Below are 55,095 nucleotides of genomic sequence, written 5' to 3' on the forward strand. Positions count from 1 at the left end.
TTCGCCGCTCGTGTACCCCGAAGGGCCTTACCGCTCGACTTGCATGTGTTAAGCACGCCGCCAGCGTTCGTCCTGAGCCAGGATCAAACTCTCCATCAAAGGCCGAACAACCCCCACCCAGAAACCCGGGTAGCGGTAAACCTCGAAGAGAAACCCTGACGATCGGCCCCGAAAGGCCGGTCAATCAAAGGAACCCCGGCACCATCCATCGATGATGCCACGGGGCCAAAACAAACTTTGGCACAAAGAAAACAAACACGCGCTGTTGAGTTCTCAAGAAACAACCGCTTCACTCGTATACAAGCCACCGGAACAACCCGGAACCAGCTCTTCTATCGAGGCGGCGAATCCGCTTTGTTGTGTCTCCACTTTATCAGGTTCCCGCTCCGGCACCAACTCGGCGCTTTTCGCGATCCCCCTGAAAGAGGAGTCGGAATTTCGATTCCGGATTCTACATCCGGCCTCTCGTTCCGTTGTGTCTTCACATTATCAGGACCGTTCCGCTTCCACCAAACCGGTGTTTTCGCAACGCTCCCGAACCACGACACGGAAATAGTCGACGATCAATTCAGGGCACAACGAGTATGCCAGAACGAATCGACGTCCAAGACCGTTGGGTGGTGGGGCCGACCGCCTGTCGGCGTCCGGTGCTCCCGAGAGAAGACGGTCGCCTCGATCCGGGCGCAGAACCCGTCTCGTTTCAGGCGACTCGAAGAACTATAGCCGCGGAGCGCCCGCCCGCCAACTCGCCGGTCCGTGACGCGCGCCACTCTTCATGTCGCGCTCCCGGCCCGGCACCCGTCCCCGTTCTCCTCACTCCGCCACCACCCGCAGTGTCCGCATCGACCCATCGGCCGCGTCCGGGATGAGCATCCCCGCCGGTGGGCCGCTGGCGAGGTAGTCGAGGACTTCCGACGTGATGCGCTCACCGGGTGCCAGCACCGGGACGCCCGGCGGGTACGGGCTGACCAACTCCGCCGCTACCCGTCCCCCGGCCTTCTCCAGGGGGACGGTCTCGCTCGCCCCGAAGAAGGCGTCGCGGGGCAGCATGACCGTCTCCAGCTCCAGGGCGCCAGGCCGAGGCGGCCTCACCTCCGGCATGCGTTCCATATCGGTGGACGCCGTCACCACCCGGCGGAACGACTGGACCAGATACCCGACCGTGTCATCGTCGTCGGCGTGGGTGATCTGCACGGCGACCCTGCGGTGGTCGGCGAGTCCCACGTTGAGGTGTGCGTGTTCGTGCAGCCAGTCGGCGACCTGGTAACCGCTGACCCCGAGTTCCCGCACGTCCACCACGATCTTGAGCACGTCCTGGTCGGCGGCACATCCGGGCCGGACGATCTCACGGCCGAGGATCGACAGCCCGGGCACCGCGTCCAGCTCCTCGCGGACGCGTTCGGCGCGCCGGATCGCGGCGTCCAGGAGGGGGCGGCCCTGCTGGACCATCTGCCGGCGCCAGCCGTCGAGTGCGGCGAACATGAGCACCGACGCGCTCGTCGTGCCCAGCAGATCCTCGCACGCGCGCAGTGTGGACGGGCGGACGCGGTCGCCGCGCAAATGGAACACCGAACTCTGCTCCAGCCCGGAGCCCATCTTGTGCACGCTGGTCAGGACCACGTCGGCCCCGACACTCACCCCCCACTGCGGCAAGCCGTCGTGGAACGGAAAGTGCGCGCCCCACGCCTCATCCACGACGAGTGGAACGCCGTGCTCGTGGCAGACCTCGGACACGCCCGCGATGTCGGCGCAGGTGCCGTAGTCCGTGGGGCTGATGAGCAGCATGGCCCGTGCGTCGGGGTGCTCGGTCAGGGCCTGCCGTACGTCCTCCGGCTCCGGCGGGTGCGAGAGGTGCAGATCGCCGTCGAAGTGCGGATGCACCCAGACCGGCCACACCCCGCCGAGAACAACAGCGGCCACCACCGACTTGTGGGCGTTGCGCGAGACGAGGAGCCGGGACTCCGGCGGCGCGACCGCCAGCAGGGCGCTCTTGACGGAGAGTGAGCTGCCACAGGTGGAGAAGAACGTGTGGTCGGCGCCCACCGCCTCGGCCATCAGTTCTTGGGCCTGCTCGACCACCCGACCCCTCATGAGCCGGTCGTCAAGCGCGTTCATCGAAAGGATGTCGGAGGTGAAGACGGCGTCACCGAGGACCTCTCGGACCCGGGGGTCGATGCCCCGTCCCTGTTTGTGTCCGGGCGGGTTGAAGGAGACGTCCCCACGCCGGTGGAAGGCCGAGATCGCTTCGAGTACCGGCGCGCGCGACTGTTCCATGACTGGCCTTTCCCGACGCTGACACGGCGGTCCGGGTCCGAGGCGGGACTCCGCGACCTGTACGCGAAGCGGCTACCCACCATGCCCGGCGGGTAACGCCGCCGGGACTCCGCGCCTGGTAGCCGTGCCCCGGCGGCGTAGGCGGCGCGCGCGGTGGCACGATGGGCGCACGATGTCAGCGCCGCCCCCGCCACGATGGCTCCGCGCCGGAATGTTCGCCGGCGTGGCCGTCGGGTTGTCGGCCAGCGGCCACGCGCTGACGTCGGGGCACGCCATCGGCGCGCCGGCGCTCCTCATGGTCTTCGCCGCCGTCTTCGTGGCGGCTCGCGCCGCGGCCGGTCGTGAGCGGGGCCTCGGGATGATCCTCGGCTGGATGCTGTGGGGCCAGCTGGCGCTGCACCTGTTCTTTTCGCTGGTGGCGAGCCCGCCCGCCGGTGGCGCGGCGGATTCACCCGGCGCCGCGCCGGTGACCGGCCACCCGATGAGCGGCATGGCGCTGGACGCCGATCCCACCGGATCCGGCACCGGGATGCTCGCCGCGCACCTCGTGGCCGCCGCCGTCAGCGCGTGCTGGCTCCGGTGCGGTGAGGCCGCCGCTTTCTCGCTGGCCGGCCAGGTGGTCACGCTGCTGTTCGGGCCGCTCTGGTCGCCGTTGCGGCCGGTGCCCGTTCCGGCGGTCCGCCGACCGGCCGGGTTCCCGCGGACCGTGCCGGGCAGGCCCCGGCCCGCGGCGCTGCGGCACGTCGTCGTTCTGCGCGCTCCGCCCCGGTTCTGACCAGCCTGACGTGATGCGCCGGCCCGTCGTGGCCGCGGGCGTGTCCGACGGCTGCCGCCTGGGCGATGGGACGTCGCGAACACCGGCACGCGTGGTGCGGGCGCGCGGCGCGGATCGCCGGCGGGCGGCACCGCCGGACATGTCCCGGAGGCCACCGCGGCTCGTGTCCGTGCGCCGATGAGCGCCGGGCATCCGGATGTTCGCGGCGGTGCGAGCGCTGCCGCCGCCTGGTCCGAAACTCCGTTCCGGGGCCTGCGCCCGACCCTGCCGGGAGCCGCCCGGGACGCGCCTTCGTCGCCGTGTGCGCGGACGCCCGCGTGGTGCTCGCGCGGCACGGTAGGGAACCGAGGAATCATTCACCATGCCGTGGAACACCAGTTCTGGCGGTCACCCGTCCCCGTACCGTCGGGATCTACTCGTCACCGCCCGGTCTCTGTACCGCCGCCGGGCGCAATCCCCTGATCAACGGACGCAGGTCGCGGGCGGCCGCCTGCCAGCGGGCGCATCGCGCGCACGACTCCAGGTGGTCACGTACCTCCTCGGCCGGCCGGCCCGGGTCCTCGCCGTCGAGTTCGGCGGAGACGGCTGTCCGGCAGTCCACGCACTTCATCGCACCATCATGGCCGATCAGGGCCGCCGTCTCCCGGTGGTGACACGCCATGGATGACGCACTGATCACCGATATGGCGTTCGCGGCCCGGGACGGCGCCGAGGACGCGGCCGAACAGCTGATCCGGGCCACGCGCCGGCAGGTCGCCGGTTACATCGCCCGGATGGCCGATCCGCAGGCGGTGGAGGAGCTGACCCAGGAGACCTACATCCGGGCGCTGCGCAGCCTGCCGCGGTTCGCGGGCCGGTCGTCGGCACGGGTCTGGCTGCTGTCGATCGCCCGCCGGACCGTCGTGGACCGGTACCGCTCGCTCGCCGCCCGGCCGAAGACGACCGGGGTCGCGGACTGGGACCTGGTGCCGATGGCTCCGGCGCGCATCGGGTCGAGGTTCGACGAGGAGCTGGTGCTCAGCGACCTGCTGAACCGTCTGGCGGAGCCGCGCCGGACGGCGTTCGTGCTGACCCAGCTCGACGGGTTCTCCTACGCGGAGGTGGCGCGGATGACCGGCGTCCCGGTGGGCACGGTGCGGTCCCGGGTGGCGCGGGCCCGGGCCGATCTCATCGACGCGCTGCGGCTGGCCGACCGGGACACGGAGGGCACGGTCATCGGCTCGCCGAGCGATCACGGCCGCCGTTTCGGCGGGCAGTGCGCGGAGTGACGGCTGTCCGGAACACGTCGCCCGCGCCATCGTACGGATGGCGCGGGCCGTCACCGGCGGAGCCGTTGTGGATTACCGCGACGAGCCACCGTGCGGCTGATTACTGTGTGCTGTGCGACGGTCACGCACCGGCCGTGGCGATCGACCTCGAAGGAGTGGGCATGCGGGCGAGCATCGGCGACGTCATCCAAGTGCACAGCAAGACGGTCGGTGTTCCGACACAGCGGGGCGAGATCGTCGAAGTCCGGGGATCCGAGGGCGCACCGCCCTATCTCGTGCGCTTCAGCGACGGCCACGAGTCCCTCATGTTCCCGGGCCCGGACTGCGTGATCGAGCCACGGCACGGGGAGTGATCGCCACCGGAGAGTTGCGGCGGGCGCTCCCGATCGCAGGAGGCGCCCGTCCGGGCGGCCTACGCGGAGGGCGACCGGAGCCGGCACACCGGGCCGCCGAGCTGCTCGACCGCCCTGGCGAAAGCCGTACCCGGCTGGCCAGACGCTGGGCTTCCCCCGGTACGGGTGCCGACCAGCATGGTCGCCTCTCGCTCCTGACGCGTCCGTATCTGCAGGCGAGACCGGCCGCGGTGAACGCCAGAGCGGCGTCCGCGGCCTGACGAGTGGACGCCTCCACGAGCAGGTGACCGCCGGCCACGCGCCCCGCGTCGGTGGCGGTCCTGGCGCGTCAAGCCCGGGCCACAGCACAGATCGGCCGCCACGGTGCCCGGCCGGGTCAGGGCCAGGCTTCGCGGGCCATGAAGTCGCCGCGGGACCGCGGGACGAACACCCCGCATCACGCCCCGCGGAACTCCGTCCGGCCAAGGACGAGGCCGAGGGGCGATCCGGGGCGGCTCCGGTCGACCAGCTCGGTCGGTTCCTCAGGGGTACGCGCGGCGTCGGCGGTCACGGTCGCCTCCCGCTCGGTGAAGACGCACCCGGCGGCACGCACGCAGGCGACGAGTCGGGGCGGAGCGAGCAGCGGTGAATGTGGGGGCGTCGTGCGGTCCCGTTCTCCATCGGGAGTCCGTGTCCTCGCGGTGCGAACGCCCAGCCCTCGACAGCCGTGATCGGTGCCGGCTCCGCTGACCGGTTCGTGGCCGGCCACCCTGCCACGGGACGTTTCGGGGCTCCGGCGCCGGTCGGCCGGCAGGTCGCCGTCAGCGGGCGCCGTTCCGCGGTGCGGTCTCGGCTTCGGCGAGCTCGGCGGCGAGGCGGCGGATGGCCGAACGGATGGTGTCCCCGTAGCCGTCGTTCCGGAGCGTGTCCGCGTGTGCCTCGGCCTGGTCGAGGTGTGCCCGGGCCTTCGCGTGGTCGCCCAGCCGGTGATAGTCGTCGGCGAGGTTGACGTACAGGGACGGGTAGAAGCCGCGCAGATCCAGGGACGAGTCGTACCGCTTGACGCGGTCGTCGCTGGAGGCGTCCGCCGCGGCCAGCGCCCGAAGATCCCACACGAGCTCGTCCCGAAGGTCGTCCTGGAGGTCGGCCATGTAGTGCGCGAGAACGCACTGGTGGAAGGTGTCCCCGTCCGGAGAGATGTCCGCCCAGATCTCGGCGAACCGCTGCCGAGCCCCGGCGGCGTCCCCGTCCCGGTGCAGCGTGATGGCGTCGGCGATGCGGCGCATGGTCGGGTCCTCGTCCGTCACGTCGGTCTCCTCATGGCTGTGTGGATGACGCGCCGCAGCGTAGGCGGTGGTGGTGACAGCGGGAGACCGCCCGGAGAGGGGGCCATGCGGTTCGCCCCATTAGCCGCCGGGATGCTGCTGCGGGGGGCCGCATCCAGCCGGGTGGACGGCCTCATGGCCGTGGCGGACCGGCGTTCCTAGTGTGCACGACGGGCCGTACCGGCGGCCCAGACCCGTTGTTCTCCTACCGAGAAAGGGCCCGCCGTGGCCTTCTCCCCTCATGACGGACCGGCCGGACGACGCCGGAGGTACCTCTGGCTGCTCGTGGGCGGCGTCCTGTCCCTCTTCGCGACGCACACGAACTCCGACATCGCCCTGGCCGCGTGGCTGTACCCGGTGTTCCTCATTCACTTCGCCCGCACCGGCCGCCCGGCCGCCGCGCTGGTGTGGCTCTGGGCGATCTCCGCGTGCGGCGTCGTCTTCTGGCTGTGGCGAGCGGAGCTGTCCTCCCCGCCGCTGCTGCTGATCGCCGTGGGCCTGGGGGCCGTGCAGGCAGTGCCGTTCCTGCTGGACCGGCTGGTGGCGCCCAGGCTGGCGGCACGTTCGGTCCTGCTGTCGACGCTGGTGTTCCCGGCCGCGAAGGTCGCCACCGAGTTCGCCCAGAGCTCGCTGAGTCCGGTCGGCGGCATCTACGGCGTTCTGGGATCGACCCAGCACGAGGCGCTCCCGCTCGTTCAGGTCTCCGCGGTCACCGGCGTGTACGGCGTGAGCTTCCTCGTCGCGTGGGCCGCCACGGTCGCGGCGCACGCGCTCACCGCGGGGCGGGCCTGGCGCACCGCTCTCCGGGCCGCGGCGGCGAGCGCCGCGGTGCTGGGCTGCGTCGTCCTGGCCGGCGGCGCGCGCCTGGCGTTCGCCCCGACACCGACCGAGAGCGTGCGCGCGGCAGGTGTCACGCTGAGCGAGGCGAGCCATGACACCACCATGTCCCCGGCCTTCGCGAAGTACGACTCGCTGGAGGCGATCGTCACCGCCGATCCGGACCAGGTGCGCCGCGACTTCGCTGCCATCAACGACGAGCTGATCGACCGCACCGTCCATGAGGCGCGCGCCGGGGCCGACCTCGTCGTGTGGAACGAGTCGGCGGCGTTCACTCTGGAGACGCACCGCGACGAGTTGATCGACCGGATCCGGGAGGTCGCCCGCGAGCACGAGGTCTATGTCGAGGCCGCGATGTCGGTCTACATCGAGCAGCCGCCGTACCTGCGCAACCAGGCCGTCCTCATCGCCCCGGACGGCTCGACGGCCTGGACCTACGACAAGGCGCACCCCATCCCCGTCCTGGAGCCCTACGAAGCCGGGCCGGGCGAGACGCCGCTGCACGACGCGCCGTTCGGCCGGCTGGCGACCGCCATCTGCTACGACCTCAACTTCCCCGCGACCATGCGCCAGGCCGGTGCCGGGGGCGCCGACATCATGCTGCTGCCGGCGAACGAGTGGGCGGCCATCAAGAAGCTGCACGCCGAGAAGGCGATGTTCCGCGCGGTGGAGAACGGCTTCTCGCTCGTCCGTCCCGTCGGCAGGGGCATCTCTACGACGGTCGACCCGTACGGCCGCACGCTCGCCGCGGCGGACTACTTCACCTCGGGCGGCGGCTCGATGGTGGTCGACGTCCCGGTCGATGGCGTCGCCACCGTCTACAGCAGGGTGGGGGACCTGTTCGCGTGGACGTGCGTCGCCGCCACCGTGGCCGGCGCCGTTCTGGCCTTGCGTCCTGTCCGTAGGGTTCGCCGGTAGCGATACCGGCCGGGAGATTCGGCCGTCCGTCCCCGGCCGCGGCCGCGTGGCCGGGTTCGGGCAACGGTGCCGTCGGTACGCATGTTCGCGGAGGAAGCCGGTGTGTGGCAGGCTTCGGACGCCATGGAGAGACGTCAGGAGTTCCGCGCGAGCGCGCGGGAGTACGGAATCCCCGAACACCTCATCGACTGGGCACTGCGATTCGCCCTGCCACGGATCGAGCTGCGGCCGGAAGAGCACGGCCCCGGCCCCGTCGTCGGGCGGTACGGAGGGCTGCCGCTGCTGCCGCCGGACGTCGAATGGACCGGCTACCCGCACTATTTCGCCTCGGTCGACTGCGCGGCGCTGCCCGGCGGCCTCGATCTCCCCCTGCCGAAGGACGGACACCTGCTGTTCTTCGGCAACAAGGACGAGCCCGAATGGGGGGACGACTCCGAGGACACCGAAGGACGGGTCGTCTACGTTCCCGCCGGAATCCCCACCGCCGAACGGCAGCCGGAAGCGGAGCACGCCGGCTACGTCAGCGAGCCGTTCCCCCTTCACGGACATCCCGCCTGGAACATGCCGTCCACCGGCCACGACGTCATCGAATCCGACGAGGAATGGTCACAGAGGTGGGAGGAGTTCGGCGACATCGGCTACGACAACGCCCCGGCCGGTGAGCTCACCCTGGGCGGGCACGCCTCTCCCATCTGGGACGACCCGTGCCTGCCGCCCTACCCCGACGGCGACACCACACCCTGGCGGCTGCTCGCCCAAGCCCACATCCCCGCGATGGCGGGCAAGACCTCGCTGGGCACCATCTTCTGGCTGATGCGCCCCGAGGACATCGCCGAGAGAAGGTTCGGCAAGGCGAAGGTCCGCCTGGAGATGTACCCGCCCGAGTGACCCGCCCTTGTGCGCGGGTGGCACCGGCCGAGGGAAGGACGCCGTCCGACGGCCGGTGTCGAGGGCGTGCCCGGACGGGTGACGGACGGGTCCGGCGTTCGGCGGCGGTCCGGGCGTGCCGGGCCGGTGCCTCGATGTGCGCGGGATGACCGTGCGCCCCGCCATGCCCGTCCTGCCGGCCGGCCACATCCAATGGCGGAATCCCGTTGGAGATTGTCGATCCGGCCACTCCCGCACGCCAGCAGCGCTTCCTAGCATCGACTCCGCGAACTCTCGCTGTCGCTTTCACCAAGAGATTGCGGAATCGGACCATGGCATTTTTCGGGACCTACATCGCGCCGATCCTGATCGGCTGCACGTACGTACTCCTCAGCTCCCTCATCCCGGAGCGGCATCGGCGCGGGTTCAACGCGATCTTCGTCGCCGGAGCCGGCGCCGCCTACCTCAGCGGCGGCGGTTTCGGCGCGTGGGAGTTCGCCTTCGCGGCCGTCGCGACCTACGTCGCCTTCCGTGGCCTGAACTCGTGGAAGTTCATCGGCATCGCCTGGCTGATGCACACCGTCTGGGATGCCGCGCACCACCTGAGCGGCGATCCGATCATCCCCTTCGCGGAGCACTCGTCGCTGGGGTGTGCGATCTGCGACCCCGTCATCGCCCTCTGGTGCTTCGCCGGCGGCCCTTCGATCACCGCGATGATCCGCGACCGGTTCACCCGCCGTCGCCCCGCGGCCGGCTCCCGCCCGGCCGTCCCACCCGGAACCGCGTCCCCTGCGGCGCCTCCGGCGGCCGGCTGATCGACGCACCCGCCGCCCGGGGCCGCCGCGTGCGTCAGACCGCCGCCGTGTCCGGGAAGCGGGTGACGAAGCGGCGCTGCCAGGGCGTCTCCACGGCGCGGGGCCGGTAGTGCTTCCGGACGTAGCCGACCGCGTCATGGGCCGGCACACCGTCCAGCACGGCCAGGCAGGCGAGCGCCGTTCCGGTCCGTCCGTTACCGCCGCCGCAGGCGATCTCGACGCGTGCGGTTTCGGACCGCTGCCACGCCTCCTGCAGGGCGGCCCGGAAAGCGATGTGGTCGGATGGCAGCCAGAAGTCCCGCCAGCGGACCCATCGGACCTCCCAGGTGACCGGAGGCGGTTCGCCGCCCAGCAGGTACAGCGCGAAGTCGGGCTCCGGCCCTTCCGGGAACGGGTGGCGCAGCCCCCGGCCGCGGACGAGCCGTCCCGAGGGCAGCCGAAGTACCCCCGGCGCCGAGGGCTGCCACGTGTGGGTCATGTGCCGAGCGTAGCCGCCGCGCCTCCGGAACCCCACCGGGGCCGGTCACCGTGCCGGTTCGGCGGCCCGCACGCGAAGGGCGGCGATCCGCCGGTCGAGGGCGGCCCGCGCCGCCTCCGGCGTGTAGCGATCGAACAGGATCTGGACGTTCAGCCCGTCGGCGAGGGTGAGCAGTTCGTCGGCCTCCCGGTCAGGGTCGACGTCCGGCCGCACGTGCCCGGCGTCCTTCGCCATCCGGATGAGCAGGGCGAAGAGTTCCGCCAGGCCGGAGTACTGCTGCCGCTGGACGTCCGCGAGCCTGGGGTTGACGGCCGCCTGGGCGACGAAGGCCAGCCAGACCCGCGCCTCCGCGCGGCTCTGCTCGTCGACCGGCACGATCCCGACCAGCGTCTGTTCCAGCATCGTCAGCCCCGACTCCGGGTCCGCTGATTCCGCGATCCGCCGCCGCACACGTTCGGTGACCTGCTGGTTGGCGTGCTCCGCGACGAAGATCAGCATCTCCTCCTTGGTGGAGAAGCACCGCTGGACGGCACCCATGGAGACCCCGGCCCGCGTCGCGACGTCGCGCAGGGTCGCGGCCTCAAGCCCGCGTTCGCTGATGAGTTCGAAGACCGCCTGCGCGATCTGCCGCCGCCGGCCGTCGTGATCCACCTGTCTGGGCATGCGTCGAGTTTATGTGATGCGAGCGCATCGGAACGCTGCTACGATCCGATGCACTCGCATCGGAACCTCTGATGTCGAGGTGAAAGGACATCGTCATGACGACAAAGCGGCACAGCGACTCCGGCTGGCAGGGGGTGCGCTGGGTCCTCGGAACGGTCCTGATCATCCAGGGATTCGGATCGGCCGTAACCGAGGCGGTGTGGGACACCAGCTTCGGCGTCGCCGGCCTGCTCCGCGGCGCGGGCCTTCCCCAGTGGACGGACCTCCTGGTCGGCGCCGCAGGCGCGGCCCTGCTCGTCTGGGCCCTCGCCCACCGCGCGTCCGGGAGGACACATGCGTGAGCCATCGGCCACGGGACGCGAAACGCACACCGGTGGTGTGAGCCGCCGCGGACTGCTGCGCGCGGCCACGGTGCTCACCGGAACAGCGGGCGGAGCCGCACTCACGGTGGGCACGCCGCCTGCCCACGCGTCGCCACGACCGGACGCCGACGCGGATCGGCCGACCTTCGTGATCGTGCACGGCTCGAACGGCAACGCGCAGTCCTACGCCCAACTGGTCGCCGGCCTCGCGATGGCGGGGCACCACGCACTGGCGGTCGATCTCCCCGGACACGGATCGGCGGCGAACTTCCCGCTCAGTTACCAGGCGCCGCAGGATTTGGACGCCCTCGCCACCGAACCGTCACCGGTCCTGGCCGAAACCACCCTGGGCGACAACGTCCGCCACGTCACCCAGGTGGTGCGCCGAGCCGCCCGGCACGGGCCGGTCGTCCTGGTGGGACACAGCATGGGCGGCGCCACGATCACCGGCGTGGCCAACGAGGTGCCGGACCTGATCAGCCGGCTGGTATACCTGACGGCGTTCTGCTGCGTGCGGCTGCGCAGCGTCTTCGACTACGTCCTCACCCCCGAGGCCGGTACGCCACCCGTGATCCCGGGCGTCGGTGACCCGGAGCGCCTCGGCGTCAACCGGACCAACTGGCGCTCGGCGGACCCCGAGTTCCTCACCGCGGCGAAAGCGGCTCTCGCCGAGAACTACGACGACAACGCGTTCCGGAGCATCCTCAACACCTTCGAACCGGACGAGTCCGCTCTGGTCCCCCTCGACGACGCCCGCAGCGACACGACGACCTGGGGCCGCGTCCCGCGCAGTTACATCCGCTGCACCCTGGACCGCACGATTCCGCTCGCCCTCCAGGACCGCATGATCCGGGAGGCGGACGAGGCGACACCAGGGAACCGGTTCGACGTCCACTTACTGGAGGCCCCACACGTGGGGCCGGAGAGCCCCGAGCCTTTGGTGGAGATTCTGGGCGACCTCGGGTGAGGTCGGCGGTGGGCGATGACGGGGGATGGGGGGCGGGGGGATCCCCACGGACGTGGGGCGCACACTTCCCGACCTGCGGCGCAGTACACCCGTTACCAAAACGCAACCACTACTACCGCCCCCTCCACCACCCTTGAAACCGCGCCACCACATTACGTCACCGTCACCGATACCACCCCGCCTAACGTTCCCCCGTGCTCGGACCAGCGGACCACGCCACGTACAACAGCGCCGCCGCCGACCGTGGGGAAGACGGTCGACGGCGGCACTCGGCTCCGGTGGCGGCTCCGGAGCCGGATCACGGGTCGGGCGAGCGGCGGCTTACTCCGCCGCGGAGAACGGGGACCCCGCGGTGCCCGCCTCTCCCGTGTTGTCGGCCTCGCCGGTGGCGCTGTTGTCCAGCCACTCCTCCCAGGAGCGCTGCCAGTAGCCCCAGCCGTTGTCGACCTCCAGTTCGCGGTCGGTGCCGGTGATGATGAGCGGGTCGCCCATGTAGGAGTTCTCGTAGAACCAGCGGGCGTCCTCAGGAGCGAGGTTGGGGCAGCCGTGGCTGAGGTTGGCCTCGCCGAGCTGGTTGTTCCACGGTGCCGAGTGGGTGAACTCGCCGCTGTTGGAGAACCGGACGGCGTAGTCGACGTCCAGCTTGTAGTAGTCCGGGTGGCCTTCGGGGATCCCGACGGTGGCCGAGTCCATGACCAGCCGGTCGTACTTCTCCATGGTCAGGTGCACGCCGCTGGTGGTGGTGTAGGCCCGGGTGGTGGCCATGCCGAGGCTGGTGGGGAAGTCCTGGATCTGCTCTCCGTCGCGCTCCACGAGCATGCGCTTGGTGTCGCTGTCGATCCGGGTGATCTGTGACCGGCCGACCTCGAAGCGAAGCTGGTGGTTCTCGATCCCGTAGACGCCGTCGGCGGCCTGCACCCCGGCCAGGCGCAGGTTCACGACCACGTCCTGGTTGGGCTGCCAGTACTCCTCGGGGCGGAAGACCGCCATCTGGTCGCCGAACCAGTTCCACGCGCCGGCGACGGGCTCCTCTGAGGTGACCTCCATCGCGGCCTCCACCTGCGCCTTGTTCTGCACGGGCAGGTCGAAGTTCACGATGACCGGCATGCCGACGCCGACGGTCTCACCGCTGGTGGGGAAGTTCGACTGGAGCTCCAGACGCCGACCCGGTTCTGCGGCCAGCGTGCTGAACTCGCTCACGACCTCGGTCTCCTCGCCGTCGCCGTTCTCCGCCGTAGCGGTGACGGTGACCTCCGAGCCGGGGGCGAGGGTCCAGTCGCTGGTCCACTCGGTCTTGTCCTCGTTCAGGGTGCCGGTCATCTCGTTGGCGCCCTCGGCCTCCAGGCCGGCGATCGCGACCTGGACGTCGGTGATGGTGCCGCTCTCGGCGACGACCGAGATGGGCAGGTCCGGGCGGACCTCGGCGGCGCCGTCCTCGGGGGTGATGCTCAGCGCGGCCGGCTCGCCGCCGGACTGCTCGGAGCCGGAGGTGTCGGCGTCGCCGGAGGAGCAGCCGACGGCGGTGAGAAGCCCGAGCGCCGCCAGCCCGGCACCGATTCTTGTGGACAGCGGGGAGCGGAAGGTGTCCATCATCGTGGGGAGGTCTCCGTGTGATCGTCGAGAGTCCCTGCGTCAGGGACGGGGAGCGGCCGGCCCGGAGAAGGGGAACCGGCCAGGACGCCCGGATACCCGCGGGGAGCAGGCGCGGGTGGGCGGGAACCGGTCGTCTCACGGCGTCCGGCGGGAGGGCCGGAAGCGGATCCGAAACTTCGGGCGGACGGCTGGGACGACCGGAAGTCGCGAACGGGGTGCTAGACCCGCTGGACGCACAGCGTGCGTAGCAGCCGGGTTCCGCCGCGGGCCACGGCATGCGGCGGCGGTGGCGACAGGGTCGCGTAACGTGGCGGACCGCCCCACAGGAGGCCGACAGCGGTCAGCCCGAGCGCTGTGAGCGCGAAGATCTTCACCACGCCGCGCTTGTCGACGCTGATTCCGATCCCGGCGCCGAGCTCGCACTGGTGCCGGCGCTCGGCGGTGTCGTCGGCGGACATGCCGGGTGTGAACGCGGCGGCCGCAGAGGTGCCGGTGCCGGTCGCCGCCTCCGCGACGTCGGCGTTGCACACCGAGCTGAAAAGATGGGCGAGGAACAGCAGCGCGAGCACAAGGATCCGGACATCGGATCGCCGCTTCGCCACCGTTATCCCCGACACGTCTCGAACCTTACCGAATCCCCTACGTGCCAGGGCCTTCCGTCCCCTGATGAGGGGTTCCGGCGACGGACTCGCCGACCCGGATTCGAGCGTTCCGTGAGCGAGTGCCGGGCCGGTCCGCGCCATGCGGACCGGCCCGGACGGCGGACTCACAGCAGCGTCCGCCAGTACGGCCAGAACGCCTGCCCGATGGCCGCGATGACCACCAGCGCCCACACGGTCAGCACGACCGTGTGGTTACGGGCGAGCACGTCCAGCGGGCGACGCGCCCACCCGCCGGCCGGGAGGTGCCCGGCGCGCAGGTTGTGCAGGGTGACGTACCAGAAGATCGGCACGGTGACCGCCCAGACCACCATGCAGTAGGGGCAGAGCGCGCTGATCCGGTACAGGCTCTGGAAGATCAGCCAGTGCACGAAGCCCGCGCCGAAGACGACCCCGCCCTGCAGCCCGAGCCAGAACCAGCGGTGGAAGCGAGCTCCGGCGAGCAGCGCCGTGCCGATGGTGGTCACCACGGCGAAGCAGGCGATCCCGATCAGCGGGTTGGGCACCCCGAAGACCTCGGCCTGCGGGGAGTTCATCACCGTCCCGCAGGAGATGACCGGGTTGATGCTGCAGGTCGGCTGGTAGTCGGCGTCGCGGAGCACGTTCAGCTTCTCGACCAGGAGCGCCGCAGCCGCGACCAGCCCGACGGCCCCGCCGACGGTGAGCAGCCAGGGCAGGGCCCGGCTGATGATGGGAACGCCTGCGCCGGGGGCGGCGGGCGCGTTCTCGGGGGTCACGCGCCCAGCTCGCGGTCGATCATGTCCGAGAGCACCCGGTAGCTGGGCATGCTGTCGGTCTGCCGGCCGTTCACGTAGATCGTGGGGGTGCCCTGCACACCGAGCGCGACGCCGTCCTCGAAGTCGGCCCGCACCCGCTCCAGGGTCGCCGGGTCCTCCATGGTGGCGGTGAACTCCTCGACGTCCAGGCCGAGGTCATCGGCGAAGCCGACGAACACGTCGGTCTGCGAGTCCTGTGACTCGCCCCACTCCGCCTGGGTCTCGTACATCCGGATGTACATCTCCTCCAGGGCGCCCTGTTGGGCGGCGGCCTCCACGGCGGCCGCGGCGGGCTCGGAGTTGGTGTGGCCGGGCAGTGGGAAGTAGCGGATGACGAAGTTGATCCGGCCGTCGTACTCCTCGCGCAGCCGCTCCATGACGGGGAACTGGGCGCGGCACGCCTCGCACTCGAAGTCGAGGAACTCCACGACGGTGACGTCGGCGTCTTCGGCGGCGCCCTCGGCGCGGGACAGGTAGTGGCTGTTCTCCCGGACGAGGAGTTCCTCCGGGGCGATGGAGGGGGAAGGGGAGTCGGCGGCTTCGCTGCTGCCGGGCGGTGCCGGGGCGCGGTCGACGCTGTAGGCGAAGATGCCGAGCGCGACGACGGAGCCGATGATCAGGACGAGCGTGATGGCGAGGTTTCTGGTCATGTCACATCCAGGGCGCGTGCGGGAGCCGGCGGGCGTGGCCGCCGACTCGCGTGCATGGCGGAAAGGCGAGGGGACGCGGGCGAGCGGCGGCCCGGTCATGGACGGGCCGCGGGCAGGACCGCGTCGAAGGGGGCGCAGGGGAGCGACCGCGTCAGTCGCGGTGAGCGGTCACCGTGCGGCGGGTCTTCGGTCTAGACCCGCTGGACGCACAGGGTCACGAGCAGCCTGGTCCCGGCGAGGGAACTGACGGGGAACGGCCGAACGAACCACAGCCGGGGACGCGGGGGTGCCAGCCAGAGCGCCACGATCGCGAGAGCACCGAGAAAAAGCCCGGCGAACGCCTTGCCTCCGGCGAGCCACTGGTCGCCCATGTCGGCGCCGCCGCACGCGTGGCGTTCGGGGGACGGCTCCTCTGCGTGGGAGAGAACGGTCGTCGGGCCGGCGTCGGCCTTCCCGGCCTCGGCGACGGCGGCCGTCGCCGGTCCTGCGGCCGCGAAGGCCGATGAGGCGGCGGAGGCGTGACACACCGAACAGAGGAAGTGTGCGAGCACCAGCAGCGACAGCAGCAGGACCCGCGTCCCACCGCGTCGCGCGCGCACCGGGCCGAGCGCCGGGCCGGACGCCGCCGGGGCTGATGTCGTCACGGCATGAACCTTATCCGCGCCTTGTCGACATGACGCTTTGGCGGCGGGTCGACCGGAATGCCCGCCGACGGGAGGTCGGTGAGAGGCAGAGAGTCAGGCGTACGGAGTGTCAGGCGTGCAGAGAGTCAGGCGTGCGGGGGTTCGCCGGTGACCGTGTGGTCGGCGTGGTTCAGCGCTTCCAGCACGAGACGGCGAAGGTGTCCGTCGCGCAACCGGTAGACGGAGCGTCGGCTCTCCTTGCGGGCCTCGACCAGTCCGGCCAGGCGCAGCTTGGCAAGGTGCTGACTGACCGCGGTCCGGGAAGCGCCGCTGGCTTCGGTGAGGGTGGTGACATCGACCTCGCCGTGCGCCAGAGTCCAGAGAAGGTGCAGGCGGGTCGGATCGGAGAGGAGTTGGAACACGCTGGCGGCGACGGCGAGCTGTTCGGGGCCTGGCGGGCCTTCATGCGAAAGGCTCGCAGGTGCGGTGAGGTCGCCGGTGGTCATGTCCTCATGGTAGGCGGGGTGGGGGTGGTGATGGTGACGTAGGGTGGTGGGGCGGTTTCACGGTCAGTGGAGGGCGCGGTGGTAGTGGTTGCGTTTTGGTAACGGGCATGCTGCGCCGCAGGTCGGGAAGTGTGCGCCCCACGCAGGTGGGGGTGAGCCGGCGCGGCCGGGTGAGCGCCGGGACCGTCACCGGTCCGCCCCACGCAGGTGGGGGTGAGCCGCGTGTGGCCCTCGGGCAGGTTGCGGCGTTCCAGTCCGCCCCACGCAGGTGGGGGTGAACCGGATACGGGATGGGCGACCATCCCCCTGGACAAGTCCGCCCCACGCAGGTGGGGGTGAACCGGATACGGGATGGGCGACCATCCCCCTGGACAAGTCCGCCCCACGCAGGTGGGGGTGAACCGACGGGGACCACCTCGCAGTCGCAGTGATCGTGGTGCGCCCCACGCACGTGGGGGGTGAACCGACGCTGCCCGCACCGCAGCCGCAGGTCTACGCGTCCGCCCACGCAGGTGGTGGTGAACCGATTCACGCCTTCTCGGTTGGCGCCGCGCAGGTCGTCCGCCCCATGCACGTGGGGACGAGGAGAACCGGCCAGCCCGGCTGGCGCTCCCCGTCGTTCACGCGGACGGACGCTCACCGAACACATCGTCGTCGGCCTTTCTCTGAGGTACGAACGGCGGTGCCACCCTGCATCCTGCATCGGGTCACCAGAGATCATGCGCACAGCGTCCATGCGCTGCCTCTCATCGAGTGACCCGGTCGACAACACGATCCCGACGCCGATGGGTGCGGTTGTCCCGCACGGCGTACCCGAACCCCAGGCACCGTCGTCCTCGGCCGCCCGCCCATGCCGCGCCGGGGTCAGACCAATGAGCGCCGCCGAGTGTGGGCGACCTCGCCCAGAGCTGCCAAGGGCCGTCTGAACGTGCTTTCCAGCCCGCGACTACGGGCGATCACCGACCCGACACCACCACCGGCAGGTGCGGAATCCCTACCGCCCGGTCGTTGGCCAAGTCTTTCTGACGCCTCGCCGTTGTTCCCACGGGACCATGTGCGGCCGTTGAGACGCAGCCCCGCCCGTTCCGGTTCGCCGCTGGCCGCCTGAGCGAAGCCGAGCCGATCGCGCGCCGATCGACGCCTCCCCCCACCGTCCGCAACGCGCCCCACCGGCACCTACCGATTCCGGACGCGAGCATGACGCGCAGTATCGCGTCCCTTGCCATGTCCCCGGGAACACCACAGTTCCGTGCGCAAGGACTTTTCGCGAGGAGACGACGATGGACCCCATGCCCCAACCCGAAGGAACCGCCGTGCCACGGCGCGACCTCCTCGGTCTGTCGGCCGCCGTGGCGGCCGGTGCGGTTGCCGGTGCCCCTGGGCTGGGCAGGGCGGAGGCCGAGGCCGCGGCCTCCGGGACGGAGGTGCCGGTCACGCCGCCGGAGGATCTGATGCAGGAGCACGGCGTCCTCAAGCGCATCCTGCTGATCTACCGCGAGGTGATCCGGCGGATAGATCTCGGCGACCAGGTTCCCGCCCAGGAGTTGCACAGCTCGGCGGGGATCATCCGGCGGTTCATCGAAGAGCACCACGAGGAGCTGGAGGAGCGGTACGTCTTTCCCCGGCTGCGCGAGGCGGGACGGCTCACCCGCACGGTGGACGTCCTGATCACCCAGCATGACCGTGGCCGCGTCATCACCGGTCGGCTGCTGGACATGACCGGCGACGGCACGACTTCGTACCACCTCGATCCCGGAGTGCTGCGCACCGACATGGCGGCGTTCATCCGGATGTACGAGCCGCACGAGGCCCGCGAGGACACCGTCGTGTTCCCGGCGCTCCGCGAGGTCGTTTCCGCCAAGGAGTTCACCGACCTGGGCGACATCTTCGAGGAAGAGGAGCACCGCCGATTCGGCGCCAATGGCTTCAAGGACATGGTCGAAGAGGTCGCCGGCATCGAGAAGTCTCTCGGCATCTACGAACTCTCGCAGTTCACGCCCAAGGCTTAGCCCGTCACCGGCCGCCCGCGCGTCCGTGACCGCGACATCCGGTCGACGTCACAGCCCATGGTTCCGCGACGGTGGGCGCCGCCGCCGCGCGCAGCCGACCGCCGAGGAAGGGTGCACACCGTGAGCACGACGATCGCGGGCGTCCGGATCCCTGACAGCGTCCTGGCGCGCGAGGCGACCGAACTGGTGCGCGATGCCGCTTCGCCGCTCTTGTTCGACCACTCGCGGCGGGTGTTCCTGTTCGGGGCGCTGCGCGGCCGGGAGCGGAAGCCGGACTTCGATCCGGAGCTGCTGTACGTGGCCGCGATGTTCCATGACCTTGGGCTGACCCGGCGTTTCCGGCGTACGGACCAGCGGTTCGAGATCGACGGGGCCGACGAGGCCCGCCGCTTCCTGCACCGGCACGGCGTCACGGGCGAGCCGGCCGACCGGGTCTGGACGGCCATCGCCCTGCACACCACTCCCGAGATCCCGTTGCACATGGCGCCCGAGATCGCCTTGGTCACTCGCGGTGTGGAGCTGGACGTCCTGGGCATCGGCTACCACGAGGTCTCCGACGAGCAGCGCGCGGCCGTGGTGGCGGCGCACCCGCGACCGGACTTCAAGAACCGGATTCTCGCCGCGTTCACCGACGGCATCAAGGACCGCCCGCAGACCACCTTCGGCAACGTCAAGGCGGACGTGCTGGCCCACTTCGTCCCCGGGTTCAGGCGCGGCGACTTCGTGGAGGTCATCATGAACTCTGACTGGCCCGAGTGACGGCGGCGCGCTCCACTCGGCGTCCTCGTCGGGCCTAGCCGAGGGGTGCCGGCTCCCGACTGAGCCTGAGCACGTCGTTGACCGTCCGCGGGTCGGTACTGCCACGGAAGACGGGGACGGAGGCGGCCCGAGGGCCGATGAGCAGGCCGGTCCGCCCGTCCAGCGAGGCGTCGGTCGCGGCGACGATGGAGGGCCGGGCGGCCACGGAGGCGGGGCCGGCCGTGGAGCGTTCGAACATCCGGCGGACCAGCGGCAGAGCAGGCGCAGTGGCGGCGCGACGATCTTCGGAGAGCGCATGGTGCCATCGGTCATGTCGGTGGCGGCACCGCCGGGGTCGGCCGCGAAGACCGTGACACCGCTGCCACGCAGGCGCTCGCCAGGTGCAGGGTGTAGGCGAGGTTCGCGAGCTTGGCCCGGCCGTACCAGTGGAAGCCGTAGTAGCTGCCGGGCGGTTCGACGGCGTCGAAGAAGCGCCCGGCGGCCCGGATCGCTGCGGAGCTGACGTTGACGATCCGGCTCAGCCCTCCGGCGCGGAGCCGGTCGAGGAGGAGTTCGGTCAGCAGGTAGGGCGAGAGGTGGTTGAGAACGAAGGCCGCCTCGATCCCGTCCACGGTCTCCCGCCGGTCCGGGAACATCGCGCCCACGTTGTTGACCAGGACCTTTAGCGGCCCCTCGGCGGCCAATCGGGCGGCGAGGGCCCGGACGTCGCGCAGGGATGCGAGGTCGGCCGCCAAGAACCTCGGGGCGCCTCCGGTCGCGACCGTGGCGATCCGCTCGACCGCGCGGGCACCACGGTCGGTGTCACGGCCGACGACGGTGACGGCGAGCCCGCGCTCCGCCAGCCTCATGCGGAGATCAACGAGAAGGGCGAAGGCCCTCAAGGAGGACGTCGAGGTAGACCTCGATGCGTGCCGGGACGTTGTCGCAGGATCGCACGGCGTGCTCGATACCGCAGAGCAGGCGGCGCACATCATCGGCCTTGACGTCGCGCCGGATGTCGCCCCTTCGGCGCGCACGGTCGAGCTGGTGCGCCACGGACCGGTTGAGGTCGGCCTTCAGCTCCGACGTCTGCGGCTCGTTGTCGCTGGTGGGTTCGAGCACCGCAGCGAACCGCGTGTCCCGCAATGCGTGTACGAGGGCGAATCGCAGCGGGCGATGCAGACCAGCGGCGAGCTGTTCGCGGGCGACCTGCAACACCCGGGCACGATTACGCGCGGCGGCCGCCCGCAGCGCCGGTCGCTGCCCGCTTTTCGGTTGGCGGGGTCGATATGAAGGCTTCCGTTGGAACAGGCGATCCATGGTCGTGGAGGGCGTGAATGTCCGACGAACCGTCGACGCAGCATGTGCCAAGGTAGCTCCGCTCCCCATCCGTGCTCTTCCCGCTCGCATTGGGGCTCGCTCGAAGCATCACCTCAGCAGCATGAGGGCTCCTGTCGATTGGCCACGACTGCGATGACATAGGGTAGTGAAACGGTTCCACAGTCCTTAGCTACGGAATGAACAGCGGTTGCGTTTTGGTAACGGACGCGCTCCACCGCAGGTCGCAAAGTGTCCGCCCCACAGGCGTGGGGATGAACCGTCGACGATCAGCGTGCGCTGGCCGAGACCACCGTCCGCCCCACACGCGTGGGGATGAACCGCCCTGGGCATTTGGGCGCGCATTCGATGTCTTGTCCGCCCCACACGCGTGGGGATGCCCCTGGCCAGGCCCATCGCCGTCAGCTCCAGGTCACCAACGCATGAATCACCCGGCTCGCCGAACTTCGGGCCGAACCGGGACCCCACGCCAACACACGATGTCCACCACAGCCCGCAGGCGCCATGCCCGCCCACCGTCCACCGCCCGACCGTGGTCATCAGTCCACCGACGACGCCTCTTGTGCCAACCTCCCATGGCCGAACCACGCGGCCGGAGTCTGCGCGCGGCTCAATTCGCGGGACGGCCCTCCGGGATCAATGGCCGCCCCACCAGGTTGTCCAGGATGTGGCGGGCTTCCGTCAGTTCCTCGATCGCCGACGTGATCCGTTCCCGTTCCTTCGCCAGGCCGTCGAGGAGTTCCGGGCACCTGCCCGCCAGGACCACGTTCTCGTCGATCACGCACGGCAGAATCTCCGCGATCGCCGACGTGCCCAACCCCGCCGACAGCAGAATCTGGATTCGGCGCACGGTCGTGACCGTCTGCTCGTCATAGTCCCGGTACCCGTTCGGCAACCGGTCCGGCGTCAGCAGTCCCTGCTCCTCGTAGTACCGCAGGGCCCGCCTGCTCGTGCCCGTGCGGGCGGAGAGTTCGCTGATCTGCACGGCCCCGAGTCCAGCACGCGCTTGACATTCACGTCAACGTGAACCCTTAGCGTGCCGCCATGAACGAACCCAACGCGAAGAACGCCCAGCTCACCCCCGTCACCGTCCTCGGACTCGGCCCCATGGGGCGGGCTCTCGTCTCCGCCTTCCTCGACGCCGGTCATCCGGTGACCGTCTGGAACCGCACCCCCGGCAAGGCGGCGGACCTGGCCGAGCGAGGCGCCGGGCTCGCCGAGTCCGTCGCGGACGCCATCAGCGCCGGCCCCCTGGTCGTCGCCTGCCTGGTCGACTACGACGCGGTCCGGACCGTCCTCGAACCCGCGACGGCGGACTGGGCAGACCGGCGGCTGGTGAATCTCGGCAGCTCGGAACCGGCCGAGGCCCGGGCCATGGCCCAGTGGGCGGCCCATCGGGGGATCGAGTACCTGGACGGCGCGATCCTCACCCCGACTCCGACCATCGGCACCCCGGCAGCGGGCTTCCTGTACAGCGGCCCGCGGAGCTGCTACGACGCCGTCCGGCCGGTGCTCGCCGCTCTCGGCGGTACCGGCAGCTACCTCGGTGCGGACCACGGCCTCGCCTCCGCCTACGAAGTCGCGCTCCTCGACCTTTTCGCCACCGCGGTGCACGGCATCGTGCACGCCTTCGCCCTCGCGTCCGCCGAGGGCATCGAGCCGGAGAAGTTCGCGCCGTTCGCCACGGGGATCGGCGCGCTCCTCCCCGAGATGATCACCCGGCAGGCTCGGCAGATCCAGACCGGCGAGTTCCCTGGTGAGCGGTCGACCATCGCGTCGGCCTCGGCCGGGATCACGCACATCATCAACGCCGCGACCGGCCACGGCATCGACGTCGGGGCGCTCACCGCGGCGAAGGACGCCATCGACCGCGCCATCGCCGCGGGCCACGGCTCCGACGGCCTGGCGCGTCTGGCCACGGTGCTGCGTGACGGGGGACTACCGGCCGCCGAGTTCGTCCATCGCGACCGCCGCATCCCTCCGGATCGAGGCGTCGGGATGTCCAAGGAAGCGCTCGATGACCGGCCGAGCGGCAGGAGCGTGGGTCGATGACAGGATGAAGAGCGCGCAGCCGACAAGGACCGTCCTGAGCCCGTCGATGTGCTCCGCCAACGGCTCGACCAGGGCATACGGCAACTCGTACCGCGTGACGGCTTCGGAAATGGCGTTCAGGGCGGATTCCCGGACGGCATCATCCTGGTCGGTGACCGCCAGCCGCACCAGGCACGACGTCACGCGCTCGGCCGCCACCTGGGGAAGGCCGGCCGACCGCAGGAGGTCTCCGAGAGCGTCGATGGCGAGGTCCGGCCGGGGACCGTCGCCCACGCACGGCGGCGTCCACGCGGCGGCCGGGCATTCCGGGTCGTCCGCACACCACATCACGGTCGGACCGTATCCCGTCGGCGCCGCGGATGACCGCGCCACCGACGCGATCCCGCCGATGGACGCGGCCCCGGCAGGGTCGCCGATCGACTCCGCTGAAGTCCCGTCAACGGCGACCGCGGACCGGGGACGCCGTGCCGGAGGACCGTCCCAGGGCCGGGCCGGTGCGGACGCCGTCGGCCGTCGTGCTCTTGCACTCCTTCCGCGAACCGATATCGGGACCCCGCCGAGGAGATCGTCAACGAAGCACCGGGAAAGGCCGGCTTCCGAACGGGGTTTCACCCACCGACGGCGTGTTCCGTGAACCGCCCGCAGGAGCGGAACCCCAGCCGGCGGTAGACCGGTTCGCCGTCCTCCGACGCCTGCAGCACCGCGACGCGGTGACCCCGGTCGAGTGCCGTGAAAAGTGCGGCGAGGGTGATGGCACCGCCGTAGCCGCGGCGGCGGTACGCGGCCAGCGTGCTGATGTTGTAGATCCCGGCGACGTCCGCGTGATGGAAAACCTCCGCTGAGCAGACCGGGCGGCCCGCCACATAGCCGACGAGGTAGCTCGCCGGGCAGTCGGCTGCCAGTGCCCGCGGGGCGGCCTGGGCGAAGAAGCGGCGGACGGTGTCAGCGGGCGGAGTCCAGTTCGCGGCGAGGACGGCGGCGTAGTCGGCCAGCTGTTCCGGCGTGCCGACCCGCTGGATGTCCAGGCCGGGGACGGCCGGCCGCGGCAGGGTGTCCTCGTCCAGGACGGCCCACATGGCGGTTTCGTGCTCGGTCGCCGGCAACCCGGCGGCCGTCAGCCGGGCTGCCAGGTCCGGCGGCGTCGACGCGGGACCCACCCACCAGGAGAAGGGGCGGCCGGTGGCGGTCAGCGTGCGTACCGTCTCGGCGATGCGGGCCGGTGCGGTGCCGACGGTGAAGCGGGCTGCGGCGACGATGTTGAACGTGTCGTCGTGGAGGCCACTGTCGGCGACGAGGAGATCGTCGGTCTCGGTGACGGCCGCGCCCGTCAGGTGCCGGTGGAGGTGGCAGGCGTGTTCGGCGAGGTTCTGCTCCACTCTGGCCAGCAGATCGCGCTCATCGCGGACGGGGGTGCTCGGTGTGTTCACGACCTGCGATCACATCACGCCCGCGTGGGGAGCGTCAGGTGGTTTTCGCGTGCTGACCGGCGGCGCCGGGCGCGCTGCTTCCGGGCCGAGACCAGCGGCAACCGGGATCCCGTCAGCGGTCGCCCCTAGGATCTCCGGCCATGACCGGCCGCAGATCCATCATCGTCAGCTCGCCTCCGCGCGGCGCCATCCGCGATTTCGACCTCGTCACCCTCGATGGCCGTCGGCTTCTCGTCGGCACTCATGACGTCAGCCGCCATGCCTGCACGTGGGACCCGGCGACCGACCAGTGGACGGAGTACCCGCTGGACAACCCCTGGATCGAGGAGGGCGACGGAGACTACACGGAACTCGCCGCCCTCGGCGCCGCGGTCGTGGATGGCCGGATCGTGATCGGCGGTGGGGGCGACCACCAGGGCTTCGCCATGTGGGACCTGTGGTCCGGCAAGGTGCGATTGAGCGCGCAGGATGGCGGCGTGCACTCGGTGGTCGGGGCCGACTTCGGCGGACGCTCGGTGCTCATCGCGGGTTTCCCGGGGACGTGGTCTCTGGAGTTGTGGGACACGTCGGTGGCCGAAGACCACGAAGACGACGAACAGGACGAACAGGACGACGAGGCTCCCGGGAATGGTTCCGGCCCAGACCGGCCGTCGCCCTATGACTTGCTGGTCAGCGTCGAGGAGCTGTGCAGCCGGTCCTACGCGAGCAGCGCCGTCGCCGCCGGACTGCTGGGAGATCGGCCCGTCGTGGTGGCCAGCGGCTGGAAAGGTGGGGTATTCGTGTGGGACACCGACGAGCAGCGTCCCCTCGCGCAGTTCGCGGACCTCGGGGAAACACCGAGCGATTTCGCGCTGGTCACCGTGGAGGGTCGCGCACGGGTGGTGGCCGCGAGCGGGCGGAGCCTGCTGGTCGGAGATCCCGAAACCGGTGAGTGGGCCGAGCCGCTTTCCGTCCCCGGCGGCAACGTCTCCTGCCTGGACGCGGGCTCGATGCCGGACCGCCCGGTCGCCGTCACCGGCGCGGAGGACGGCACGGTCTGCGTCTGGGATCTCGCCCGGTGCCGGCTGCTCGGCGAGCCGTTCCGCGAATACCGCAGCGAGGTGTACGGCGTCCGCCTGACCGAGCTCGACGGCCGCCCGGTGGTCATCGGTACGGCCCACGTCGACGATGTACGCGTCTGGGAGGTCCCTTTCTAGACCACGCCGGAACTAGATAGTTTATTTAGACTGATAGAGTTCGACTATGCCGCGTCGCGCTCTCGACAACCCGATCGTCCTCGCAGTGCTGGGCCTCCTGCTGGAACAGCCCACGCACCCCTACCGGATGCACGCCGAACTCCGCAGCCGCAGCGACAGTCACGCGGCCGCGATGAACCGCGGATCGCTCTACAACGTCGTCGCCGCGTTGGCCGAGGCCGGCTGGATATCCGAACAGGGACAGCAGCGCGCGGGCAACCGGCCGGAACGGACGGTCTACGAACTCACCGAGGCAGGACGCCGCGAACTCCTGCGGCGGCTGGACTCCCAGATCCGCAATCCGGAACGGGAGTTCTCCCGGTTCCTCGGTGCGGTCAGCTACCTCGGCGCCCTGGGCCCGGACGGGGCGGAGGCAGCACTCACCGAGCGCACCGAGCGACTCCGCCAGCGCACGGCGGCCGACGAGGAGCGCCTCGCGAAGGCCCTCGACTCGGGCGTGCCCCGTCTGCACGTCATCGAGGCCGAATACGCGCTGTCGCTCGCCCGCGCTGAGATCGCGTGGATCGACGCCACCATCAACGAGATCCGCACCGGTTCGCTGTCGTGGCTCGCCGTCCCAACCGCATCCGCCGAGTCCCCAAAGCAGTAGGGCGACAGGAAGCGACCGAACCGATGACCACAGCACACGACGGCAGGCTGTTGTTCGGCGTCTACCCGGGCGGCGTCGCCGGTGACGACAGCGGTGGCCTGACCAGCGGACCCCCAGACGACCCGGCCCGCGTGTCCGCCGCGCTCGATCGCCTCCAGGGCACCCCAGGCCGTCCCTTCCTGGTGCGCGGCTACACCGGCTTCGACCACACCACCCGGCTCGGCGAGCCCCATGCGACGGCGACGCCGATCGACGCCGCTCAGTACGCCGTCCGGGGTCGTCGGCTGGACCTGGTCGCGCAGTACCAGTCCGCCGCCGGAGACGTCGACGGCTACTGCCGCTTCCTGCGTGAGCTGGTCGAACAGTACGGTGCGCTCACCCGCACCCTTCAGGTGACGGAGGAGCCGAACGTCACGTCGAATCCGAACCTGGACGGCTACCACCCAGGGGTGAACGAGGCGATCGTTCGCGGGGTGTCCGCCGCCAAGGCGCGAGCCCGCGAACTTGGACATGACCACCTGCGGGTCGGATTCAACACCACCCCGCTGTTCGGCCCGGCCGCCTCCTTCGTCGCCGACCTGACGGCGCTCGGAGGAGGCGACTTCGTCCGGGACCTGGACTACGTGGGCGTGGACTTCTTCCCCGACGTCTTCCGCCCGGTACCGGCGGCCGACCTCGCGGGCGCCGTGGCGGGACTCCTGCGCCATCACCGGGAATCGGTGCTGGCGCCCGCGGGCCTGCGGCACACGCCGCTGCACATCACCGAGCACGGCTGGCCCACCGGTCCGGACCGGTCCTGGCGCCGGCAGGCCGAGGTGGTCGACACGGTGGTCCGGGTCGTCGCCGACCACGCGCAGGAGCTCGGGCTCAGCGGGTACACGCACTTCGCGCTGCGGGACTCCGACAGTGCCGGACCGGGACCGTTCCACCGGTTCGGGCTGACCACGGACGACTATTCGCCCAAGCCCGCGTTCGGCACGCTGGTGTCGCTCATCGAGAAGTTCTCCGTGTCATGACCGTGGCCGTTCCGGCGGCGGCCGTCAGACTCCGAACGCGGCGGCGTACCGAATCGTGCCGGCCGGGGTCGGGCGGGCCGGGTCGAGCGCCAGCGCCAGCATGTTCTCGTCCGGTGCCTCGAAGGGCGGGCGGACGCCGATCCGGGAGGCCGGGGTGAAGCCGAACCTCGGGTAGTAGGAGGCGTGACCGAGGACCAGGACGAGGTTCTCGCCCGCCTCACGGGCGGCGGCGAGGGCGGCGCGGATGGCCGCCGAGCCGGCGCCCCCGTTCTGGTGGTCCGGGAGCACGGCGCACGGGGCGAGCGCGAGGGCCGGGGCGCCGTCCACATGGCATCGACTCAGCAGCGCGAAGCCGGTCGGGGTGCCGTCGGGGCTTTCGGCGATCCAGGAACCCCAGGGCAGCCAGGCGGTCGGGGCTTCGCGGAGCGCGTCAACGAGGTCGGCCTCCAAGGCGCTGGGGAACGCGGCGAGGTTGATCTCACGGATGGCGGCGCGGTCTTCGGGGGTGGTTTCGAGGCGGGTGATCCAGGTGGTCACGTGGACGTGGGCTTCCTCGTGGAGTGCAGGGATGCGCGGCGAGGCGCCTCGGGAAGCGCCGCCGATCGCGCGGGAAGGGACGCTCCTCAGCATGCCGCCCGGTCCCGACGAACAGGACCGCCGGGTCTCCGGGCGGTCGAGGGCGGGTTAAAGCTCGCCGTGCTTGGTCGCGGCGAGGAAGGCGGACCACTCGGCCGGGGGGAGGGTGAGGTGGCCGTCGTGGGGGTTCTTGGAGTCGCGAAGGGCGACGGCGGGGGAGAGGTGGGCGCACTCGACGCAGTTGTTCGCGCCGGAGCTGTGGCTCGACTTGGCCCAAACGGCGCTGGCGCACTCGACGCAGTTGGCGTTTCCAGCGCTGTAGCTCGACTTCCGCCAAGACAGGCTCGTGCGCGTCATGACAGCTCCTTGGTCACACGATCAATCAGATCCACGGACTCTGATGGGGACAACGCTACCTAGCAGAGTCGCCTCACCGTTTCCTGGTAGACAGCCACCTCACCCAGTTTCTCCAGGAAGAGATCGGAGACCTTCCCCTCAAGCAAGACGATGGCTGGGTCGTCGCCGAACTCATGGAGCACGAAGGACCCGTCCGAGCTGGGGTGGACGCCAGCGGAAAACGGAATGACCTGGATCGTGATGTTGGGGCGCGATGCCGCGTCGATGACCTGGCGCAACTGACGCCTCATCATCTCCGGATCGCGAAAGCGGCGCAGGACGGCCTCGTCCAAGATGATGTGCAGTTCCGGCGGGTTGGGGCGCGTAAGGATGGACTGCCGTGCCATTCGCGCCGCGACTTTAGCCTCCGTATCACGTGGTTTGTCGCCAAAGTTGCTGGTTCGGATGATCTCGCGCGCGTACTCTGCCGTCTGGAGCAGGCCGGGGATGAGAGTGGGTTCGAAGTTGGTAATCCTCGTGGCCTCTTCCTCCAGAGCGATTTCGGTCTGGGTGGCGTCGGTGATGTGTCCTGCATACGCCTGCCACCAGCCCAGTTCATCCGCATTCTCGGCAAGGGCGAGAAGGTCACGTTGCCGCGTCAGCGGCACGTTGTAGACGTCGAGCAGCCGTTCGGTCTCGTCCACGCTAACGCCACGCTTGCCCGTCTCGATCCGGCTGATCGTCGGGCCGGACATGCCGGCACGTTCGCCTGCCTGGTCGGTGCTCAGCCCTGCGGCATTGCGCAGGCGTTTGAGTTCACTTCGGAGTCGTCGCGCGCGAACGGTCGATCCGAGCTTCGGGGACATCCCCACACCTCCTCTGCTGGAAGATCAGCTGATCCCAGCCCATCCCTCGATGTACGTTTTGCGAAGAATATTCAGCGCTTCATCTTCCATGAAGCGCTTCCATTTGGCGAGAACCGTATCTATGGTGAGACTAACGGTTCGTTGGTCGTCACGGACCGTGAACGTCGACTTTTCCCTTTAACCACTCGTCCACATTGGGGGCAGCCATGCCTTCTGTCGTCACGATCTCGACACATCGCACCACGGTAAGTAGTGAACGTCGGCTCCACCACCTCAGCGCCCTGGTCCGTACCTTGCAGGCGCACAGCGTCCGCGCCCTGCTCTCCGTCCCCCACGAGCAAGCACCGATCCTCTACCTCTCCGCGCACGGCCACCGGATCGCCGTGGTCGCCGCGCAGTCCCCCACCGGCTGGGTCTTCCTCTGGCCCGGCGCACAAGTCCCGGCCGACGACGTCGAATCCGCCGCCCGCCAGCTCGCCGCGTTCGCCCAGCCCCGGCCCGACCGGCAGCCGCACCGGCCGCACCGCCTGTATCCACCGCACCGGCCGCACCTGAGGGCGGTGGCCGCATGACGCGCGCCCAAGCCTTCGCCATCAACACCGAACACGTCCTGCCCGGCACCACGACCGGCGTCCGCCAGGCCCGTGACCTCACCGTCCACACCCTGGCCAGGCGCTACACCGCCGACCTGGTCGATACCGCCCAGCTCTGCGTCAGCGAGGCCGTCACCAACGCCCTGCGCCACACCCACTCCGGCGACCCCGGCGGCACCGTGGTCCTGCGCCTCTACACCCTCGCCCTCGGCGCGTCCCTCTACATCGACGTCGAAGACCAAGGACCCCGCAAACCCGGCGACCACCCCCGCATCAGCGAACGAGCGGCCGACCCCTTCAGCGAACACGGCCGCGGCCTCTACCTCATCCACGAACTCACCCGCTACTGGATGTACATCCCCGGCGGTGACGGACGCGGCTGCCTCTGCCTCACCCTCGACACAGCACGAACAGCCATGACGGCAACGGTGATCACATGAGCGAACCCCCGAGACCCCGCCCCATCGATCACCACACCACCGGCCCTGTCCCACTCCCACCCCCGGGACAGGGCCGGACCCATGTCCACACCCGGAATCGCCTCTCCACACCCAAGAACCCTCCCCATCCCCCACACGTGCATACGTACGCACACATGACGTATGTTGCTGTCCATGGCAGCACTGGACTCGTCAGCCGTTGCGGGCATCCTCCGCAACCGCACCTACCGCCACCTGTTCGCCGCCCAGATCGTCGCGCTCGTGGGCACCGGGCTGGCGACCGTGGCGCTCGGGCTGCTCGCGTACGACATCGCGGGCGGATCCGCCGGGGCCGTCGTCGGCACGGCGCTGACGATCAAGATGGTCGCTTACGTGACCATCTCCCCGTTCGCGGGAGCGGTCGCCGACCGGGTGCCGCGCCGGGCCATGCTCGTGGGGCTGGACGCCGTTCGCGCCGGAGTCGCGGCCTGCCTGCCCTTCGTGGACGCCGTGTGGCAGGTCTACCTGCTGATCTTCGTGCTCCAGGCCGCCTCCGCCGCCTTCACCCCGACCTTCCAGGCGACCATCCCCGACGTCCTGCCGGACGAGCGCGACTACACCCGCGCGCTCTCGCTCTCGCGGCTCGCCTATGACCTGGAGAGCCTGTTCAGCCCGATGCTGGCCGCCGCACTGCTCACCGTCATGAGCTACCACCAGCTGTTCGCGGGCACCGCCGTGGGGTTCGCCGCCTCCGGGCTGCTCGTCGTCTCGGTCCTGCTGCCGAAATCGGCGCCGGCGGCGCGCCGGGAGAGCGTGCTGCGCCGGACCACGCTCGGGATGCGCGTCTTCGCGGCGACGCCGCGCCTGCGCGCGCTGCTGGCGATGAACCTGGTGGTGGCGGCGGCGACGTCGATGGTGCTGGTGAACACCGTGGTGATCGTCCGCGAGCAGCTCGGCAGGTCCGCGGCCGATGTCGGGGTCGCGCTCGGCTGCTACGGCGCGGGGTCGATGGCGGTCGCGCTGCTGCTGCCGCGGGTCCTCGATCGGCTGGGGGACCGCCGGGTGATGCTTTCGGCCGGGTTCCTGCTCGCGGGGGTGATGGGCGCGTCGGCGATCGGACTGGCGGCGGTGCCCGCATCCGCTGGCTGGTGGGTGCTGCTCACGGTGTGGACGCTGCTGGGGGCGGGCACGTCACTGGTGCTGACGCCATCATCCCGGTTGCTGCGCCGGTCGGCGGGCGGGGCGGACCGGCCGGCGGTGTTCGCCGCGCAGTTCTCGCTCTCGCACGCGTGCTTCCTGGCGGGGTACCCGATCGCGGGCTGGCTGGGGGTGGCGGCGGGCATTCCGGTGACGCTGGCGGTCCTGGGCGCGGTGGCCCTGGCGGCGGGGGCGGCGGCCGTGGTCCTGTGGCCGAGCGGCGATCCGGTCCGGGTGACGCATGTGCACCGCAATCTCGCGCCCGGTCATCCACACCTTGTGGATACGCGTTCCGGCGCGGACGGTGGGCGGGCGCACACGCACGACTACGTCATCGATGAGGCGCATCCGCACTGGCCGCGCCGCGCGGACGTCCTGGTGGCCCGGTCGGAGTCGTGACCTGCGACGACCGTGCCGGTCCTCCGCCGCGCGGAGGGCGTGGGCCGACCGCGTCGCGGCCGGGTGGAAACTCCGGCGCCGGCGTCACGTCCGGACCGGGCTGAGTTCCGCGGGCACGGGCATGCGATTCGCGTGCCCCGCTCCGGGGGCTGAGTGCGACGGCGGACGTGACCGGGTACTCGCGTCGCCCAAGAACGTCTACCGGGCTAGGGCCTGCCTTGACGGCGAATCCGGCAGATCGACCACGACGTGATGCGCGCCCTGGCACTCCGGCACCGGTTTTCAGCTGCACCTTTCCCGAGCCAAGCCGGGCACATGGCGGCCCGGAGTCCGTTGTGGCCCATGCGGTCCAGAACTTGTATCGTGCGGGTATGCCTCGGCCTCGTGAGTTCGATGAAAATCGGGTGCTTCTCGCTATCCGCGACGAATTCTGGGACAAGGGCTACGCGGCGACATCGATGGACGACCTGCTGCGCGTGAGCGGGCTGGGCAAAGGCAGCCTCTACGGGGCGTTCGGGGATAAGCGCAGCCTGTTCCTGCGGGTGCTGCGCGACTACGACGACGCGAACCTGCTGGCGCTGCGCGAGCGGCTGGATTCCGCGCCACGGGGGATCGACGTGGTGCGCGAGTTCGTACTCGGCCTGACCGGCGATCCGACCGGGGCGGTCGCGCGTCGGGGTTGCCTGCTGGCCAACAGCAACGCCGAGCTTGCCGCCAGCACTCCGGACGTCGCGGCTGAGGCTCGCCGCAGCTACGACGCGATCGCCACCGTCCTCACCGCGGCGCTGGAGCGCGCCCAGAGCGAAGGCGACCTCGACCCCGACATCGACCCTTCTGAGACCGCCCGCGCGGCCCTCGTCGCGCAACTCGGCCTCATCACTCTCGGGCGCACCGGCATGGACGTCGGAGCGCTCACCGCGATAGCCCAGTCCGCCCTGGCGCGGTTGCTGCCCGCTCCAGCGCAGTAGCGGCAACGCACCGGCCGGCCTGTACCGCCACGGCCCGCGAGCGACTCCGAACCTTGGGGCGCGACCTGAAGCCGTGCGCTGCGCTCCTGCGGAGGGCCGCGCTGCGCAGGCCGGGCTCCTGCGCGCTGTCAGCCGTCAGGCGACCCGAATCGCGACCCGGCAGGCCGATACCGCTACAGCGGTATCGGCCTGGCGGTGGTGTGGCCCCGTAGTCGTCCGACCAGAGGTCGCGGGTGCCGGAGAACCGCCCGTAGCCTGCGCGGCCCGTCCACGGGTCGCGCCGGGACGCTCCGACGCGGAAGCAATCTTGACCGTGCGGTCCATATCTGGGAAAGTTATGGACGCGACAGTCCATAACTTGAAGGAGGGCGGCATGGCCGTCTTGGAAGACAAGGTCGCCGTGGTCACCGGGGCCAGCAGCGGCATCGGGTTCGCGACCGCGCGCGCATTCCGCGACGAGGGCGCCACGGTGTTCATCACCGGTCGCCGCAAAGACGCGCTCGACGCCGCGGTCGCCGAGCTCGGGCCTGGCGTGACCGGTGTCGTCTGCGATGCCTCGGTCCCCTCAGAGCTCGATGCGTTCTACAGCACCGTGCGCGAACAGGCCGGACGCATCGACGTGCTGGTCGCCAACGCCGGCATCGGCATCGCGGCGCCGTTCGGCGAGGTGACGGAAGATCTGATCGACTCGGTGTTCGCCACGAACGTCAAGGGAACGATCTTCACTCTCCAGCAGGCGCTGCCACTGCTCAGCGCGAACGCTTCAGTGATCCTGACGGGTTCGACCGCCGCGACACGGCCCAACCTGGGACTTGAGGTCTACGCGGCGTCGAAGGCCGCGGTCCGCACGCTCGCCCGCGGGTGGGCTCTCAGCGCGCGCACGCACGGGTTCCGGGTCAACGTCGTATCCCCGGGCGGTACGCGCACCCCCGGTCTGCTGGAGCTGGTCACACCCGAGATGCTCAAGCAGGACGAAGGCGCTGTTCCCCTCGGCCGGCTCGCCGAGCCCGAGGAGATCGCCGCCGTGACGACGTTCCTCGCCTCGGACGCGTCGAGCTACGTCAACGGTGCCGAGTTCTTCGCCGACGGTGGATTCGCGCAGGCATGAGCGCTCTGGTGACCGCCGGTTCAGGTGTGTCTCACGCACGGCCCGGGGCTGCGGCGGTGGCTTGGAGGAGGCGCGTCTCGATGACCTGACGGCGCGCGGACACCGACGTGCATGGCGATGGCGCGCATCGTGCCCAACGCGCGGTGGGCCGGAAGCTGAAGGCGGGGCGGGGTATCGCTACTCGGTACGACGAGACACACGCGAGCTGCCGCTCCGGCCTCGACCTTCGTGCTTCGATGATCCGGATCAAGGCCTCGCCCGGGCCATTTGTTGAGCGCAACCGAATACGCGCCCTGGATCGGTCCGGCCTCTCGCGAGCGCTCCATCACGGCGGAGACGTCGGCAAGGCCATGGATCTCGAATGGAACAGGCGGACGCGCTCCGTTCACGTCCGGTCGCGGCCGGCCGGGCGAGGCAGTGCCCCCGCGAGGACCGTGGTCACCGCCTTGTGGACGGCGTCCGCCTCGGGCGGGCCGGTCTCCCGGTCGGCGAACAGCAGGTGCGCGGCGCCGAGGAGGGTGCGGGCGAGCGTGTCGGTGTCGGCGTCCGGCACAAGGCGGCCGAGGTCGCGTTCGGCGGCGAGGTAGCCGGAGATTCCGGCCGCGGCTTCCGCGAGGATCGGGACGCCGCCGGCCGTTCCGGCCTGGCGCAGCCGGGCGCGCAGCTCGTCCCGGAAGGTGACGAGGGCGACGATGGCCACCGTGACCGGATCGAACAGGTCGGCCAGTACGCCGGTGAGATTTCCGGCGGCGGTACCGGTCCCGGCGGCGTCGCGCAGGGCGGCGGTCCGGTGGCCGATCCGGCTGATCCGTTCCAGCACGAGTTCGGCGAGAAAGGCGTCGAAGTCGCCGAAGTGCCGGTGCAGGACGCCCTTGGCGCAGCCCGCTTCCGTGGTGACCGCCCGGCTGGTCAGCGCGTCCGGTCCGGCGCGGAGCAGGACGCGCTCGGCGGCGCCGAACAGCTGCTCCCGGACATCGCGGATGGCCACCCCTGTCGGCACCGCGCACCTCTTCCCTCGTTCCTCGATCGCCCACCCTTGACTCAGTGGGCAAGCGCCCATTTATAGTGGGCGAATGCCCACTCTACCCCCCGAGCGCCCGAACCCGCCCGGCCCCTGGCCGTACCAGCAGCGCCGGACGGCCGAGTCGTTCGGCGTGGACCCCGAACGCTACGACCGCACCCGCCCTCGCTACCCCGACGCCCTGGTGCGGCGGATCGTCACGGCGAGCCCGGGGCCGGACGTCCTGGACGTCGGGTGCGGCACCGGCATCGCCGCCCGGCAGTTCCACGCGGCCGGCTGCACGGTGCTCGGGGTCGAACCCGATTCGCGCATGGCCGAGTTCGCCCGGCGCAGCGGAGTCGAAGTGGAGGAGGGCCGGTTCGAGGACTGGGACCCCGCCGGCCGGAGCTTCGACACGGTCATCGCCGGACAGTCCTGGCACTGGGTGGACCCGGCCGAGGGACCGGCGAAAGCGGCACGGGTGCTGCGGCCCGGTGGCCGGCTGGCCGCCATCTGGCACACCACCCGGCCGCCGATCGAGGTGGTCGTGGCGTTCTCCGCCGCCGTCCAGCGGCTGGTGCCCCACGCCTCCCCGCTGAACCTCCAGGAGGCGGCGCGCCGCGCACCGGAGGGGTACCGGCAGATGTTCGCCAGCGCCACGAAGAAGATCCGTGCCGTCGGCGGATTCAGCGATCCCGAGCAGTGGCGGTTCGAGTGGGAGCAGTCCTACACGCGCGACGAGTGGCTGGAAACCCTGCCCACCTCCGGCCTGCTCACCCGGGTGCCGCCGGACGAGCGGGCGGAGGTACTGGAGAGCGTCGGAGCGGCCATCGACGCGCTCGGGGGCGGCTTCACCGCGCAGCGCGCCGTGGTGGCCGTCACCGCGGTGCGGACCGGCGATGTCTGACCCGGCGGCGCCCGCCCTCCTCGGGCACGCGGCCCGCCCGCCCCGGCGCTACCGCGCGGCGCCGTCCCCGGGCGGCGCCGGAACGGCTTCGATCAGCGAGAACTCGTGCGGCGGCCACAGCGGCGTGACGCTCGCCAGGGTGAAGCCCGCCCGCTCGCAGAGGGCGGCGAACTCGGCCCGGGTGCGCTCCCGGCCGCCCAGGTTCACCAGCATGTTCAGGTCGTTGAGGTACAGGATCGCCGGGACCGACGCGTCGACGGTGGCCGGCAGCACGGGTTCGATGATCAGCAGCCGGCCGTGGCCGGGGATCACCCGGCGGCAGTTGCCGAGGATGGTGACCGCGCGTTCGTCGTCCCAGTCGTGCAGGACGCTCTTGAGCAGGTAGAGATCCCCTCCGCCGGGGACGGCGGCGAAGAAGTCGCCGCTGGCCAGGGAGCAGCGCTCGCCGACGCCCGCACGCCGTAGTGTCTCCTCCGTCTGGGCGAGCCCCTCGTGGGTGTCGAAGACGATCCCGCGGAGCGCCGGATGGGCGCTCAGGACCTGGGCGAGCAGGGTGCCGTCGCCGCCGCCCACGTCCACGACCGTCCGGAACCGGCCGAAGTCGCAGTACTCCGGGAGCGCGGCGGCGGTGGCGCGCGTGGTGTCGCTCATCGCCGTGTTGAAGCGCGCGGACAGTTCGGCGTCCTCGCCGAGGTAGCTGAAGAAGTCCGTGCCGAACACCCCGTCGAAGGCGGTGCGGCCGGTGCGGATGCTGACTTCGAGATGCTCCCAGGCCCGCGTCAGGGCGGGGTCGGTGAGCATCAGCACGAACGCGTGCACGGAGCCGGGGAGGTCGGTCCGTAGCAGGGAGCCGGCCACGGTCGGCGAGAAGCGGCCCGGGGCGTTCTCGGCCAGCAGCCCCAGCGCGGCCATCGCGCGCAGCAGCCGGAGCATGGCCTGCGCGTCCGTACCGCACTCCGCGGCCAGCGCCTCGGCGGTCCGCTCGCCGTCGCCGATCCGGTCCATCACCCTCAGCCGCGCGGCGGACCCGGCGACCTGTGCGGCCATGAACCCGCTCGCCATGCGGAACACGTCGCCGCGTGCCCGCAGTGCCACGGGGGCCGGTTCCTGGCTCCACTCCATGAGGCGTCCTCAGAGATGCGGGCCGACCGGCGGTGGAGTGCCTGAGGTCGGCCGACGGCCGGTCGATCCGACCCTACGTCGATCACGCGCCGCCGACGGTGACCGACGCGTCCGCCCGTCGTGTCGTGGAGGTGCCGAGCACCGGAGCGGCGCCCGGGAAAGCGGAACGCCGCCCGTGTCCCGTCTGTGGAACGCGGGCGGCGCAGGGTGCCGTGGGCCTGGTGTCAGGCCGCGGACTGCGAGGAGCCGGGCGCGACCGCGTCGTCGGTTCGGTCGGCCTCACCCGTCTCGCTGTTGGCCAGCCAGTCCTCCCACGAGCGCTGCCAGTAGCCCCACCCGTTGTCGACCTCCAGCTCCCGCGTGGTGCCGGTGACGATGTAGGGGTCGCCGATCAGCGTGTTCTCGTAGAACCAGCGCGAGTCTTCCAGGCTCATGTTGGTGCAGCCGTGGCTCACGTTGTCGATGCCGAGCGAGGTGTTGCCCTCGGAGGTGTGCGCGAACTCGCCGCTGTTGGAGAAGCGGACGGCATAGGGCACGGTCAGCTTGTACGCCTCGGGCGAGTCCTCCGGGATGCCGATGGTGGCGGAGTCCATGACGTAGTCGCGGTGCCGCTCCATCGTCAGGTGGATGCCGCTGGTGGTGCGGTACTCCGGCCGGCTGCCGTCGCCGTTGCTGATCGGGAAGTCCTGGATCTGCTCGCCGTCGCGCTCCACCAGCATGCGGTGGGTGTTGTTGTCCACCCGGCTGATCTGCGAGCGGCCGACGTCGAACCGGAGCTGGTAGTTCTTCACGCCGTACACGCCCTCGGCGGCCTGCACGCCCGCGAAACGCATGTCGACGACCACCTGCTGGTTCGGCTCCCAGTACTCCTCAGTGCGGAAGACGACCCGCTGGTCGCCGAACCAGTTCCACGCGCCCTGCGCCGGCTGCTCCGAGCGGACCGTCATGGCGGCCTCGACCTGCGCCTTGTTCTGCACCGGCATGTCGAAGTCGATGATGATCGGCATGCCCACGCCGACCTCGTTGCCGCTGGCGGGGAAGTTGGACTGCAGCTCCAGGCGGCGGCCCTCGACGGCCTCAAGGGTGGAGAAGGAGCTGATGACCTCGCTCGCCTCTCCCTCGGGGTTCTCGACGCTGGCGGTCACGGTGAAGTCGCTGCCCGGAGGGAGCGTCCAGTCGCTCGTCCACTCGGTCTTGGCGTCGTTGAGCGTACCGGTGATGGCGTGCACGCTCTCGGGGTCGGTGTTGCCGGCCTCGTCGGCCTCGGCGTCGGCGGAGGCGCGCTGCACCGTCACGTCGGTGATGGTGCCGCCGTCGGCCGCGACGACGATCGGCAGGTCCGGGCGGACTTCGTCGGTTCCGTCGGCGGGCGTGATGGTCACGTCGACGTCGTTGGCGGCCGACTCCTCACTGGAGGTCTGGGCGTCGGTGCCGGTCGAGCAGCCGGCGCTCAGCAGTAGGGCCGCGCCCGCCAGCACACTTCCCAGCCGGAGCAGGTTCGGGGATCGGGGGGTGTCCGGCAAGAGCGACCTCCAGGGTCCGGCTGGCCCGCACCCAGCGCAGACGTGGGGGGCCGAGCGGCGAAGGGGAAGGGAAGGGGTATCGGCCGAATGGGCGAATAGCGCGACCGACGCCAATGGCAACGCATTCTAGCGGTCTGCGCCGGTTGCCACTGAGGGATTCCGCGGCCGTTCGTGGTCATGAGTCCCGGGTTGTACCCCGGCCCTGCTGGGGGAAACACCGGGCGTCCCGGACGGGCGGGCCGTGACGTTGGGAGTCGTTCGGGGACGTGCGGAACGGCGGGTCAGGCCGGAGGCGACGGCAGGTCCACGGCGATCGTGGTCGGGCCGCCGGTCGGGCTGTGCACCCGGAACCGGCCGTCCAGGGCGGCGACCCGGCGGGCGAGGCCGGACAGCCCGCTGCCGCGCGGATCCGCGCCGCCGACGCCGTCGTCCGTGACGCGGACGCTGATCGCGCCGGTGCCGTGGGCGTGCCCGACGTCGACGGTGATCGAGGCGGCGGCGGAGTGCTTGGCCGCGTTCGTGACCGCCTCGCGGACCACGAAGTAGACGGCCGTCTCGACCTGCCGGGCCGGCCGCTGGGCGAGCCGGTAGTCGATGCGGACAGGGATGCCGGAGCGTTCGGCGACGCCGTGGAGGGCGCTCCGCAGGCCGAGTTCGTCCAGGGTCGCGGGGTAGACGCGCCAGGCCACCTCCCGCAGCTCGGTGAGCGCCCGCTGTGCCTCGTCGTGCGCCTGGTTCAGCAGGTCACCGCTGCGGCGCGGGTCGGTGCCACGGCGGGCCCGGCCGAGGAGCATGGCCAGGGCGACGAGGCGCTGCTGCACGCCGTCGTGCAGGTCACGCTCGATGCGGCGGCGCTCGTCGTCGACGGCCGCCACCACGCCGGCGCGGCTCTCGGTCAGCTCGGCGACCCGCTGTTCCAGGAGGTCCTGCGGGCTGGGGCCGAGCAGCCACCGGGCGAGCGCGCGTTCCATGCCGACCAGCCCCACCGTGCCCTGGACGCTGAGGTACATGAAGACCACGCCGACGACGATGATCGCCGGGTCGTTGCCGTCGAGGACGTTCAGCGGCGAGATGGCGAGGTAGAGGCCGCCGGGGAAGACCGCGAGGACGAACCCGCCGAAGATCCCGACCGGCCAGCGGGCGGTGAGGTAGGCCAGGGAGCGGGCGGTCCCTGGACGGCCGGCGATCTGCCGGCCGAAGAAGACGGCCAGCCGGGCGCGCTCCACGGCGGTCATCGTTGCGATGGCGCCCGCCGCGGGCCGGGCGAGGGCGCGGCGGGCCGGTGGCCAGGCCGCCAGCGGCGCCAGCGTCAGCGCCACGGCGGCCAGGAGCAGGAGGAGCCCGATCTCTGCGACCGCCGTGACGGTGCCCAGCCCCGCCCCGGCCGCGGCCAGGCCCCACTCCCGCGCCAGGGCACCGGGGCGGGTGGCCGTGGGGCCGGGCTCCGGTACGGCCGCCGCCGTCCTCGTCGTCTCTTCCTCGTCGCGCACACGTCGGACAATATTCGGCGGCCTCGGCGCCGTGTACTGCGGTTTCCCGCACGAATCCCCTGCGGGCGCCGGGCAGGCGACCGGGCCGTCCGCCGGATGGGATCGGGCCGCCGCCGTCCGTACCGTTTCGAAACGTGCCGACGGGCAGCGGACGCAGCAGCCCCTGCCCGGTCGACAACTCTCTGGGGCGGCCTGTCGACCTGTCGATTCGCCGACGGACCGATTCGCGGACGGACCGATTCGCCGACCCGCCCACGCTCGCGGCCCGATGCCGGCGAGCGCCCACATCGCATCCCATGGAGTCGCCACGTGTCCGTGCTCACGCCCCTGACCGCCGCCGCACCGGAAGAGGGAGGGCTCGTCTCCTGGGTCGTCTCGCTGATGGAGACCCTCGGCGGCCCCGGAGCGGCGATCGCCATCGCCCTGGAGAACATCTTCCCGCCGATCCCCAGCGAGGTGATCCTGCCGCTCGCCGGGTTCACCGCCAGCCAGGGGAACATGGACCTCGCGGGAGCCATCGCGTGGACGACCACCGGGTCGGTAGTCGGCGCGCTGGTGCTGTACGGCCTCGGGGCGCTGCTGGGCCGCGACCGGATGCGCGCCATCGCCACGTGGATGCCGCTGGTGAAGGTGTCCGACGTCGACCGGTCGGAGGCGTGGTTCCGGCGGCACGGGGTGAAGGCGGTGTTCTTCGGGCGGATGGTGCCGATCTTCCGCAGCTTCATCTCCATCCCGGCGGGCATCGAGCGGATGCGGCTGAGCACGTTCCTGCTGTTCACCACTCTGGGCAGCCTGATCTGGAACACGGTGTTCGTGCTGGCCGGATACCTGCTGGGCGAGAGCTGGTGGCTGGTCGAGGAGTACGTCGGGGTCTTCTCCAAGGGGGTCGCGGCCGTCATCGTCCTGGCGGTGGCCGTGTTCGTCGCGGTACGAGTGCGGGCCCTGTGGCGCACGCGCCGGGAACGCCGGGGCGGGCACCGGGCGTCCTGAGAGGGGCGCGCCGGCGCCGGGGACCGTCGTCGGCCGCGCCTAGCATGACCGCATGCCACTCGCCCTGTTCGCCGGAATCTACGTCCGCGACTACGAGGCCGCCCGAGCCTGGTACGCGCGTCTGCTGGGCGCGGAACCCACCTTCCTCGCCTCCGACACGGAGGCGGTGTGGGAGCTCGACGAGCGCCGGTACCTGTACATCCAGCAGAACGCCGAGCACGCCGGCCACGCGGTCCAGACCGTCTTCGTCGACGACCTCGATGGCGTCGTCGCCCGGATCTCCGAGAGCGGAATCGACCCCGTCGCCCGGGAGACCTACCCGAACGGCGTGCGCAAGGTGTGCTACCGCGATGCCGACGGCAACGAGATCGGGTTCGGAGGTCCCTCGTTCTAGGGATCCGTACTGGGCCCCCTTCCCGGCGCGGACGGCACCCGCACGGCGGCCCGGCCGACGGTCGGCGGCGCCGGATCACCATGGGCATCCGGCGGAATCCCCTCAGAGCACCACCGCGCGCGGTTCCGACGGCCCCAGGCGCAGCCGCTCACGGCAGGAGGCGATCCGGCTCCGCGCCCACGCCCTGACGGCGTCGCCGTCGGATACCACACCGGCCAGGTCCCGCGCGGCCCGCTGGGCCTCCTCCATCCAGGGCGCGACGGCCTCCTCGGCAAGGACGTCGGCGAACCGCTCCCGGGCCAGTGCGGCGTCCCCGACCAGCGCCGCGGCGACCCCGGCGTTCCATGGCTCCCAGAACCGGCCGCGCCCGGCCGGCTGAGCGGTCAGGTGGCCCGCCACGGCCGCGAGGTCGGGGAACCGGCGGCGCAGTCGCTCCACCCGCGTGCGCGCCCGGCCGGCAAGGTCGTCCGCCACCCGCGCGAACTGTTCGTCGCCGCGGTAATCCTCGGTCACGCTCAGCCGCTCCCCGATGTTGAACGCGATGTGGCCGAGGTCCTGCCACAGCCACATCGCCCCCACCCGCAATCCGCTGCCCTGGCTCCACCCGGGCGACGGGAACTCCACGAGCCCCAGCCACCAGCCATGGTCGTCCACCCACAGGCGAGACCGGCCACGCTGCCGCAAGCCGAGCGGACGGAGGTGCGTCCTGGCGGCCGCGGCCACCAGCCGCGACGCCGGAGATGTCGGTGCCATGGGGGCATTCTCGGCCACGGTTCCTAGGGTGGGGGGCATGACTCCGCAGGCCCCGACCGCCATCCGCTACGACTTTCCGTCCGGCGGTCTCGACCCGTTCGACGTGGCCGAGTCCCGGACGCAGTGGGTGATCGAGGCCCGCGGCTGGGCACGGGCCTGGGTGCCGGACGACCCCGCTGCCGCCGCCGACCCCTATGTGCTGCGGGTCGCCGGGGAGTCGCCGTTCGACGGGATCCCCATGGGCTACCGCTACCTGGCGGTGCTGGAGAAGCTCGCGGTCGTGGTCGCGGGCGAACCGGTACGGGAATGGCCGGAGGCCGCACCGGACACGCGGGCGCGTGACGTCTCCGTCGCTTTCGACCGCGGCGCCCGGCCGGGGGAGCCGCTGGACGACGCGGCGATCCGCCGCTATCTGGGCAACGACCGCCCCTGGCCATGGTGGGCGCTCCCGTACCGGGTGCTGCCGCAGACCTCGCGCGAACCGTGGCCGGACGGCACGGTCGCGCCCGGCCACCATGGATACCCGCAGGCCCTGTCCACTGCCCGCGCCGTCGGCTCCGCCGAGCCCGTGATGGTCGCCCGGGTTCTCGCCCACGCGAGCTGGCACTGACGGCGCCGCACCGGAGACACGCCCTACCGCCGCGCGTACCCCCGCGTCGACGGCCTCGTCCCAGTCCAGGTAACCGTCGTGCTGGACGAAGATCTCCAGGATGTTGCCGTCGTCGAACCACGCCCGACGCTCGGCCCGGAAGTCGGCACGCCCCAGCAGCCACTCCATCGGCACCCCCGGAAAGTGCGCGTACAGCCGTCCGCCGCACGCCGAGTACGATGCGCCGCTCGACCGGGCGGTTCCGCAAGGCGCCACCGGGCGCAGCCGGTGGCCGGGGCGACCGGACGAGCGGACGCTCGATCGCGTGCGAGACCCTGCCGGGGCACGGCCGTACCCCGGCGTGGAGGGTCAGGTACCCGGCGACGCGTGTCCGGATGCTGGAACTCACTCACAGCGAGCCTTCATCCGTATTGGTCGTACCGGCGAACGAGGAGGAACGTGGGCGCCGGCTGACCTGGCCATCGGCGAACGTCGCATCTGTCGATCGGCAGATGCCCACGCCTGTCGAACGGTGGCACGCTGGGGCAGCACCGGCACAACGACTGGAGGTCCGATGGAGAACGGCACTGCCACCGCGCGGCGCTCCCGCCGGACGCTCATGCTCGACGTCCTGCTGTGGGCGGCGCTCACGGCGCTGCCCGTCGTCCTGGCCGCGTCCGCCGTCGCCAGCGGGCGGGGGTACGGGGCGTGGGCGGAGGCGGCGGTCGCGGCGGTGGTGCTCGGCGGCGCGGTCGCGCTGGCCCGTGCCCGGCCGGTGGCGGCGGTGTGCGTCGTCGTCGCGACGGCGCTGGTGCAGCTCGCCCTGCAGGGACCGCTGGAGACGGGCTTCCCGTTCGGCTGGCCGCTGGTCGCCACGGCGGTCTTCGGATACCTCACCGGCCGCCGGGTGGCCGATGCACGGCCGGTGCTGCTCGCCGGAGTGGGGTACGCCGGCGTCGCCGTGCTGGGCGCGGTCGGACAGCAGGCCGGCCTACGCGGCGCGTTCGGGGTACTGGCCGGGCTCCACGATGGGCTGCTGCTCGCCCTCGTGCTGCTGGTCGCGATCGGGGTACCTTGGCTGGCGGGCCGGTACCGGCGGCAGCGTATCGAGCTCGCCGCGGCCGGGTGGCAGCGCGCCGCACTGCTGGAGCGGCAGCAGCGGACCGCCGCCGAGCAGGCGCGGCTGCGGGAGCGGGCCCGTATCGCCCAAGACATGCACGACTCGCTCGGCCACGAGCTGAGCCTCGTCGCATTGCGGGCCGCCGCTCTGCAGGTCGACCCCGGCCTTGACGAACGGCACCGGGCGGCGGTCCGCGAATTGCGGACCGGGATCGCCGACGCCACCGAACGGCTCCGGGACATCATCGGCGTGCTCCGGCCGGACGGCGACCCGTCGACGGCGCTGACCGCGCCGGGGGACCTCGACGCACTGGTCGACCGCGCGCGGTCGTCGGGCCTGGCCGTCGAACTGCGCCGCACGGGCGCGGCCGACGCACTGCCGCCGACGGTACTGCGCGCCGTCCACCGCGTCGTCCAGGAGGGAATGACCAACGCCGCGAAACACGCCCCCGGTGCGTCCGTCCAGGTCGTCGTGGCGCACACGGCCGCGGAGACCACGGTGACCGTGGCCAACGGACCATCGGGCGGTCCCGCGGCGGAGCCCGGCGGCGGGCGGCAGGGACTGGCCGGCCTGCACGAGCGCGTCCACCTCGCGGGCGGAACGCTACGGGCCGGGCCACGTGACGGCGGGTTCGAACTGACCGCGGTGCTGCCGCACGGCGGCTCAGAAGGGGCGGCGGCGGAATCGAGGGAGCCGGACGCCGTGTTCTGGGACGCTCCCGCGCTCGTGGGGCCCCCGCCCGGCCGGGAGGAGTCGCGGCGGCGGATGAACCGCGGCCTCCGCGCGGGCGCCATCGGCCTGGTACTGGCCACCGCCGCGGCCGGCGGGGCGGTGTTCGGCGTCGCCGGACTGACCGGGGCGGGCGGGCGGCTGGACGCCGACGACTACGATCGGCTCCGGGTGGGACAGCAGCGCGCCACGGTGGAACGGCGGCTCCCACCGCTGGAGGTCGTGGACGTGTACCCGGTCGCCGAGCCGGCGGCACCGTTCGGCGCCACCTGCCGCTACTACTGGCCGCGCCACCCCGACGGCGTCACCCTGTACTACCGGCTCTGCTTCGACGCGGACCTGCTGGTCGCCAAGGACGCGGTGCCGCATGCCGTCCTGTCGCACCCGCCGGCCGCGGTACGGCCCGCCGGGAACCGCCCTGCCGACCCCGCCCACGAGGACGACGCCCGGTGATCCGGGTACTTCTGGCCGACGACGAACCGCTGATTCGCGCCGGGGTCCGCGCCATCCTCCAGGCCGACCCGGAGGTCGACGTGGTGGCGGAGGCCGCCGACGGCCGGACGGCGGTCGAGTCGGCGCGGTCGCACCGGCCGGACGTCGCGCTGCTCGACATCGTCATGCCCGGCCTGGACGGCCTGGCGGCCGCCGCCGAGATCCGCCGGCTGCTCCCCGGAACCGCCGTCATCATGCTGACCACCTTCTCCGAAGACGAGTACATCGCCCGCGCCCTGAGCGGCGGCGCGAGCGGCTTCCTCCTCAAGACCGGCGATCCGCAGGAGCTCCTAGCCGGCCTGCGCGCGGTGACGGAAGGCGCGGCGTACCTGTCGCCGCGGATCGCCAAGCGGGTGATCACCGAGTTCTCCGGCGGCACCGGCGACCGCATGTCGGCCCACGCCCGCGCTCGGGACCGGGTCGCCGCGCTCACCGCCCGGGAACGTGAGGTGCTGGCGCTCGTCGGACGGGGGATGTCCAACGCCGAGATCGGGCGGCGGCTGCACGTGGTGGAGGGGACGGTGAAGGTGTTCGTGAGCACCATCCTGCGGCGGCTGGAGGTCCGCAACCGGGTGCAGGCCGCGATCATCGCCTACCAGGCCGGACTGGTCGAAGAGTTCTGACGCACCAGGGCGGCCATGCCGTTCGGCATAGCCGGTCCGACGCTTTCGGCGGATGTCCGGCTCCCGCGTCCCCGCGAAGACTGGGGCCATGTCAGCTCGAATTCCGCACTCCCGCCGCCGGGCCGCCGTCGCCGCGTCGGCCGCCGCCCTCGTGACCGCCGCCGCGGCGCTGCTGGCGCCGCCCGCCACCGCCCGCGCCGACGACGCACTGCGCACCGTCACACCGACCCTGCCCGAACCCTCCGGCCCCCACCGGTTGGGCACCTTCGAGATGCACCTGGTCGACGCGGACCGCACCGACCCGTGGGCGCCGGACGGCGGCCCCCGCGAGGTGATGGTGAACATCTGGTACCCGGCCGCCCCGCACGCCCGCGGCCCGCGGACGCCGTACATGTCGCACGACCTGGCGTCCTACCACGAACAATCGGTGGAAAGCCTCGGCGCCCCCGCCGACAGCGTCGACTTCACCGGTATCCGCACCCACGCCCGCACCGGCGTCCCCGCGGCGCCCGGAGCCACCGACCTGCCCGTGCTGGTGTACTCGCCGGGCGGCGGTCTGTCGCGGACGATGGGCACCACCCTGGTGGAGGACCTGGCCAGCCGCGGCCACATTGTCGTGACGGTGGACCACACCTACCAGGCCCCCGTGGAACTGCCGGACGGGATGGAATTCCCCGCATCCGGAGTGGACATGTCCCAGGCCCTCCGCGAGCGGGTGCGTGACATCACCTTCGTGCTCGACGAACTCGCGGACCTCCGCTCGGGCGCGAACCCCGACACCCTCGACCGCCCGATCCCGGACGGTGTCGCCGCCGCCCTCGATCTCACCCGCGTCGGCATGTTCGGCCACTCGATGGGCGGGTTCGCCAGCGCCGAGACGATGCTCACCGACCCGCGCATCGACGCGGGCGTCAACATGGACGGCAGCATGCCGCCCCGCTACGGCCAGGCCGCCGAGACCGGCGTCGACCGCCCCTTCCTCCTCATGGGCGCCGGCACCAGCGGCGACGACGGCCGCCCGCACCACCACCTGGACACCCCGGAGTGGCGAACCTTCTGGGACCGCTCCACCGGCTGGCGGCGCGACGTGTACATGGCGGACGGCGAACACATGAGCTTCACCGACCACCAGGTCCTGCTCCCACAGCTCGCCGACGCCCTAGAGCTGGAAGAGGAAGAGCGGCTGCTGACCGAGGCGATCGGCACAGTGCCTCATGAGCAGAGCCTCGCGGCGCAGCGCGCCTACCTGTCGGCGTTCTTCGACCTGCACCTGCGCGGAGGTTCCGGATCGCTGTTCGAGGAGCCATCTCCGGAGCATCCGGCGGTGGAGCTCATCGAGTAGCCGGCGAACGAATCAGGCCGCACGGCGCCGTGACCGGGGCGGCGGGCGCCCGGGCTGTCACCCCGTACTGGTACACACAGGGACGTCCCACCCCTTCTCTGTGCAAGGTGGTTCGTGATGTCACGCCCTGCTCTGCCCGCCGTCCCGCGATCCGATACGGGGGAGGAGATCCCGGGCTTTCTCCTGGTGCGGACCGGCTTCGGTGATGAGGACGCCTGGCAGGCCACCTTCGCGCGGCTGGCCGGCCTGCCCGGGGTGCGCCGGTGTCCGGTGGGGCCGCGGGTGGGGCATGAGGCCGTGGCGCCTGTACTCGCGCACGCTCCGAAACAGCTGGTCGTGGTGGACGACCTCGCATGGCGGGGCGCCACCACCGCCGAGGTGTGTCGGGCGGTGCAGCACGCCGGGTCCTGGCGGCCCGAACTGGTGCTGCTCGCCGATGACCGCACCATGGCCGATCCTGTGCACCGTCCCCTGCTGGCCTTCACCTTCGCGCCGGGGATCTTCGACGGCCAGGGCGGGGCTCCCTTCGTCGCCCATGAGCGTGTCCTGCGGATCGGCGCCCGCCAGACGGCCATGCTGTACCTGGTGTTTCAGGCCGAGGTCACGGACATGAGCGAGTACAAGACCTCCCTGCCCGCCGAACCCGACGACATCTTCGGCGCGGATCTGGACTTGCCGGCCGACCCGCCGCGCTATCGGCACGCGGCGACGCGCATGCGTCCTCTGCCGCACACCGAATCCGCGCTGATCGTGCGCACCGACCACTCCGACGACGAGGTCTGGGCCCAGGTCGTCCAGGCGGTCAAGGCCCCTTCGGAGCGGGACGGCTTCCTGGCGCACGTCGACCTTCTCGACGATCCCGCCTATGCCGGGGCGACGATGGAACAGGTCATGGCCCTGGTCCCCTCGGGCTACCAGCGCGGTTTCCTCATGATCGCGGACGAACAGACCATCCAGGACACACGGCGGCCCCTCCTCCTCGTGGACCTGTACTCGGACCCCGGCCTGACCTTCCGGGCCACACCGGGCGCGATCCAGTCGATCGAGATCAACCTGTCCATCGGGAACATGGACTTCCGGGACTTCCACGTTCCGGAGGGCGAGATCTTCGCCGGTTTCTGATCCACAACGGGCGGCGAGCAGCAAAAAGGCCACTTCCCGTTTTGGGGAGTGGCCTATGGATCGGGGTGGGCGTACCAGGACTTGAACCTGGGGCCTCATCCTTATCAGGGATGCGCTCTAACCGACTGAGCTATACGCCCGCGTTCCTCTGGGACTTTACCGCACTCCGGCTACCGGGGCGAACCGGTTCGCCGAGGTGGGAGTCCCTCGGTGGGAGGGGAGGGCTCTCGCGTGGATGTCCTCTCCAATACCGATTCTAGCGCCATCCGCGCAGTACTCGGGCCCCCGTCGGGAGTGGCGGGGGCCCGGGGTGGGGCTGGTTACTCGGACTCGCTGAGCGTGATGTCGATGCCTCCGACGAGGTCGGCGGCGAGGTTGTACAGGATCGCGCCCACGAAGGCCAGTGCGGTGATCACCATGATGTTCAGGGCGCCGAACAGGCCGGTGTAGCCGAGGACCCGGGCCGCGGAGAACCAGGACTCCGGGTTCAGGGCGAGTTCGTCGCCCTCACCGCCGTCGGTGAGGGAGGTGATGAGCTCGGTCACCGCGTCGAAGACGCCCAGCATCGACAGGACGAAGTAGATCACGGCGACCGCGACGAACAGGATGACGAAGCACACCAGCGAGATGACGAAGCTGAACTTCATCACCGACCACGGCTCGACCCGGCTGACCGTCAGGTGGGCCTTGCGCATGGTGCCCGAACTCTTCGTCGCCGGGCGGACCGGTTTCGGGGAGGGGGTGTTCCCCTGCTCGGCGCCGCTGGTGGGCGGCGTGTCCCCTGTGGGGCGGTCGGTGTTCGGGTCGGGTTCCGTCTTGGCCTGGTCCTGGGCGGTGGAATCCCGTTGTGCATTGTCAGACATAGCCACGTTACCGCTGGACTTTCCATCTACGGGTCGGTCCGGGAGAGCCGTGAGGCGGGCCGGACTCCACCGGTGGGTTGGCAGGTACTGCTTTGGGGGTTGTGCCCCGGACCGGGGCCGGGTGCGGCTCGCCGGTTGTCCGGGACCGGCCGCCGACGGACCCGTGGGGTCCGTCGGCGGCGGGCGGGGCGCTATTCGGCGTTGTCCTCAGGGGCGGCCGCCTCAGCCGGCTGAACCGCTCCGGCACCGTCCCCGTCGGCGTCCTCGACGTCCTCCTCCATCGCCTCGGCGTTGCGGGCGATGGCGACCACGTGGTTGCCCTCGTCGAGGTTCATCAGACGCACCCCCATGGTGGCACGTCCCGACTGCTTGATCTCCGCACTGCGGGTGCGGATGACTCCGCCGCCCGAGGTGATGGCGAAGACCTCGTCCTCCTCCGGGCGCACCATGAGCGCGCCCACCAGCTTGCCACGCGCCTCGACGATCTTGGCCGTGAGAACGCCCTTGCCACCGCGGTTCTGCAGCGGGTACTGGTCGGACGGTGTGCGCTTGGCGTAGCCGCCCTCGGTGGCCACGAGCACGTCCGTGGGGCCGTCGGTCTCCCGGATGACGTCCATGCTGAGCAGGTAGTCGCCGTCGAGGAACCGCATCCCGATGACGCCGCTGGTGGCCCGCCCCATGGGGCGCAGCGACTCGTCGGAGGCCGGGAACCGGATGGCCTGCGCGTTGCTGCTGATCAGCAGCAGGTCGTCGGTCGGGAACACCAGCCGTGCCGCGATGAGCTCGTCGTCCTCGCGGAGGTTGATGGCGATGATCCCGGCCGCGCGCGCGGAGTCGAACTCCGCCAGGCGGGACTTCTTCACCAGCCCCGACCGGGTGGCCAGCACCAGGTACGGCGCGGCCTCGTAGTCGCGCAGCGTCATGACCTGCGCGATCTCCTCGTCCGGCAGGAACGGCACCAGGTTCGCGACGTGCTGGCCGCGGGCGTCGCGGGCCGCCTCGGGCAGCTCGTACGCCTTGGTGCGGTACACGCGGCCCTTGTTCGTGAAGAACAGCACCCAGTTGTGCGTGGTGGTCACGAAGAAGTGCTGGATGATGTCGTCCTGCTTGAGCTGCGCGCCGCGCACCCCCTTGCCGCCGCGCTTCTGCGCCCGGTAGTTGTCGATCCGGGTCCGCTTGGCGTAGCCGCCGCGGCTGATCGTGACGACGATCTCCTCTTCGGCGATGAAGTCCTCCATACGCATGTCGCCCTCGAACGGGACGATGTGCGTACGGCGGTCGTCGCCGTACTTCTCGACGATCTCGGCCAGCTCATCGCGGACGATGGAGCGCTGACGCGGCAGCGAGCCGAGGATGTCGTTGTAGTCGGCGATCTGCGCCATGAGCTCGTTGTACTCGTCGGTGAGCTGCCGGCGCTCCAGCGCGGCCAGCTTGCGGAGCTGCATGTCGAGAATGGCGCGGGCCTGGACGTCATCGATCTCCAGGAGCCCCATGAGGCCGGTCTTCGCCTCGTCGGCAGAGGCGCTGCCACGGATCAGCGCGATGACGTCGTCAATGCGGTCGATCGCCTTCAGCAGCGCGCGCAGGATGTGGGCCCGCTCCTCGGCCTTGCGGAGCAGGTACCGGGTGCGCCGGACGATGACCTCGATCTGGTGCTCGACCCAGTACCGGATGAGCTGGTCCAGCCGCAGCGTGCGCGGCACGCCGTCGACCAGGGCCAGCATGTTGGCGCCGAAGGTCTCCTGGAGCTGGGTGTGCTTGTACAGGTTGTTCAGCACGACCTTGGCGACGGCGTCGCGCTTGAGCACGATGACCAGCCGCCGCCCGGTGCGCCCGCTCGACTCGTCCCTGACGTCGGCGATCCCGGTGATCTTGCCGTCCTTGACCAGCTCGGCGACCTTCAGCGCGAGATTGTCCGGGTTCACCTGGTAGGGCAGCTCGGTGACGACCAGGCACTGCCGGCCGCGCTTGTCCTCCTCGACCTCCACCACGGCGCGCATGGTGATGGAGCCGCGGCCGGTGCGGTAGGCGTCTTCGATGCCCCGCTTGCCGACGATCAGCCCGCTGGTCGGGAAGTCTGGGCCCTTGATCCGCTCGATCAGGGCGTCGAGCAGTTCCTCGTCGGAGACATCGGGGTGCTCCAGGTACCACTTGACGCCGTCGGCCACCTCGCGCAGGTTGTGCGGCGGGATGTTCGTGGCCATGCCCACCGCGATACCGGCCGAGCCGTTCACCAGCAGGTTGGGGAACCGGGCCGGCAGGACGATGGGCTCCTGCGAGCGGCCGTCGTAGTTCGGCCGGAAGTCGACGGTGTCCTTGTCGATGTCCCGCAGCATCTCCATGGCAAGCGGCGCGAGCTTGCACTCGGTGTACCGCATGGCCGCGGCGGGGTCGTTGCCCGGCGAGCCGAAGTTGCCGTTGCCGTCGACCAGCGGCATCCGCATGGACCAGGTCTGGGCGAGCCGCACGAGGGTGTCGTAGATGGGTGAGTCGCCGTGCGGGTGGTAGTTACCCATCACGTCACCGACGACGCGGGCGCACTTGAAGTAACCGCGGTCCGGGCGGTAGCCGCCGTCGTACATGGCGTACAGCACCCGCTGGTGCACCGGCTTGAGGCCGTCGCGCACGTCGGGCAGCGCACGGCCGACGATGACGGACATCGCGTAGTCAAGGTAGCTACGCTGCATCTCGACCTGGATGTCGACCGGTTCGACGCGGTGGTGCCGGTTCGCTTCCTCGGGAGCTTCCGGGGTGTTCGCATCCGTCACGGGATGTCGATCCTTTTCTGGTGAGTCGTTCGCTGCCGTCGAGGTGCCTCGCTGGGGCCGCTAGATGTCAAGGAAGCGGACGTCCCGGGCGTTGCGCTGGATGAAGGAGCGCCGCGCCTCGACGTCCTCGCCCATGAGCACGCTGAACATCTCGTCGGCCTGGGCGGCGTCGTCCAGCGACACCTGCAGCAGGATGCGCCGGGCCGGGTCCATGGTGGTGTCCCACAGCTCGTTCGCGTTCATCTCGCCCAGACCCTTGAAGCGCTGGACGAGGTCGCGCGGCCGCGGGTCGCGCTTGCCGGCGGCCACCCCGGCGGCGATGACCTCGTCACGCTCACGGTCGGAGTACACGTAGTCGACGTCGTTGCCGCGCGGATCCCACTTGATCTTGTACAGCGGCGGCTGGGCGAGGTAGACGTGCCCGGCCTCGATCAGCGGCTTCATGAACCGGAACAGCAGGGTGAGCAGCAGCGTGCGGATGTGCTGACCGTCGACGTCGGCGTCGGCCATCAAGATGATCTTGTGGTACCGCAGCTTCTCGATGTCGAAGTCGTCGTGCACGCCGGTGCCGAGCGCCGTGATGATCGCCTGAACCTCGTTGTTCTTGAGGATGCGGTCGATCCGGGCCTTCTCGACGTTGAGGATCTTGCCGCGGATGGGCAGGATCGCCTGGTAGTGCGGATCCCGGCCGCCCTTGGCCGAGCCGCCCGCCGAGTCGCCCTCGACGATGTAGAGCTCGCACTCCTGCGACTCGGTCGACTGGCAGTCCGACAGCTTGCCGGGCAGCGACGTGGACTCCAGCAGCGTCTTGCGCCGGGTCAGGTCGCGCGCCTGGCGGGCCGCGATGCGGGCCCGGGCCGCCTGACCGGCCTTGCTGATGATGTCCTTGGCCTCGCCGGGGTTGCGATCGAACCAGTCGCGCAGGTGCTCGTTGCACACCTTCTGCACGAACGACTTGGCCTCGGTGTTGCCGAGCTTGGTTTTGGTCTGGCCCTCGAACTGCGGGTCGGCCACCTTCACGGAGATGATGGCGGTGAGCCCCTCCCGGACGTCGTCGCCCGTGAGGTTGTCGTCCTTCTCGCGGAGCAGCTTCTGGTCGCGCGCGTACCGGTTGACGATCGACGTCAGCGCCGAACGGAACCCTTCCTCGTGCGTGCCGCCCTCCGCCGTATTGATCGTGTTGGCGAAGGTGTGCACCGAGGAGGTGTAGGACTGGTTCCACTGCATCGCGATCTCGACCGAGATGCCGTCGCCCTCCTCCTCGAAGTCGATCACCGAGGCGTGCGCGGCCTCCTTCGTCGCGTTGATGTGCCGCACGAAGTCGGAGATGCCGCCCTCGTAGTGGAAGGTCTGCACCACGGGAGCGTCGGCCACGAATTCCGGCCGCTCGTCGCGGATGGTGATGGACAGCCCCTTGTTGAGGAACGCCATCTCCTGCAGCCGCCGCGCCAGCGTCTCGAAGCTGTAGGTCGTGGTCTCGAAGATGGTGGGGTCGGCCCAGAAGGTGATCTGGGTGCCGGTCTCCTCGGTGTCCTCACCCCTGGCGAGGTCGGCGGTGGGGCGGGCCATGTCGTAGCTCTGCCGCCACACGCTGCCGTCAACGCGGACCTCGACGTCGAGCCGGGTGGACAGCGCGTTGACGACGGACGCGCCGACGCCGTGCAGACCACCGGAGACGGCGTAGGACTTGCCGTCGAACTTGCCGCCCGCGTGCAGCGTGGTGAAGACGAGTTCGACGGCCGGCCGCTTCTCCACCGGGTGGAGGCCGACCGGGATACCGCGGCCGTTGTCGGAGACGCGCACCCCTCCGTCGGCCAGCAGGACCACCTCGATCGCGCTGGCGTATCCGGCGAGGGCCTCGTCCACGGAGTTGTCCACGATCTCTTGGACCAGGTGGTGCAGACCCCGCTCACCGGTGGATCCGATGTACATGCCGGGGCGCTTGCGAACCGCCTCGAGCCCTTCAAGAACAGTGATTGATCGAGCGTCGTAGGCCAAGTGTGAACACCCTCCTGCTGGGGACGCCTACCAGCCTCTCAGGGCATCTGGTCAGTGAGCACGATGACCGGGAGGCGTTCAGAACCGGATGACCGCCCCCGCCTGGCACCGCGCACTTCGCCCAGATCCTGCCCCCCGCTCTTGGGGCGGGCTTTGCCGGCGGAAGCGTCCGAAGAACCGGTTTCATGATACCGCGCGCATCACCGGAACGTGGCATTCGCGGCGCTGTGCTGCCCGACAGCGGCTGAATACGCCGGGACGCAACTCCCCACACACGCCCACCCCTGCCGACAAATTCCCGCGCCGTTCAGTGGCCGCTGCGCGGCTTTCCACCCCTGAAACGCGTCATCTCCGGGTCACGGCCACCCCGCAGGACGGTCAGCTCTCCCGCGGACGCGGATCGCCGTCAGCGAACCCGCAGCGGCCCGGCCGAGCGGCCGCGGCCCGGGCCCTGGATCCGGATCGATCGAACGGTGCCGTGCCCCAGTTCTTCGTTGAGCCGTCGCAGCAGGTCACGCTGCATGGCCCGGGCGTGCGCGGCCATGGTGGCGGAGTCCGCGGCGATGGCCAGCTCGCCGTCTTCATAGCTGACGGGGCGCAGGTGCTGGGCGTTGAACTCGCCCACGATCTCGGTCCACCGGCCGAACACCCCGCCGATCGCCACCTGCTCCTGCCAGCCGTGCTCGATCAGCCAGGCCCGGACGGCATCGCCGAAGAGCTGCGGTTCGCGCCGGGACCGGACCGGGGCGCGGCGGACCCGCCGGGGAGCGGCGGTGCGGGACGCGCCGCGCTCCTTGGCCGCCGCACGCGCCTGGGCGAGCGCCTGGCGCGCGAGCTCGATCCCGGTCGGCGCCGCAGCGCCGTCCTCCGCCCGCTCCGCAGCCGCTCGGCCCGATACCCGCTCCGCAGCCGCTCGGGCTGGCCCTTCTCGATCAGCACCGCTGGGGGAATCCGCCGCACCGCCCGGACCCGGTGCGCCGCTACTCACGCTCCACCCGGCCGCCGCCCACCCGGAACCGGGTGCCCATGAGCTCGTCGGGGATGTCGCCGGGCACCGCCGCGCTCACCAGCACCTGCTCGGCCGTGCGGACGTGCTCGGCGAGACGGCGCCGGCGCTCGGCGTCGAGTTCAGCGAAGACGTCGTCGAGGATCAGGACGGGGTCGTCGCCGTCGGCCCGGAGCAGCTCGAAGCCCGAGAGCCGCAGTGCGAGCGCGTAGGACCACGACTCGCCCTGGCTGGCGTACCCCTTCGCCGGCAGGTCGGCCAGCCGCAGCTGGAGGTCGTCGCGGTGTGGACCGACCAGGCTGACGCCGCGCTGCAGCTCCTGAGGGCGGGCGTCCGTGAGCGCAGCGCGCAGCAGGTCGACCAGGGCGGCGCGTTCAGCGGGCAGGTGGCCGGTGTCGGGAGCCGCAGAGCTGCGGTAGTGGAGGGCGGGCGGCCCGCCCGAGGACGTCAGCTCGCCGTAGGACTTCGCCACGAGCGGCTGCAGCTCGGCGACGAGGGCGAGCCGGGCCGCCATCAGTTCCGCCCCGGCGGCGGCCAGGTGCTCGTCCCAGACGTCCAGCGTGGAGAGATCGGGTTCGGTGCGCTGCCGGAAGAACCGGGCGGAGGCCGACTTCAGCAGTGCGTTGCGCTGTTTGAGCACCCGCTCGTAGTCGGAGCGAACGCCGGCGAACCGGGGCGCCCGGGCGACC

56 protein-coding genes, 1 tRNA gene and 1 rRNA gene (1 of these 58 only partly in view) are annotated in these 55,095 nt (G+C 71.0%); 27 read left to right on the forward strand and 31 right to left on the reverse strand.

Annotation, left to right across the window (positions count from 1 at the left end; genetic code table 11):
* Window positions 1-99: ribosomal RNA gene (locus ACFQRF_RS09025) — 16S ribosomal RNA — on the reverse strand; the annotation flags it as partial.
* A gap of 714 nt (window positions 100-813) precedes the next feature.
* Window positions 814-2,274 carry an aminotransferase class I/II-fold pyridoxal phosphate-dependent enzyme gene (locus tag ACFQRF_RS09030; protein WP_379870445.1) on the reverse strand — a complete coding sequence of 487 codons (1,461 nt, stop codon included), beginning with the start codon at window positions 2,272-2,274 and terminating at the stop codon, window positions 814-816.
* A 223-nt stretch (window positions 2,275-2,497) separates the two neighbouring features.
* Between ACFQRF_RS09030 and ACFQRF_RS09035 the strand changes: the two genes are divergently transcribed.
* Window positions 2,498-3,049, forward strand: coding sequence for a hypothetical protein (locus tag ACFQRF_RS09035; protein WP_379870447.1), 552 nt, complete (start codon window positions 2,498-2,500; stop codon window positions 3,047-3,049).
* A gap of 412 nt (window positions 3,050-3,461) precedes the next feature.
* Here the strand turns inward: ACFQRF_RS09035 and ACFQRF_RS09040 are convergent, their stop codons facing one another.
* A complete protein-coding gene (locus tag ACFQRF_RS09040) occupies window positions 3,462-3,659 on the reverse strand; it encodes a zf-HC2 domain-containing protein (protein ID WP_379870448.1) in 198 nt (65 codons plus the stop codon).
* Window positions 3,660-3,708: 49 nt separating this feature from the next.
* Between ACFQRF_RS09040 and ACFQRF_RS09045 the strand changes: the two genes are divergently transcribed.
* Entirely contained in the window at window positions 3,709-4,317 is a 609-nt protein-coding gene (locus tag ACFQRF_RS09045) for a sigma-70 family RNA polymerase sigma factor (protein ID WP_379870450.1), read from the forward strand.
* A gap of 161 nt (window positions 4,318-4,478) precedes the next feature.
* Window positions 4,479-4,670: a DUF1918 domain-containing protein gene (locus ACFQRF_RS09050; RefSeq protein WP_379870451.1), complete on the forward strand. Its 192-nt coding sequence runs from the start codon at window positions 4,479-4,481 to the stop codon at window positions 4,668-4,670.
* Between the two features lie 800 nt (window positions 4,671-5,470).
* Here the strand turns inward: ACFQRF_RS09050 and ACFQRF_RS09055 are convergent.
* Window positions 5,471-5,956 carry a hypothetical protein gene (locus ACFQRF_RS09055; protein WP_379870453.1) on the reverse strand — a complete coding sequence of 162 codons (486 nt, stop codon included), beginning with the start codon at window positions 5,954-5,956 and terminating at the stop codon, window positions 5,471-5,473.
* A gap of 243 nt (window positions 5,957-6,199) precedes the next feature.
* Between ACFQRF_RS09055 and ACFQRF_RS09060 the strand changes: the two genes are divergently transcribed.
* From ACFQRF_RS09060 to ACFQRF_RS09070, 3 genes are all read left to right on the forward strand, one after another.
* A complete protein-coding gene (locus ACFQRF_RS09060) occupies window positions 6,200-7,729 on the forward strand; it encodes an apolipoprotein N-acyltransferase (protein ID WP_379870454.1) in 1,530 nt (509 codons plus the stop codon).
* Between the two features lie 123 nt (window positions 7,730-7,852).
* Entirely contained in the window at window positions 7,853-8,617 is a 765-nt protein-coding gene (locus tag ACFQRF_RS09065) for a DUF1963 domain-containing protein (protein WP_379870456.1), read from the forward strand.
* Between the two features lie 311 nt (window positions 8,618-8,928).
* On the forward strand, window positions 8,929-9,411 hold the full coding sequence (locus ACFQRF_RS09070) for a DUF6010 family protein (protein ID WP_379870457.1): 483 nt from the start codon (window positions 8,929-8,931) through the stop codon (window positions 9,409-9,411).
* Between the two features lie 34 nt (window positions 9,412-9,445).
* On the opposite strand, the gene ACFQRF_RS09075 is transcribed toward ACFQRF_RS09070, so the two are convergent.
* Together ACFQRF_RS09075 and ACFQRF_RS09080 are read right to left on the reverse strand one after the other, a co-directional pair.
* A complete protein-coding gene (locus tag ACFQRF_RS09075) occupies window positions 9,446-9,889 on the reverse strand; it encodes a protein-tyrosine phosphatase family protein (RefSeq protein WP_379870459.1) in 444 nt (147 codons plus the stop codon).
* Window positions 9,890-9,934: 45 nt separating this feature from the next.
* Window positions 9,935-10,552, reverse strand: coding sequence for a TetR/AcrR family transcriptional regulator (locus ACFQRF_RS09080; protein ID WP_379870460.1), 618 nt, complete (start codon window positions 10,550-10,552; stop codon window positions 9,935-9,937).
* Between the two features lie 95 nt (window positions 10,553-10,647).
* On the opposite strand from ACFQRF_RS09080, the gene ACFQRF_RS09085 reads away from it, so the two are divergent.
* Entirely contained in the window at window positions 10,648-10,893 is a 246-nt protein-coding gene (locus ACFQRF_RS09085) for a hypothetical protein (protein ID WP_379870462.1), read from the forward strand.
* Complete coding sequence (locus ACFQRF_RS09090; RefSeq protein ID WP_379870463.1) at window positions 10,886-11,881, forward strand: alpha/beta hydrolase; 996 nt, start codon at window positions 10,886-10,888, stop codon at window positions 11,879-11,881. The genes ACFQRF_RS09085 and ACFQRF_RS09090 overlap by 8 nt, the downstream gene beginning before the upstream one ends.
* A gap of 321 nt (window positions 11,882-12,202) precedes the next feature.
* Here the strand turns inward: ACFQRF_RS09090 and ACFQRF_RS09095 are convergent, their stop codons facing one another.
* From ACFQRF_RS09095 to ACFQRF_RS09120, 6 genes are all read right to left on the reverse strand, one after another.
* Window positions 12,203-13,474, reverse strand: a complete 1,272-nt coding sequence (locus ACFQRF_RS09095) for a L,D-transpeptidase (protein WP_379870465.1) — start codon at window positions 13,472-13,474, stop codon at window positions 12,203-12,205.
* A 218-nt stretch (window positions 13,475-13,692) separates the two neighbouring features.
* Window positions 13,693-14,091 carry a hypothetical protein gene (locus ACFQRF_RS09100; protein WP_379870466.1) on the reverse strand — a complete coding sequence of 133 codons (399 nt, stop codon included), beginning with the start codon at window positions 14,089-14,091 and terminating at the stop codon, window positions 13,693-13,695.
* A 149-nt stretch (window positions 14,092-14,240) separates the two neighbouring features.
* Window positions 14,241-14,870: a vitamin K epoxide reductase family protein gene (locus ACFQRF_RS09105; RefSeq protein ID WP_379870468.1), complete on the reverse strand. Its 630-nt coding sequence runs from the start codon at window positions 14,868-14,870 to the stop codon at window positions 14,241-14,243.
* Entirely contained in the window at window positions 14,867-15,559 is a 693-nt protein-coding gene (locus ACFQRF_RS09110) for a DsbA family protein (protein ID WP_379870469.1), read from the reverse strand. The genes ACFQRF_RS09105 and ACFQRF_RS09110 overlap by 4 nt, the downstream gene beginning before the upstream one ends.
* 191 nt (window positions 15,560-15,750) lie before the next feature.
* The gene (locus tag ACFQRF_RS09115) at window positions 15,751-16,203 is read right to left on the reverse strand and encodes a hypothetical protein (RefSeq protein ID WP_379870471.1); all 453 of its coding nucleotides are present in this window, start codon (window positions 16,201-16,203) and stop codon (window positions 15,751-15,753) included.
* A 125-nt stretch (window positions 16,204-16,328) separates the two neighbouring features.
* Window positions 16,329-16,688: an ArsR/SmtB family transcription factor gene (locus ACFQRF_RS09120; protein WP_379870472.1), complete on the reverse strand. Its 360-nt coding sequence runs from the start codon at window positions 16,686-16,688 to the stop codon at window positions 16,329-16,331.
* 1,289 nt (window positions 16,689-17,977) lie between these two features.
* Between ACFQRF_RS09120 and ACFQRF_RS09125 the strand changes: the two genes are divergently transcribed.
* Both ACFQRF_RS09125 and ACFQRF_RS09130 read left to right on the forward strand, forming a co-directional pair.
* Window positions 17,978-18,697: a hemerythrin domain-containing protein gene (locus ACFQRF_RS09125; RefSeq protein ID WP_379870474.1), complete on the forward strand. Its 720-nt coding sequence runs from the start codon at window positions 17,978-17,980 to the stop codon at window positions 18,695-18,697.
* Window positions 18,698-18,817: 120 nt separating this feature from the next.
* On the forward strand, window positions 18,818-19,456 hold the full coding sequence (locus tag ACFQRF_RS09130; protein ID WP_379870475.1) for an HD domain-containing protein: 639 nt from the start codon (window positions 18,818-18,820) through the stop codon (window positions 19,454-19,456).
* 34 nt (window positions 19,457-19,490) lie between these two features.
* On the opposite strand, the gene ACFQRF_RS09135 is transcribed toward ACFQRF_RS09130, so the two are convergent.
* The 4 genes from ACFQRF_RS09135 to ACFQRF_RS09150 all read right to left on the reverse strand — a co-directional run bounded on the left by ACFQRF_RS09135 (window position 19,491) and on the right by ACFQRF_RS09150 (window position 21,758).
* Window positions 19,491-19,694 carry a hypothetical protein gene (locus ACFQRF_RS09135; RefSeq protein ID WP_379870476.1) on the reverse strand — a complete coding sequence of 68 codons (204 nt, stop codon included), beginning with the start codon at window positions 19,692-19,694 and terminating at the stop codon, window positions 19,491-19,493.
* Between the two features lie 70 nt (window positions 19,695-19,764).
* A complete protein-coding gene (locus tag ACFQRF_RS09140) occupies window positions 19,765-20,304 on the reverse strand; it encodes an SDR family NAD(P)-dependent oxidoreductase (RefSeq protein ID WP_379870477.1) in 540 nt (179 codons plus the stop codon).
* A 7-nt stretch (window positions 20,305-20,311) separates the two neighbouring features.
* Window positions 20,312-20,653 (reverse strand): SbtR family transcriptional regulator, encoded by a 342-nt coding sequence (locus tag ACFQRF_RS09145; RefSeq protein ID WP_379870479.1) that lies wholly within the window; start codon window positions 20,651-20,653, stop codon window positions 20,312-20,314.
* A 730-nt stretch (window positions 20,654-21,383) separates the two neighbouring features.
* A complete protein-coding gene (locus tag ACFQRF_RS09150) occupies window positions 21,384-21,758 on the reverse strand; it encodes a MerR family transcriptional regulator (protein WP_379870481.1) in 375 nt (124 codons plus the stop codon).
* 59 nt (window positions 21,759-21,817) lie between these two features.
* Between ACFQRF_RS09150 and ACFQRF_RS09155 the strand changes: the two genes are divergently transcribed.
* On the forward strand, window positions 21,818-22,825 hold the full coding sequence (locus ACFQRF_RS09155; RefSeq protein WP_379870482.1) for an NAD(P)-dependent oxidoreductase: 1,008 nt from the start codon (window positions 21,818-21,820) through the stop codon (window positions 22,823-22,825).
* 608 nt (window positions 22,826-23,433) lie between these two features.
* Here ACFQRF_RS09155 and ACFQRF_RS09160 read toward each other — a convergent pair.
* Window positions 23,434-24,252 (reverse strand): GNAT family N-acetyltransferase, encoded by an 819-nt coding sequence (locus tag ACFQRF_RS09160; RefSeq protein WP_379870484.1) that lies wholly within the window; start codon window positions 24,250-24,252, stop codon window positions 23,434-23,436.
* A 140-nt stretch (window positions 24,253-24,392) separates the two neighbouring features.
* Here ACFQRF_RS09160 and ACFQRF_RS09165 point away from each other — a divergent pair, with 140 nt between their 5' ends.
* From ACFQRF_RS09165 to ACFQRF_RS09175, 3 genes are read left to right on the forward strand one after another with little or no spacing between them, the layout of a single operon-like run.
* Entirely contained in the window at window positions 24,393-25,448 is a 1,056-nt protein-coding gene (locus tag ACFQRF_RS09165; protein ID WP_379870485.1) for a WD40 repeat domain-containing protein, read from the forward strand.
* A gap of 46 nt (window positions 25,449-25,494) precedes the next feature.
* Entirely contained in the window at window positions 25,495-26,097 is a 603-nt protein-coding gene (locus ACFQRF_RS09170; protein ID WP_379870487.1) for a PadR family transcriptional regulator, read from the forward strand.
* Window positions 26,098-26,120: 23 nt separating this feature from the next.
* The gene (locus tag ACFQRF_RS09175) at window positions 26,121-27,113 is read left to right on the forward strand and encodes a hypothetical protein (protein ID WP_379870488.1); all 993 of its coding nucleotides are present in this window, start codon (window positions 26,121-26,123) and stop codon (window positions 27,111-27,113) included.
* Between the two features lie 24 nt (window positions 27,114-27,137).
* Here the strand turns inward: ACFQRF_RS09175 and ACFQRF_RS09180 are convergent, their stop codons facing one another.
* The 3 genes from ACFQRF_RS09180 to ACFQRF_RS09190 form a co-directional block, all read right to left on the reverse strand.
* Complete coding sequence (locus tag ACFQRF_RS09180) at window positions 27,138-27,650, reverse strand: GNAT family N-acetyltransferase (RefSeq protein ID WP_379870490.1); 513 nt, start codon at window positions 27,648-27,650, stop codon at window positions 27,138-27,140.
* Between the two features lie 147 nt (window positions 27,651-27,797).
* The gene (locus ACFQRF_RS09185) at window positions 27,798-28,046 is read right to left on the reverse strand and encodes a DUF397 domain-containing protein (RefSeq protein ID WP_379870491.1); all 249 of its coding nucleotides are present in this window, start codon (window positions 28,044-28,046) and stop codon (window positions 27,798-27,800) included.
* 59 nt (window positions 28,047-28,105) lie between these two features.
* The gene (locus ACFQRF_RS09190) at window positions 28,106-28,891 is read right to left on the reverse strand and encodes a helix-turn-helix domain-containing protein (RefSeq protein ID WP_379870493.1); all 786 of its coding nucleotides are present in this window, start codon (window positions 28,889-28,891) and stop codon (window positions 28,106-28,108) included.
* Between the two features lie 206 nt (window positions 28,892-29,097).
* Between ACFQRF_RS09190 and ACFQRF_RS09195 the strand changes: the two genes are divergently transcribed.
* The 5 genes from ACFQRF_RS09195 (at window position 29,098) to ACFQRF_RS09215 (ending at window position 33,575) form a co-directional block, all read left to right on the forward strand.
* A complete protein-coding gene (locus ACFQRF_RS09195) occupies window positions 29,098-29,463 on the forward strand; it encodes a hypothetical protein (protein ID WP_379870494.1) in 366 nt (121 codons plus the stop codon).
* Window positions 29,460-29,924, forward strand: a complete 465-nt coding sequence (locus tag ACFQRF_RS09200; protein WP_379870496.1) for an ATP-binding protein — start codon at window positions 29,460-29,462, stop codon at window positions 29,922-29,924. The genes ACFQRF_RS09195 and ACFQRF_RS09200 overlap by 4 nt, the downstream gene beginning before the upstream one ends.
* Window positions 29,925-30,098: 174 nt before the next feature.
* Window positions 30,099-31,499, forward strand: a complete 1,401-nt coding sequence (locus ACFQRF_RS09205; RefSeq protein WP_379870497.1) for an MFS transporter — start codon at window positions 30,099-30,101, stop codon at window positions 31,497-31,499.
* 404 nt (window positions 31,500-31,903) lie between these two features.
* The gene (locus tag ACFQRF_RS09210) at window positions 31,904-32,467 is read left to right on the forward strand and encodes a TetR/AcrR family transcriptional regulator (RefSeq protein ID WP_379870499.1); all 564 of its coding nucleotides are present in this window, start codon (window positions 31,904-31,906) and stop codon (window positions 32,465-32,467) included.
* Between the two features lie 373 nt (window positions 32,468-32,840).
* Entirely contained in the window at window positions 32,841-33,575 is a 735-nt protein-coding gene (locus ACFQRF_RS09215; RefSeq protein WP_379870500.1) for an SDR family NAD(P)-dependent oxidoreductase, read from the forward strand.
* A gap of 385 nt (window positions 33,576-33,960) precedes the next feature.
* Here ACFQRF_RS09215 and ACFQRF_RS09220 read toward each other — a convergent pair whose 3' ends face one another.
* Window positions 33,961-34,575, reverse strand: a complete 615-nt coding sequence (locus ACFQRF_RS09220) for a TetR/AcrR family transcriptional regulator (RefSeq protein WP_379870502.1) — start codon at window positions 34,573-34,575, stop codon at window positions 33,961-33,963.
* Between the two features lie 73 nt (window positions 34,576-34,648).
* Between ACFQRF_RS09220 and ACFQRF_RS09225 the strand changes: the two genes are divergently transcribed.
* Entirely contained in the window at window positions 34,649-35,482 is an 834-nt protein-coding gene (locus ACFQRF_RS09225) for a class I SAM-dependent methyltransferase (protein ID WP_379870503.1), read from the forward strand.
* 48 nt (window positions 35,483-35,530) lie between these two features.
* Here the strand turns inward: ACFQRF_RS09225 and ACFQRF_RS09230 are convergent, their stop codons facing one another.
* The 3 genes from ACFQRF_RS09230 to ACFQRF_RS09240 all read right to left on the reverse strand — a co-directional run bounded on the left by ACFQRF_RS09230 (window position 35,531) and on the right by ACFQRF_RS09240 (window position 39,617).
* Entirely contained in the window at window positions 35,531-36,604 is a 1,074-nt protein-coding gene (locus tag ACFQRF_RS09230) for a methyltransferase (RefSeq protein ID WP_379870505.1), read from the reverse strand.
* 224 nt (window positions 36,605-36,828) lie between these two features.
* Entirely contained in the window at window positions 36,829-38,127 is a 1,299-nt protein-coding gene (locus ACFQRF_RS09235; protein WP_379870506.1) for a L,D-transpeptidase, read from the reverse strand.
* A 281-nt stretch (window positions 38,128-38,408) separates the two neighbouring features.
* Window positions 38,409-39,617, reverse strand: coding sequence for a sensor histidine kinase (locus ACFQRF_RS09240; protein WP_379870508.1), 1,209 nt, complete (start codon window positions 39,615-39,617; stop codon window positions 38,409-38,411).
* A gap of 381 nt (window positions 39,618-39,998) precedes the next feature.
* Here ACFQRF_RS09240 and ACFQRF_RS09245 point away from each other — a divergent pair, with 381 nt between their 5' ends.
* Both ACFQRF_RS09245 and ACFQRF_RS09250 read left to right on the forward strand, forming a co-directional pair.
* The gene (locus ACFQRF_RS09245) at window positions 39,999-40,607 is read left to right on the forward strand and encodes a DedA family protein (protein WP_379870984.1); all 609 of its coding nucleotides are present in this window, start codon (window positions 39,999-40,001) and stop codon (window positions 40,605-40,607) included.
* Window positions 40,608-40,659: 52 nt separating this feature from the next.
* The gene (locus tag ACFQRF_RS09250) at window positions 40,660-41,001 is read left to right on the forward strand and encodes a VOC family protein (RefSeq protein ID WP_379870509.1); all 342 of its coding nucleotides are present in this window, start codon (window positions 40,660-40,662) and stop codon (window positions 40,999-41,001) included.
* A 102-nt stretch (window positions 41,002-41,103) separates the two neighbouring features.
* On the opposite strand, the gene ACFQRF_RS09255 is transcribed toward ACFQRF_RS09250, so the two are convergent.
* Entirely contained in the window at window positions 41,104-41,754 is a 651-nt protein-coding gene (locus tag ACFQRF_RS09255; RefSeq protein WP_379870510.1) for a hypothetical protein, read from the reverse strand.
* 37 nt (window positions 41,755-41,791) lie between these two features.
* Between ACFQRF_RS09255 and ACFQRF_RS09260 the strand changes: the two genes are divergently transcribed.
* The 5 genes from ACFQRF_RS09260 to ACFQRF_RS09280 all read left to right on the forward strand — a co-directional run bounded on the left by ACFQRF_RS09260 (window position 41,792) and on the right by ACFQRF_RS09280 (window position 47,771).
* Window positions 41,792-42,364, forward strand: a complete 573-nt coding sequence (locus ACFQRF_RS09260; RefSeq protein WP_379870511.1) for a hypothetical protein — start codon at window positions 41,792-41,794, stop codon at window positions 42,362-42,364.
* A gap of 553 nt (window positions 42,365-42,917) precedes the next feature.
* Complete coding sequence (locus ACFQRF_RS09265; RefSeq protein ID WP_379870513.1) at window positions 42,918-44,645, forward strand: sensor histidine kinase; 1,728 nt, start codon at window positions 42,918-42,920, stop codon at window positions 44,643-44,645.
* Window positions 44,642-45,307, forward strand: coding sequence for a response regulator (locus ACFQRF_RS09270; protein ID WP_379870514.1), 666 nt, complete (start codon window positions 44,642-44,644; stop codon window positions 45,305-45,307). Before ACFQRF_RS09265 ends, ACFQRF_RS09270 begins: the two co-directional genes overlap by 4 nt.
* A gap of 88 nt (window positions 45,308-45,395) precedes the next feature.
* Window positions 45,396-46,649, forward strand: coding sequence for an alpha/beta hydrolase family protein (locus tag ACFQRF_RS09275; RefSeq protein ID WP_379870515.1), 1,254 nt, complete (start codon window positions 45,396-45,398; stop codon window positions 46,647-46,649).
* A 117-nt stretch (window positions 46,650-46,766) separates the two neighbouring features.
* Window positions 46,767-47,771, forward strand: coding sequence for a DUF6924 domain-containing protein (locus ACFQRF_RS09280; RefSeq protein WP_379870517.1), 1,005 nt, complete (start codon window positions 46,767-46,769; stop codon window positions 47,769-47,771).
* 66 nt (window positions 47,772-47,837) lie between these two features.
* Here ACFQRF_RS09280 and ACFQRF_RS09285 read toward each other — a convergent pair.
* The 6 genes from ACFQRF_RS09285 to recF all read right to left on the reverse strand — a co-directional run.
* Window positions 47,838-47,911, reverse strand: a tRNA-Ile gene (locus ACFQRF_RS09285).
* A gap of 180 nt (window positions 47,912-48,091) precedes the next feature.
* Window positions 48,092-48,634, reverse strand: a complete 543-nt coding sequence (locus ACFQRF_RS09290) for a DUF3566 domain-containing protein (RefSeq protein ID WP_379870518.1) — start codon at window positions 48,632-48,634, stop codon at window positions 48,092-48,094.
* Between the two features lie 191 nt (window positions 48,635-48,825).
* On the reverse strand, window positions 48,826-51,402 hold the full coding sequence (gene gyrA, locus ACFQRF_RS09295; RefSeq protein WP_379870519.1) for a DNA gyrase subunit A: 2,577 nt from the start codon (window positions 51,400-51,402) through the stop codon (window positions 48,826-48,828).
* A 60-nt stretch (window positions 51,403-51,462) separates the two neighbouring features.
* Window positions 51,463-53,400: a DNA topoisomerase (ATP-hydrolyzing) subunit B gene (gene gyrB, locus ACFQRF_RS09300; protein WP_379870521.1), complete on the reverse strand. Its 1,938-nt coding sequence runs from the start codon at window positions 53,398-53,400 to the stop codon at window positions 51,463-51,465.
* Window positions 53,401-53,806: 406 nt separating this feature from the next.
* Window positions 53,807-54,388 (reverse strand): DciA family protein, encoded by a 582-nt coding sequence (locus ACFQRF_RS09305; protein ID WP_379870522.1) that lies wholly within the window; start codon window positions 54,386-54,388, stop codon window positions 53,807-53,809.
* Window positions 54,381-55,095: the 3' portion of a DNA replication/repair protein RecF gene (recF, locus tag ACFQRF_RS09310; protein WP_379870524.1), read on the reverse strand. 419 nt of this gene lie beyond the right edge of the window; only the last 715 of its 1,134 coding nucleotides appear in the window; its start codon lies beyond the right edge, outside the window; the stop codon is at window positions 54,381-54,383. Before recF ends, ACFQRF_RS09305 begins: the two co-directional genes overlap by 8 nt.

The organism is Marinactinospora rubrisoli, assembly GCF_042664915.1.
GTDB classification, from domain to species: domain Bacteria; phylum Actinomycetota; class Actinomycetes; order Streptosporangiales; family Streptosporangiaceae; genus Marinitenerispora; species Marinitenerispora rubrisoli.

Coding starts and splice junctions, on each gene's coding strand:
- ACFQRF_RS09085 (WP_379870462.1), top strand. CDS start 10,648: ATGACGACAAAGCGGCACAGCGACTCCGGCTGGCAGGGGGTGCGCTGG.
- ACFQRF_RS09075 (WP_379870459.1), bottom strand. CDS start 9,889: ATGACCCACACGTGGCAGCCCTCGGCGCCGGGGGTACTTCGGCTGCCC.
- ACFQRF_RS09090 (WP_379870463.1), top strand. CDS start 10,886: ATGCGTGAGCCATCGGCCACGGGACGCGAAACGCACACCGGTGGTGTG.
- ACFQRF_RS09135 (WP_379870476.1), bottom strand. CDS start 19,694: ATGTTCGAACGCTCCACGGCCGGCCCCGCCTCCGTGGCCGCCCGGCCC.
- ACFQRF_RS09155 (WP_379870482.1), top strand. CDS start 21,818: ATGAACGAACCCAACGCGAAGAACGCCCAGCTCACCCCCGTCACCGTC.
- ACFQRF_RS09245 (WP_379870984.1), top strand. CDS start 39,999: ATGGAGACCCTCGGCGGCCCCGGAGCGGCGATCGCCATCGCCCTGGAG.
- ACFQRF_RS09095 (WP_379870465.1), bottom strand. CDS start 13,474: ATGATGGACACCTTCCGCTCCCCGCTGTCCACAAGAATCGGTGCCGGG.
- ACFQRF_RS09185 (WP_379870491.1), bottom strand. CDS start 28,046: ATGACGCGCACGAGCCTGTCTTGGCGGAAGTCGAGCTACAGCGCTGGA.
- ACFQRF_RS09265 (WP_379870513.1), top strand. CDS start 42,918: ATGGAGAACGGCACTGCCACCGCGCGGCGCTCCCGCCGGACGCTCATG.
- ACFQRF_RS09260 (WP_379870511.1), top strand. CDS start 41,792: ATGACTCCGCAGGCCCCGACCGCCATCCGCTACGACTTTCCGTCCGGC.
- ACFQRF_RS09140 (WP_379870477.1), bottom strand. CDS start 20,304: ATGAGGCTGGCGGAGCGCGGGCTCGCCGTCACCGTCGTCGGCCGTGAC.
- ACFQRF_RS09250 (WP_379870509.1), top strand. CDS start 40,660: ATGCCACTCGCCCTGTTCGCCGGAATCTACGTCCGCGACTACGAGGCC.
- ACFQRF_RS09110 (WP_379870469.1), bottom strand. CDS start 15,559: ATGACCAGAAACCTCGCCATCACGCTCGTCCTGATCATCGGCTCCGTC.
- ACFQRF_RS09120 (WP_379870472.1), bottom strand. CDS start 16,688: ATGACCACCGGCGACCTCACCGCACCTGCGAGCCTTTCGCATGAAGGC.
- ACFQRF_RS09275 (WP_379870515.1), top strand. CDS start 45,396: ATGTCAGCTCGAATTCCGCACTCCCGCCGCCGGGCCGCCGTCGCCGCG.
- ACFQRF_RS09205 (WP_379870497.1), top strand. CDS start 30,099: ATGGCAGCACTGGACTCGTCAGCCGTTGCGGGCATCCTCCGCAACCGC.
- ACFQRF_RS09050 (WP_379870451.1), top strand. CDS start 4,479: ATGCGGGCGAGCATCGGCGACGTCATCCAAGTGCACAGCAAGACGGTC.
- ACFQRF_RS09080 (WP_379870460.1), bottom strand. CDS start 10,552: ATGCCCAGACAGGTGGATCACGACGGCCGGCGGCGGCAGATCGCGCAG.
- ACFQRF_RS09070 (WP_379870457.1), top strand. CDS start 8,929: ATGGCATTTTTCGGGACCTACATCGCGCCGATCCTGATCGGCTGCACG.
- ACFQRF_RS09030 (WP_379870445.1), bottom strand. CDS start 2,274: ATGGAACAGTCGCGCGCGCCGGTACTCGAAGCGATCTCGGCCTTCCAC.
- ACFQRF_RS09195 (WP_379870494.1), top strand. CDS start 29,098: ATGCCTTCTGTCGTCACGATCTCGACACATCGCACCACGGTAAGTAGT.
- ACFQRF_RS09065 (WP_379870456.1), top strand. CDS start 7,853: ATGGAGAGACGTCAGGAGTTCCGCGCGAGCGCGCGGGAGTACGGAATC.
- ACFQRF_RS09255 (WP_379870510.1), bottom strand. CDS start 41,754: ATGGCACCGACATCTCCGGCGTCGCGGCTGGTGGCCGCGGCCGCCAGG.
- ACFQRF_RS09045 (WP_379870450.1), top strand. CDS start 3,709: ATGGATGACGCACTGATCACCGATATGGCGTTCGCGGCCCGGGACGGC.
- ACFQRF_RS09175 (WP_379870488.1), top strand. CDS start 26,121: ATGACCACAGCACACGACGGCAGGCTGTTGTTCGGCGTCTACCCGGGC.
- ACFQRF_RS09125 (WP_379870474.1), top strand. CDS start 17,978: ATGCCCCAACCCGAAGGAACCGCCGTGCCACGGCGCGACCTCCTCGGT.
- ACFQRF_RS09040 (WP_379870448.1), bottom strand. CDS start 3,659: ATGAAGTGCGTGGACTGCCGGACAGCCGTCTCCGCCGAACTCGACGGC.
- ACFQRF_RS09165 (WP_379870485.1), top strand. CDS start 24,393: ATGACCGGCCGCAGATCCATCATCGTCAGCTCGCCTCCGCGCGGCGCC.
- ACFQRF_RS09170 (WP_379870487.1), top strand. CDS start 25,495: ATGCCGCGTCGCGCTCTCGACAACCCGATCGTCCTCGCAGTGCTGGGC.
- ACFQRF_RS09230 (WP_379870505.1), bottom strand. CDS start 36,604: ATGGAGTGGAGCCAGGAACCGGCCCCCGTGGCACTGCGGGCACGCGGC.
- ACFQRF_RS09200 (WP_379870496.1), top strand. CDS start 29,460: ATGACGCGCGCCCAAGCCTTCGCCATCAACACCGAACACGTCCTGCCC.
- ACFQRF_RS09290 (WP_379870518.1), bottom strand. CDS start 48,634: ATGTCTGACAATGCACAACGGGATTCCACCGCCCAGGACCAGGCCAAG.
- ACFQRF_RS09280 (WP_379870517.1), top strand. CDS start 46,767: ATGTCACGCCCTGCTCTGCCCGCCGTCCCGCGATCCGATACGGGGGAG.
- ACFQRF_RS09190 (WP_379870493.1), bottom strand. CDS start 28,891: ATGTCCCCGAAGCTCGGATCGACCGTTCGCGCGCGACGACTCCGAAGT.
- ACFQRF_RS09225 (WP_379870503.1), top strand. CDS start 34,649: ATGCCCACTCTACCCCCCGAGCGCCCGAACCCGCCCGGCCCCTGGCCG.
- ACFQRF_RS09215 (WP_379870500.1), top strand. CDS start 32,841: ATGGCCGTCTTGGAAGACAAGGTCGCCGTGGTCACCGGGGCCAGCAGC.